This window comes from Jiangella sp. DSM 45060 (assembly GCF_900105175.1).
Lineage (GTDB): Bacteria > Actinomycetota > Actinomycetes > Jiangellales > Jiangellaceae > Jiangella.
The window spans coordinates 7,314,628-7,371,783 of sequence record NZ_LT629771.1; the positions used below are offsets into that span (position 1 = coordinate 7,314,628).

The 57,156-nt window shown below is 72.9% G+C and carries 51 protein-coding genes and 1 pseudogene (2 of these 52 cut by a window edge); 30 read left to right on the forward strand and 22 right to left on the reverse strand.

What is annotated here, in order from left to right; all coding sequences use genetic code 11:
• A protein-coding gene (locus tag BLU82_RS33065; RefSeq protein ID WP_092625033.1) for a LysR substrate-binding domain-containing protein crosses the window boundary here: on the forward strand, positions 1-248 show its 3' end. It extends 634 nt beyond the left edge of the window; the window shows 248 of its 882 coding nt (coding positions 635-882); its start codon lies off the left edge, out of view; the stop codon is at positions 246-248.
• Here BLU82_RS33065 and BLU82_RS33070 read toward each other — a convergent pair whose 3' ends face one another.
• The 5 genes from BLU82_RS33070 to BLU82_RS33090 are packed head-to-tail and all read right to left on the reverse strand — an operon-like array spanning position 249 to position 3,349.
• Positions 249-602, reverse strand: a complete 354-nt coding sequence (locus BLU82_RS33070; protein ID WP_092625034.1) for an immunity 8 family protein — start codon at positions 600-602, stop codon at positions 249-251.
• Between the two features lie 16 nt (positions 603-618).
• Positions 619-1,548 (reverse strand): alcohol dehydrogenase catalytic domain-containing protein, encoded by a 930-nt coding sequence (locus BLU82_RS33075; RefSeq protein ID WP_092625035.1) that lies wholly within the window; start codon positions 1,546-1,548, stop codon positions 619-621.
• Entirely contained in the window at positions 1,545-1,910 is a 366-nt protein-coding gene (locus BLU82_RS33080; protein ID WP_092625036.1) for a sensory rhodopsin transducer, read from the reverse strand. The genes BLU82_RS33075 and BLU82_RS33080 overlap by 4 nt, the downstream gene beginning before the upstream one ends.
• 10 nt (positions 1,911-1,920) lie before the next feature.
• Complete coding sequence (locus BLU82_RS33085) at positions 1,921-2,694, reverse strand: SDR family NAD(P)-dependent oxidoreductase (RefSeq protein WP_092625037.1); 774 nt, start codon at positions 2,692-2,694, stop codon at positions 1,921-1,923.
• Positions 2,684-3,349, reverse strand: coding sequence for a GntR family transcriptional regulator (locus tag BLU82_RS33090; RefSeq protein ID WP_092625038.1), 666 nt, complete (start codon positions 3,347-3,349; stop codon positions 2,684-2,686). The genes BLU82_RS33085 and BLU82_RS33090 overlap by 11 nt, the downstream gene beginning before the upstream one ends.
• Before the next feature lie 138 nt (positions 3,350-3,487).
• Between BLU82_RS33090 and BLU82_RS33095 the strand changes: the two genes are divergently transcribed.
• Genes BLU82_RS33095 through BLU82_RS33120 form a run of 6 tightly spaced genes read left to right on the forward strand, consistent with a single transcriptional unit; the run spans position 3,488 to position 11,983 of the window.
• Entirely contained in the window at positions 3,488-4,837 is a 1,350-nt protein-coding gene (locus BLU82_RS33095; RefSeq protein WP_157741414.1) for an ABC transporter substrate-binding protein, read from the forward strand.
• Entirely contained in the window at positions 4,834-5,805 is a 972-nt protein-coding gene (locus BLU82_RS33100) for a carbohydrate ABC transporter permease (protein WP_092625040.1), read from the forward strand. The genes BLU82_RS33095 and BLU82_RS33100 overlap by 4 nt, the downstream gene beginning before the upstream one ends.
• Positions 5,805-6,641, forward strand: a complete 837-nt coding sequence (locus BLU82_RS33105) for a carbohydrate ABC transporter permease (protein ID WP_092625041.1) — start codon at positions 5,805-5,807, stop codon at positions 6,639-6,641. The genes BLU82_RS33100 and BLU82_RS33105 overlap by 1 nt, the downstream gene beginning before the upstream one ends.
• Positions 6,642-6,649: 8 nt before the next feature.
• Positions 6,650-9,547 carry a neutral/alkaline non-lysosomal ceramidase N-terminal domain-containing protein gene (locus BLU82_RS33110; RefSeq protein WP_092625042.1) on the forward strand — a complete coding sequence of 966 codons (2,898 nt, stop codon included), beginning with the start codon at positions 6,650-6,652 and terminating at the stop codon, positions 9,545-9,547.
• Positions 9,534-10,682 (forward strand): mandelate racemase/muconate lactonizing enzyme family protein, encoded by a 1,149-nt coding sequence (locus BLU82_RS33115; RefSeq protein ID WP_092625043.1) that lies wholly within the window; start codon positions 9,534-9,536, stop codon positions 10,680-10,682. The genes BLU82_RS33110 and BLU82_RS33115 overlap by 14 nt, the downstream gene beginning before the upstream one ends.
• Positions 10,679-11,983, forward strand: a complete 1,305-nt coding sequence (locus tag BLU82_RS33120; RefSeq protein WP_092625044.1) for a DegT/DnrJ/EryC1/StrS family aminotransferase — start codon at positions 10,679-10,681, stop codon at positions 11,981-11,983. Before BLU82_RS33115 ends, BLU82_RS33120 begins: the two co-directional genes overlap by 4 nt.
• Positions 11,984-12,172: 189 nt before the next feature.
• Here BLU82_RS33120 and BLU82_RS33125 read toward each other — a convergent pair whose 3' ends face one another.
• Complete coding sequence (locus tag BLU82_RS33125) at positions 12,173-12,520, reverse strand: TfoX/Sxy family protein (RefSeq protein ID WP_092626713.1); 348 nt, start codon at positions 12,518-12,520, stop codon at positions 12,173-12,175.
• A gap of 165 nt (positions 12,521-12,685) precedes the next feature.
• Between BLU82_RS33125 and BLU82_RS33130 the strand changes: the two genes are divergently transcribed.
• Positions 12,686-14,611: a hypothetical protein gene (locus BLU82_RS33130; protein WP_157741415.1), complete on the forward strand. Its 1,926-nt coding sequence runs from the start codon at positions 12,686-12,688 to the stop codon at positions 14,609-14,611.
• A gap of 59 nt (positions 14,612-14,670) precedes the next feature.
• Positions 14,671-15,210, forward strand: coding sequence for a dihydrofolate reductase family protein (locus BLU82_RS33135; protein WP_092625046.1), 540 nt, complete (start codon positions 14,671-14,673; stop codon positions 15,208-15,210).
• On the opposite strand, the gene BLU82_RS33140 is transcribed toward BLU82_RS33135, so the two are convergent.
• Complete coding sequence (locus BLU82_RS33140; protein WP_092625047.1) at positions 15,189-16,169, reverse strand: AraC family transcriptional regulator; 981 nt, start codon at positions 16,167-16,169, stop codon at positions 15,189-15,191. The two genes, BLU82_RS33135 and BLU82_RS33140, sit on opposite strands and share 22 nt — an antisense overlap.
• Before the next feature lie 143 nt (positions 16,170-16,312).
• Between BLU82_RS33140 and BLU82_RS33145 the strand changes: the two genes are divergently transcribed.
• A complete protein-coding gene (locus BLU82_RS33145) occupies positions 16,313-17,134 on the forward strand; it encodes an NAD(P)H-binding protein (protein ID WP_092625048.1) in 822 nt (273 codons plus the stop codon).
• A gap of 34 nt (positions 17,135-17,168) precedes the next feature.
• Positions 17,169-17,654, forward strand: a complete 486-nt coding sequence (locus BLU82_RS33150; protein WP_092625049.1) for a DUF1772 domain-containing protein — start codon at positions 17,169-17,171, stop codon at positions 17,652-17,654.
• Here the strand turns inward: BLU82_RS33150 and BLU82_RS33155 are convergent.
• Positions 17,641-18,609: an NAD(P)-dependent oxidoreductase gene (locus tag BLU82_RS33155; protein ID WP_092625050.1), complete on the reverse strand. Its 969-nt coding sequence runs from the start codon at positions 18,607-18,609 to the stop codon at positions 17,641-17,643. The two genes, BLU82_RS33150 and BLU82_RS33155, sit on opposite strands and share 14 nt — an antisense overlap.
• Before the next feature lie 31 nt (positions 18,610-18,640).
• Between BLU82_RS33155 and BLU82_RS33160 the strand changes: the two genes are divergently transcribed.
• Together BLU82_RS33160 and BLU82_RS33165 are read left to right on the forward strand one after the other, a co-directional pair.
• Positions 18,641-19,570 carry a dihydrodipicolinate synthase family protein gene (locus BLU82_RS33160; RefSeq protein ID WP_092625051.1) on the forward strand — a complete coding sequence of 310 codons (930 nt, stop codon included), beginning with the start codon at positions 18,641-18,643 and terminating at the stop codon, positions 19,568-19,570.
• 22 nt (positions 19,571-19,592) lie between these two features.
• Positions 19,593-20,720: a helix-turn-helix domain-containing protein gene (locus tag BLU82_RS33165; RefSeq protein WP_092625052.1), complete on the forward strand. Its 1,128-nt coding sequence runs from the start codon at positions 19,593-19,595 to the stop codon at positions 20,718-20,720.
• 331 nt (positions 20,721-21,051) lie between these two features.
• On the opposite strand, the gene BLU82_RS33170 is transcribed toward BLU82_RS33165, so the two are convergent.
• The 3 genes from BLU82_RS33170 to BLU82_RS33180 all read right to left on the reverse strand — a co-directional run bounded on the left by BLU82_RS33170 (position 21,052) and on the right by BLU82_RS33180 (position 26,505).
• Positions 21,052-24,765: a S8 family serine peptidase gene (locus BLU82_RS33170; protein WP_157741416.1), complete on the reverse strand. Its 3,714-nt coding sequence runs from the start codon at positions 24,763-24,765 to the stop codon at positions 21,052-21,054.
• A 197-nt stretch (positions 24,766-24,962) separates the two neighbouring features.
• A complete protein-coding gene (locus BLU82_RS33175; RefSeq protein WP_092625054.1) occupies positions 24,963-25,757 on the reverse strand; it encodes a hypothetical protein in 795 nt (264 codons plus the stop codon).
• A gap of 1 nt (position 25,758) precedes the next feature.
• Positions 25,759-26,505 carry a hypothetical protein gene (locus tag BLU82_RS33180; protein WP_092625055.1) on the reverse strand — a complete coding sequence of 249 codons (747 nt, stop codon included), beginning with the start codon at positions 26,503-26,505 and terminating at the stop codon, positions 25,759-25,761.
• 94 nt (positions 26,506-26,599) lie between these two features.
• On the opposite strand from BLU82_RS33180, the gene BLU82_RS33185 reads away from it, so the two are divergent.
• Positions 26,600-29,770: a BTAD domain-containing putative transcriptional regulator gene (locus tag BLU82_RS33185; protein ID WP_092625056.1), complete on the forward strand. Its 3,171-nt coding sequence runs from the start codon at positions 26,600-26,602 to the stop codon at positions 29,768-29,770.
• Here the strand turns inward: BLU82_RS33185 and BLU82_RS33190 are convergent.
• From BLU82_RS33190 to BLU82_RS33205, 4 genes are all read right to left on the reverse strand, one after another.
• Positions 29,754-30,497 (reverse strand): ABC transporter permease, encoded by a 744-nt coding sequence (locus BLU82_RS33190; protein ID WP_092625057.1) that lies wholly within the window; start codon positions 30,495-30,497, stop codon positions 29,754-29,756. The two genes, BLU82_RS33185 and BLU82_RS33190, sit on opposite strands and share 17 nt — an antisense overlap.
• Positions 30,494-31,432, reverse strand: coding sequence for an ATP-binding cassette domain-containing protein (locus BLU82_RS33195; RefSeq protein ID WP_092625058.1), 939 nt, complete (start codon positions 31,430-31,432; stop codon positions 30,494-30,496). The genes BLU82_RS33190 and BLU82_RS33195 overlap by 4 nt, the downstream gene beginning before the upstream one ends.
• Before the next feature lie 77 nt (positions 31,433-31,509).
• Positions 31,510-32,274 (reverse strand): ABC transporter permease, encoded by a 765-nt coding sequence (locus tag BLU82_RS33200; protein WP_370246345.1) that lies wholly within the window; start codon positions 32,272-32,274, stop codon positions 31,510-31,512.
• A 77-nt stretch (positions 32,275-32,351) separates the two neighbouring features.
• On the reverse strand, positions 32,352-33,314 hold the full coding sequence (locus BLU82_RS33205) for an ATP-binding cassette domain-containing protein (RefSeq protein WP_092625060.1): 963 nt from the start codon (positions 33,312-33,314) through the stop codon (positions 32,352-32,354).
• An 84-nt stretch (positions 33,315-33,398) separates the two neighbouring features.
• Between BLU82_RS33205 and BLU82_RS33210 the strand changes: the two genes are divergently transcribed.
• The 4 genes from BLU82_RS33210 to BLU82_RS33225 are packed head-to-tail and all read left to right on the forward strand — an operon-like array spanning position 33,399 to position 36,478.
• Complete coding sequence (locus BLU82_RS33210) at positions 33,399-34,034, forward strand: RNA polymerase sigma factor (protein WP_231947649.1); 636 nt, start codon at positions 33,399-33,401, stop codon at positions 34,032-34,034.
• Positions 34,031-34,294, forward strand: coding sequence for an anti-sigma factor (locus tag BLU82_RS33215; RefSeq protein ID WP_231947650.1), 264 nt, complete (start codon positions 34,031-34,033; stop codon positions 34,292-34,294). Before BLU82_RS33210 ends, BLU82_RS33215 begins: the two co-directional genes overlap by 4 nt.
• Before the next feature lie 38 nt (positions 34,295-34,332).
• Positions 34,333-35,550, forward strand: coding sequence for an MFS transporter (locus BLU82_RS33220; protein ID WP_092625061.1), 1,218 nt, complete (start codon positions 34,333-34,335; stop codon positions 35,548-35,550).
• A 49-nt stretch (positions 35,551-35,599) separates the two neighbouring features.
• Positions 35,600-36,478 (forward strand): hypothetical protein, encoded by an 879-nt coding sequence (locus tag BLU82_RS33225; protein ID WP_092625062.1) that lies wholly within the window; start codon positions 35,600-35,602, stop codon positions 36,476-36,478.
• 29 nt (positions 36,479-36,507) lie between these two features.
• Here the strand turns inward: BLU82_RS33225 and BLU82_RS36485 are convergent.
• From BLU82_RS36485 to BLU82_RS33245, 4 genes and pseudogenes are all read right to left on the reverse strand, one after another.
• Positions 36,508-37,246 (reverse strand): annotated as a pseudogene (locus BLU82_RS36485) (hypothetical protein).
• A gap of 326 nt (positions 37,247-37,572) precedes the next feature.
• Positions 37,573-38,013, reverse strand: a complete 441-nt coding sequence (locus tag BLU82_RS33235) for a nuclear transport factor 2 family protein (protein ID WP_092625063.1) — start codon at positions 38,011-38,013, stop codon at positions 37,573-37,575.
• 223 nt (positions 38,014-38,236) lie between these two features.
• On the reverse strand, positions 38,237-38,926 hold the full coding sequence (locus BLU82_RS33240) for a class I SAM-dependent methyltransferase (protein ID WP_092626719.1): 690 nt from the start codon (positions 38,924-38,926) through the stop codon (positions 38,237-38,239).
• 11 nt (positions 38,927-38,937) lie between these two features.
• Positions 38,938-39,801 (reverse strand): helix-turn-helix transcriptional regulator, encoded by an 864-nt coding sequence (locus tag BLU82_RS33245; protein ID WP_231947652.1) that lies wholly within the window; start codon positions 39,799-39,801, stop codon positions 38,938-38,940.
• 115 nt (positions 39,802-39,916) lie between these two features.
• Between BLU82_RS33245 and BLU82_RS33250 the strand changes: the two genes are divergently transcribed.
• From BLU82_RS33250 to BLU82_RS33275, 6 genes are all read left to right on the forward strand, one after another.
• Entirely contained in the window at positions 39,917-40,675 is a 759-nt protein-coding gene (locus BLU82_RS33250; protein WP_092625065.1) for an SDR family oxidoreductase, read from the forward strand.
• 71 nt (positions 40,676-40,746) lie between these two features.
• Entirely contained in the window at positions 40,747-41,604 is an 858-nt protein-coding gene (locus BLU82_RS33255) for a nicotianamine synthase family protein (protein ID WP_157741418.1), read from the forward strand.
• Between the two features lies 1 nt (position 41,605).
• A complete protein-coding gene (locus tag BLU82_RS33260) occupies positions 41,606-42,874 on the forward strand; it encodes an ATP-grasp domain-containing protein (RefSeq protein ID WP_092625067.1) in 1,269 nt (422 codons plus the stop codon).
• 85 nt (positions 42,875-42,959) lie between these two features.
• The gene (locus BLU82_RS33265; protein ID WP_092625068.1) at positions 42,960-43,250 is read left to right on the forward strand and encodes a hypothetical protein; all 291 of its coding nucleotides are present in this window, start codon (positions 42,960-42,962) and stop codon (positions 43,248-43,250) included.
• Complete coding sequence (locus BLU82_RS33270) at positions 43,247-45,205, forward strand: DUF6571 family protein (RefSeq protein ID WP_092625069.1); 1,959 nt, start codon at positions 43,247-43,249, stop codon at positions 45,203-45,205. Before BLU82_RS33265 ends, BLU82_RS33270 begins: the two co-directional genes overlap by 4 nt.
• Complete coding sequence (locus BLU82_RS33275; RefSeq protein WP_092625070.1) at positions 45,202-45,459, forward strand: hypothetical protein; 258 nt, start codon at positions 45,202-45,204, stop codon at positions 45,457-45,459. Before BLU82_RS33270 ends, BLU82_RS33275 begins: the two co-directional genes overlap by 4 nt.
• Positions 45,460-45,463: 4 nt before the next feature.
• On the opposite strand, the gene BLU82_RS33280 is transcribed toward BLU82_RS33275, so the two are convergent.
• The gene (locus BLU82_RS33280; RefSeq protein WP_197682627.1) at positions 45,464-46,732 is read right to left on the reverse strand and encodes an alpha-L-fucosidase; all 1,269 of its coding nucleotides are present in this window, start codon (positions 46,730-46,732) and stop codon (positions 45,464-45,466) included.
• Positions 46,733-46,875: 143 nt separating this feature from the next.
• Between BLU82_RS33280 and BLU82_RS33285 the strand changes: the two genes are divergently transcribed.
• The 6 genes from BLU82_RS33285 (at position 46,876) to BLU82_RS33310 (ending at position 55,729) form a co-directional block, all read left to right on the forward strand.
• Complete coding sequence (locus BLU82_RS33285; protein WP_092625072.1) at positions 46,876-47,664, forward strand: ribonuclease activity regulator RraA; 789 nt, start codon at positions 46,876-46,878, stop codon at positions 47,662-47,664.
• 40 nt (positions 47,665-47,704) lie between these two features.
• Entirely contained in the window at positions 47,705-48,958 is a 1,254-nt protein-coding gene (locus BLU82_RS33290; protein ID WP_157741419.1) for an ABC transporter substrate-binding protein, read from the forward strand.
• On the forward strand, positions 48,937-49,908 hold the full coding sequence (locus BLU82_RS33295; RefSeq protein ID WP_197682628.1) for a carbohydrate ABC transporter permease: 972 nt from the start codon (positions 48,937-48,939) through the stop codon (positions 49,906-49,908). The genes BLU82_RS33290 and BLU82_RS33295 overlap by 22 nt, the downstream gene beginning before the upstream one ends.
• Before the next feature lie 9 nt (positions 49,909-49,917).
• Positions 49,918-50,769, forward strand: coding sequence for a carbohydrate ABC transporter permease (locus BLU82_RS33300; protein ID WP_092625074.1), 852 nt, complete (start codon positions 49,918-49,920; stop codon positions 50,767-50,769).
• Between the two features lie 27 nt (positions 50,770-50,796).
• Positions 50,797-55,050, forward strand: a complete 4,254-nt coding sequence (locus BLU82_RS33305; RefSeq protein WP_157741420.1) for an Ig-like domain-containing protein — start codon at positions 50,797-50,799, stop codon at positions 55,048-55,050.
• 322 nt (positions 55,051-55,372) lie between these two features.
• A complete protein-coding gene (locus tag BLU82_RS33310; RefSeq protein WP_197682629.1) occupies positions 55,373-55,729 on the forward strand; it encodes a HEAT repeat domain-containing protein in 357 nt (118 codons plus the stop codon).
• A gap of 19 nt (positions 55,730-55,748) precedes the next feature.
• Here BLU82_RS33310 and BLU82_RS33315 read toward each other — a convergent pair whose 3' ends face one another.
• Together BLU82_RS33315 and BLU82_RS33320 are read right to left on the reverse strand one after the other, a co-directional pair.
• Entirely contained in the window at positions 55,749-56,483 is a 735-nt protein-coding gene (locus BLU82_RS33315) for a GntR family transcriptional regulator (RefSeq protein WP_092625075.1), read from the reverse strand.
• A 17-nt stretch (positions 56,484-56,500) separates the two neighbouring features.
• Positions 56,501-57,156 carry the 3' portion of an amidohydrolase gene (locus tag BLU82_RS33320; RefSeq protein WP_157741421.1) on the reverse strand. It continues 211 nt past the right edge of the window, so the window shows 656 of its 867 coding nt (coding positions 212-867); the start codon falls outside the window, past its right edge; the stop codon is at positions 56,501-56,503.

The window sequence follows — 57,156 nt, forward strand, 5'->3', positions numbered from 1 at the left end:
AGGTGAACGGCGTCCTGGCCGCGGCCCGCGCCGGCATCGGCGTCGCGGTGTTCCCGAGCAGCCTCGTCCCCGCCGACCTCCAGGCGCTGCCGGCGTCGGTCGGCCTGCCCGAGCTGGGCGACATCGACTTCACCCTGCTGTCCAACCCGCGCTCCCCGGTCGAGCCCGTCGAGGCCCTGACCTCGGCCATCCTCGGCCAGCCGTTCGCCGCCCGCCCGGCCGCACCGCCCGCCCCGGCGCCTGGCTGATCAGGGGCGATAGTCCTCGAACTCCCAGGAGCCGAGGTGCGCGATCCGCTCGCCCAGCTCGTTCCAGGTGGGCGCGGTGAGGTTCTCGATCCGGTCCCGGAGGAACTCGACCGCGGCGGGAAGGTCGAGCGGGTCGACGATCAGGTGGTGCCGGCCGAGCCGCGGGCCCTGCACGCGGACGACCCGGCGCAGCCAGAGCGGCGTGCAGACCAGGACGTCGAACGACTCCTCGCCCGGGCCGCCGGCCGGTCCGACGATCAGCCGCACCCAGACGCCGTCGTCGGCGGGATCGGCGGGGACGTAGGTCGCGAGATCGACGTCGGCACTGTGCGCCGAGCGGAGCACGGCTCTCATCGGGCGAGCATAGGCGTCACCAGGTGATGGCGGCCTTGACGAAGCCGGGCTCCTTGCCGACGAGGGCGGCGAAGGCGGCGTCGACGTCGTCGAGGGCGAAGCGGTGGGTGATCAGGGCGCCGACGTCGATGCGGCCGGACGCGACGAGGTCGATGCCGCGCCGGACGCTGTCGCGCAGGCGGTCGCGGTCGCGGACGTGGGCGTTGACGACGTCGATGGCCTTCCAGTTCCAGGCGTGCAGGTCGACGGTGCGGGGGCCCTGGTGGTAGCCCATGATCGACAGCACGCCGTGCGGGCGCACGAGCCGCGTCGCGAGGTCCAGGCCCGCCGCCGTGCCGGAGCCCTCGACCACCACGTCGAAGGCGTCGTCGGAGGACGGGCCAGCGGCCTCGCCCGGCGCCCACGCCGCGTCGGCGCCGTGGACCAGCGCCTGTTCACGCGCGTCCGGCCGCGGGTCGATCGCCACCACCTGACGCGTCCCCGCGTGCCGCAGCAACTGCAGCAGCACCAGCCCCATGAACCCGGTCCCGACGACGGCGACGCGGTCGCCGGTGTCCAGCCGGGTCCGGCGTAGCGCCTCGACGACACAGCCGAGCGGCTCGCCGAGCGCCTCGCCGGGCTCCACCCCGGGCGGCACGACGACGAGGTCGCGGACGTCGGCGACGGCGTGGTCGGCGAACGCGGCGTCGACCCGGCCGGTCACGACGTCGCCCACGCGCACCGCCGACACCTCCGGGCCGACGGCGACGATCTCGCCCACCGCCTCGTGCCCGAGCGCGAGCGAGCCCGGGGCATCAGGCCCCGCCGTCCACTCCGCCACCTCGCTGGCGCACACCCCGCTGACCAGCACCCGCAGCAGCACCTCGCCGTACCCCGGCGCGGCCAGCTCGACGGACCGGACCGCCGACGTCCGCGGCCCGGTCAGCTCGCTCCGTCGCGTCCTCATCGGGCCGAGTACGCGATCGTCGACATCAGCGCGTTCGCCGCCTGCCGGGAGTCCAGCCGGGTGTGCTGCACCACGACCGGCACGTCGCTCTCCAGCACGACGCTGTAGTCGACGCCCGACGGCACACCCAGGGCGCCCAGCTGCTGGTGGAACGCGCGCCGCGCGGGAACGGGCAGGACGTGCGGCCCGTCCGGCTCGCGGTCGGCGAAGTACACCCAGAGCTCGACGGTCGCGTCCGCCGGCCCGGTGTTGAGGATGCAGACGCTCTCGTGGCTGGCCAGCGCGGGATCGTCCCCGCTGCTGCCCGGCGGGATGTACCCGTCGGCGACCACCCACACCGTCGAACCGATCGACGACACCACGGAGTCCTCCCTAGAAGTCGTTGGCGCTCTTCGCCATCAGGCCGCCGTCGCAGACCAGGTGCGACCCGGTGACGTACGACGACTCGCCGGACAGCAGCCACAGCACCGCCGCGGCCACCTCGTCGGGCCGGCCCAGCCGCCCGAGCGGCACCTGGGTGGCGGCCGCCGCGCGGATGCCGTCGAGGTCGGCGCCGCCGGTCGTCAGCATCGCGGTGTCGGTGGCCCCGGGCACGACGGCGTTGACGCGGATGCCGTGCGGCGCGTAGTCGAGCGCCGCCGACCGGACGAACGCCGACACCCCGCCCTTCGACGCGGCGTAGGCGCTGTTCCCGCCGCCCGCGTGGCCGACGAACGCGGCCGGCGACGACGTGCAGACGACGGAGCCGCCGCGGCCGGCCTCGACCAACCGGCGCAGCGCCTCGCGGCAGGTCAGGAACACGCCGACGAGGTTGACGGCGACGACGCGCTCCCACTCGCCGGCCGGGAAGGCGTGCAGCGGCGCGTTCACCTCGATGCCCGCGTTCGCGAACACCGCACCTGGAACGCCGACGGCGGACGCCACCGTGGCGAACGCCGAAGCCACCGACGCCTCCGACGACACGTCGCACGTCACCGCCACCGCACCGGAAGCGCCACCGGCCAGCGCCTCGTCGATGACGGCGGCCGCCGCCGCGCCGTCGACGTCCAGCGCCGCCACGCGCGCACCCCGTGCGGCCGCCGCCAGCAGCACCGCCCGCCCGATGCCGGACCCGGCCCCGGTGACGGCGACCGTCTCAGCCCACATCGGCGGAGCCCGGCCCGAGGTGGATGTGGATGTGCCGCTCGACGGCGTCGAGCACGGCGTCGCGGTCGCCGGAGCGCAGGACGTCGAGCAGTTCCTGATGCTGCCGGGCCACCTCGCCGGGGTCGGCGTGCGCCGGGGCGTCGCGGCGGAAGTACGCGCGCACCCGCGGCTGGATGGTCTTCCACATCTGCAGGCAGTGCCGCTGCTCGGAGCGGGTGATGACCAGCTCGTGGAAGCGGATGTCGAGGTCGGCCAGCTGCTCGGCCTCGCCGGAGGAGGCGGCGACCAGCATGTCGTCGACCATGCCCTGCAACGCGTCGAGGTCGGCCGCGCCCAGCTTGTCCAGCGCCTTGCCGAACGCGAACCGCTCCAGCGTGATGCGGATCGGCACCAGCACCTGCTCGACCTCGTCCTGCGAGACGCCGAGCACCTCGCTGCCGCGGTACGGATAGGACGCGATCAGCCCCTCCTGCTCGAGTTGGCGCAGCGCCTCGCGGACCGGCGCGCGGCTGGTGCCCAGTTCGGCGGCGAGGTCGAGCTCGACCAGCCGGTCGCCCGGCTTGAGCCGGCCGCTGGTGATCGCCTCGCGCAGGATCTCGGCGACGTGCTCTCGCCGCGACAGGCTCGGGACCCGTCGCAAGCCCAGCCCACTCATCGGTGACCTCCAACATCTCGGGACCGCATGGCCACGATCGTAGTGCATATGAGCGACTGTCGACAATCGGCCGTCGACCCTGCTACGGTCTCGCCCTACGAAATCCACCGGTCATCCCGACGAACCGAGGAGCCGACCATGAACCTGCGTCACCGTGGCGCCGCGCTGGTCGCGGCGGGCGCCGTCGTCACCGCCGTTCTCGCTGCCTGCAGCAGCGAACGGACCGGCCAGGACGAGACCGCGGCCGACGACGCCGCGGTCGCCGCCGCCGAGGAGGCCGCGCTCGCGGCCGCCGGCGGCGAGGAGCTCGGCGGCAGCGTGACGATGCTCGGCGTGCTGGGCGGCGAGGAGCTCGACGCGTTCCTCGGCGTCGTCGCGCCGTTCGAGGACGCCACCGGCATCGAGGTGCGCTACGAGGGCACCCGCGACTTCGCCGCCGTCCTGCAGACCCGCGTCGACGGCGGCAACCCGCCCGACGTCGTCGCCACGCCGGCCATCGGCGAGATGGCGGCGCTGGCCGAGCAGGGCGCGCTCGTCGACCTCCGGACGGTGGTCGACGACGCTGTGCTCACCGCGAACTACCCGGCCAGCATGCTCGAGACCGGCACCGCCGGCGGCGAGCTGTTCGGCCTGTACAACACCGTCAACCTGGGCGGGCTGATCTGGTACGACCCGCAGCGCTACGACGGGCCGACCGACCCGGCCAGCTGGGACGAGTTGCAGGCCTGGGCCGCGGAGAAGGCGGCCGCGGGCGAGACGCCGTGGTGCGTCGGCCTGGAGAGCGGCGCCGCCAGCGGCTGGCCGGCCGCCGACTTCATCGACGAGATCCTGCTCCGCCAGGCCGGTCCGGAGTTCCACCGGGCCTGGCGCGACGGGGCCGAGCCGTGGACGTCGCCGCAGGTCAAGGAGGCCTACCAGACGTACGGGGAGATGATCGCCGACGGCATGGTCTACGGCGGGACGACGACCGTGCTGAGCACCGACTTCTCCCAGGCCGCCAACCCGATGTTCGCGCCGGAGCCGGGCTGCTACCTGCTCCAGCAGGCGACGTTCATGGGCGGCATCATCGCCGACGCGTTCCCCGACCTCGAGCCGGGCGAGGACCTCGACTTCTTCGCCGCCCCCGACTTCAGCCCGGACTACCCGGGCATCCGGTCCTTCTCCGGTGAGATCCTTGGTCAGATCACCGACTCGCCGCAGGCCGCCGCGCTGACCCGCTACCTCGCCTCCACCGAGGCCGGGACGCTGATCGCGGCGACCGGGCGCTGGCTCTCGCCGAACGTGACGGTCGCCGCCGACGCCTACGAAGACCCGTTCCTGCGCCGCGCCCAGCATGTCCTGACCGAGGCCGAGGCGACGTACCCGCTCGGCAACTCGCAGATGCCGCAGTCGGAGGTGGACGCGTTCTGGCAGTCCGGGCTGGCGTTCGCGCAGAACCCGGCCGACCTGGACGCGATCCTGCAGGGCATCGAGGACGCCCGGGGATGATCGCCGATCGCATCGTCCTCACGCTGGCGGCGACGGCCGTGATCCTCGTCGGCGGCTGGGCCTACCTGCGCCTCGGCGACCGCGCGCTGGCGGCGCTGCCGCGCGGCGCGTACCGGCGGCTGGCGCCGTGGCTGTTCGCCGGGCCGGCGGTCGCGATGGTGCTGCTGGCGCTGGCGTTCCCCGCCGTCGTCACCGTCGGGTGGAGCTTCGTCGACGACGGCGGCGGGTTCGCCGGCTTCGCGAACTACGCGCAGACGCTGTCCGACGAGGTCACCCGCGTCGCGCTGCGCAACACCGTCCTCTGGGTGGTGCTGCTGCCGACGCTCGCCGTGCTGGTCGGCCTGGCCATCGCGGTGCTGGCCGAGCGGGTCCGGTACGGCGCGCTGGTCAAGGCCGCGCTGTTCCTGCCGATCGCGATCTCGGCCGTCGCGGCCGGAGTGATCTGGAGCTTCATGTACGACTACCAGCCGCCCGGCGCCGCGCAGACCGCGACGCTGAACGCCGTCGTCACGGCGCTCGGCGGTGAGCCGGTCGCGTGGATCGTCGACACGGCGACCAACAACTACGCGCTGATCGGGGCGACGCTGTGGACGCAGGCCGGGTTCGCGATGGTGATCTTCGGGGCGGCACTGCGCGCGGTGCCGGACGAGCTGCTGGAGGCGGCCCGGCTGGACGGCGCGTCGGAGTGGAAGGCGTTCCGGCACGTGACGCTGCCGTTCCTGGCGCCGACGGTGGTGGTCGTGGCCACGACGATGACGGTGACCGCGCTGAAGGCGTTCGACATCGTCTACGTGATGACCAACGGGAACTACGGCACCGACGTGCTGTCGACGGTCATGTACCGGGCGCTGTTCACGGCGAAGGACAACGGGCTGGCCGGGGCGGTCGCGACGATCCTCATGCTCACGGTCGTGCCGATCATGGTCCTCAACGTGCGCCAGTTCCGGCGCGAGACGGGGGCCGCCTGATGGCGGCGCTGCGGCGGATCCCGCTGCACGTGGTCGTCATCGCGGTGGCGGTGATCTGGACGGTCCCGCTGCTCGGCCTGGTGGTCAGCGCGTTCCGGCCGTCCTGGGCGGTGCTGTCGTCGGGGTGGTGGGAGTCGTTCGCGCTGCCCGGCGACTACACGCTGGAGAACTACCAGCGGGTGCTGGACCGCGACGGCATGGCGCTGAGCCTGTTCAACAGCCTCGCGGTGGTGGTGCCGGCGACGGTGCTGACGCTGGCGATCGGCGCGGCCGCGGCGTACGCGCTGGCCGGGATGCGGTTCCGGCTGCGCAGCGCGGTGCTGCTGACGATCGTCGCGCTGATCATCGTGCCGATCCAGATCACGCTGGTGCCGCTGCTGAAGGTGTTCAACACGCTCGACCTCACCGGCAGCTTCCTCGGCATCTGGCTGGTGCACCTGGGCTTCGGGCTGCCGTTCGCGGTGTACCTGCTGCACAACTTCTTCGCCGCGATCCCGCGCGAGCTGTTCGAGGCGGCCGAGATGGACGGCGCCGGCCGCGGCCAGATCTTCTTCTCCATCGTGCTGCCGGTGGCCCGGCCGGCCCTGGCCGCGCTGGCCATCTTCGACTTCGTGTGGACGTGGAACGACCTGCTGGTCGCGCTGATCTTTCTCGGCGGCTTCCGCGACGTCGCACCGATGACCGTCGCGGTGTCGCAGCTGGTCGCCTCGCGCGGCGACGGCTGGGAGATCCTCACGTCCGCCGCCGTGCTCTCCGTGCTGGTGCCGATGGGCGTGTTCGTCGCGCTGCAACGGCACTTCGTCCGCGGCCTGCTGGCCGGTGTCTCGAAAGGATGACCTGACCCATGACGTTGCGGATCGGCTTCGGCCGGACGGACCTCACCCCGCCGCTGGGCGTCGAGCTGGCCGGCTTCGGCCCGTTCCTGCGCCGCCGAGCCACGTCGGTGCACGCGCCGCTGTACGCGCGCGCCGTCGCGGTGACCGGCCCTGGAGCCGGCTCAGGCGGCGGCCGCTGGGTGCTGGTGAGCTGCGACCTGCTGGGCGTCTCGGCCGCCGTCGTCGACGAGGTCGTCGCGCGGGTGGCGGACGCGACCGGCTGGCGGCCGGACGAGATCGTCGTCCATGCCACCCACAACCACTCCGGCCCCGGCACCGTCGAGAACGTCGGCTGGGGCGCGCCGGACGAGCTGTACGTCGCGCGGCTGCCCGAGCGGATCGCGGCGGCCTGCGTCGACGCGGTCCGTGGGCTGGCGCCGGCGACGGTGCGGCACGCCGTCGTCCCGCTGGACGGGTTCGCGCACAACCGGATGCTGCCGCGGCGCGGGCTGACGAACGCGCGGGCGCTGGACGGCAGCTGGACCGAGCCGGACCCGTCGCTGCTCGACGAGGGCGTGCACGTGCTGCGGGTCGATCACGACGGCGCGCTGGCCGGCTTCGTCGCGTCGTACTCGTGCCATCCGGTGATCTGCTGCGAGTCGACGTCGGCCGTGCACGGCGACTACCCGGGCGAGGCGCTGCGGCTGGTCGAGGCGGCGCACCCCGGGGCGACCGGCGTGTTCCTGCAGGGCGCGCTCGGCGACCTCAACCCGCTGTACGCGCACGGCCCGGAGGACGAGTCGATGGTCGCGCTGGAGCTGTTCGCCGGCCGGTTCGCCGACGCCGTGCTCTCCGGGCTGGGGTCGGCCGCGCCGCTCGAGGACGACGCCGTCGCCGTCGTCAAGGCGGAGATCCCGTACGAGCTGGCCCCCTACGACCTCGACGAGCTGCGCAAACGCCGCGACGAGGGCGACGACGTCACGTACCTGTCGCTGCGGCGGACCGTCGCCGCGCTGGAGGACGGCCGCGACGTGCGCCGTCCGCTCTGGGTGCACGCGCTGCGGCTGGGCCCGCTCACGCTGCTCGGCTACAACGTCGAGGTCTTCCACGGCATCAAGCGGCGGCTACGCGACGCGCTGGGCGAGCACTGCCTGGTGCTGTCGACGACGAACGGCTGGCTCGGCTACGCCCCGACGCACGACGCGTACGAGCCGCCGGCCGACCCGTACCCCGCGTACGAGGTGCCGATCATCGCCTGTCACCTGCCGTTCCGGCCGGACATCGAGGACGACCTCGTGGCGGCCGGGGTGCGGGCGGCCGGGCGGCTCGGCGCCGACCCGCAGTGGTGGCGTGGCGCCGTCGTCTACGAGTGCCACCTGCCCAGCTTCCGCGACGGGTCCGGCGACGGCATCGGCGACCTGGATGGGCTGATCGAGGGCCTCGACTACCTGCGCGACCTCGGCGTCGACGCCGTCTGGACCGGGCCGTTCTACCGGTCGCCGCTGCTCGACCAGGGCTTCGACGTGGCCGACTACCTCGATGTCGAGCCGGTGTTCGGGACACTGGCGACGTTCGACCGGTTGATCGAGGCCGCCCACGAGCGGGGCATCCGCGTCATCGTCGACTACATCCCGAACCACACGTCCGACCAGCACCCGTGGTTCGTCGCGTCGCGCTCGTCGCGGGACGACCCGAAGCGCGACTGGTACGTGTGGCGCGACCGGCCGAACAACTGGACCAGCGAGGCCGGCGGGTCGGTGTGGGAGTACGACGCGCCGACCGGGCAGTACTACCTGCACTCGCACCTCGTCGAGCAGCCGGACCTGAACTGGCGCAACCCCGAGGTCCGCAAGGCGCTGCTGGACGTGCTGCGGTTCTGGCTGGACCGGGGCGCCGACGGCGTGCGGATCGACGTCGCGCACATGCTCATGAAGGACCCCGAGTTCCGCGACAACCCGCCGGCGCCCGGCGGGAACCACAACGAGTTCGACCTGCAGCACCCCGACTTCGGCACGCAGCTGCACGTGCACGACCGCCGGCACCCGGACACGTTCGCCGCGCTGGCCGAGATCCGCGCCGTCGCCGACGAGTACGCGGGCCGCGTCACCATCGCGGAGATCGAGGCGATGCCGTGGGCGGACTGGGCCGAGTACTACGCCGCGGGCATGCACCTGCCGTTCCCGTTCCGGTTGCTGGAGACGCACTGGCGGGCCGACCTGCTGCGCTCCGAGCTGGAGGGACTGTACGCGGCCATGCCGGACGGCGCCTGGCCGATCGTCGCGCTGGGCAACCACGACCGCGTCCGGCTGGCCACCCGGCTGGGCCCGGCGCAGGCGCGGGTAGCCGCCGTCCTGCTGCTGACGCTGGCCGCGACGCCCTGCCTGCTCTACGCCGACGAGCTGGGCCTGACCGACCAGCCGGTGCCGGTCGAGCGGCAGCGCGACTACTTCGCGCGCACCCACGGCGGCGTCAGCCGGGACCCGTCGCGCACCCCGCTGCCGTGGACCGGCGGCGTCAACGGCGGCTTCTCGTCCGCCGCCGAGCAGGACCTGTGGCTGCCGGTGTCGCACGACGTGGCTCGGCTGAACGTCGAGGCGCAACTGGCCGACCCGGCGTCGATGCTGCGGCTGTACCGGGCGCTGGCCCGGCTGCGGCACGCGTCACCGGCGCTGCGGCGCGGGTCGATCGCCTTCGCCGGCGGCACCGAGTCCGTGCTCGCCTACACCCGCGTGGCGGGCGGCGACCGGAAGCTCGTCCTGCTCAACCTGACCGACCGGCCGGCGACGACGCCGGTGGCGGTGAGCGGACGGGTGGTGCTGTCGACGGTGCCCGGTACCGAGACGCCGCGGGTCGTCGCGGGGGAGTTCGAGCTGGCCGCCGGTGAGGCGGTCGTCATCGACGTGGAGAGGGACCATGCGGATCACTGACATCAAGGCGGCCGGGCTGCGCGGCGCCACCCCGAAGGGCGGCTGGGCACGTGAGCTGGACCCCGACGACAACGTCCACACGCTGGTCGCCGTGCACACCGACGAGGGGGTCGTCGGCATCGGCAGCGTGTTCTCCAGCGAGGCGCTGGTGCGGGCGGCGCTGGACCAGCTGCGTCCGCTGGCCGTCGGCACCGACCCGCGCGAGCCGGACCGCGTCAGCCAGACCCTGCACGAGCACACGTTCTGGCTCGGCCGCGGCGGCGCCGTCACGCACGCCGTCAGCGGCATCGACATCGCGCTGTGGGACATCCTCGGCCAGGTCGCCGGGCTGCCGGTGAGCACGCTGCTGGGCGGGCGGTACCGCGAGCGGGTCCGGCCGTACGCGTCGGTGCTGATGGACGACCCGCCGGTGCTCAAGGACGACCTCGCCCGGCTGGTGGCGCTCGGCTTCACCGCGTTCAAGATCGGCTGGGGCTCGTTCGGCCGGGCGAGCGACGCCGTCGACGAGGAGATCGTGCGGGCCGCCCGCGAGACCGTCGGGCCGGACGCCCTGCTGGCCGTCGACGCCGGCGGGTCGGACGCGTTCTGGTCGCGCGGGCTGTCCTGGGCGGTGCGGACGACGGACATGCTGGCCGGCTACGACGTCGCCTGGTTCGAGGAGGCGCTGCGCCCGGACGACGTCGACGGGTTCGCCGCGCTGCGGCGGCGCTCGCGCGTCCCGATCTCCGGCGGCGAGGTCCTGACCCGGCGGCAGGACTTCCACCGCTTCCTCACCGCGGGCGCGTTCGACATCGTCCAGCCCGACACCACCAAGGGCGGCGGGCTGTCGGAGTCGCGCCGGGTGGCCTGGCTCGCGGCCGAGTTCGGCGTCGCGTTCATCCCGCACGGCTGGAACACCGCCGTCGGCCTCGCCGCCGACCTGCACCTGGCCGCGGCGCTGCCCGGCACCGAGCTGGTCGAGTACAAGACCGGGTCGGCCTACATCGACGAGCTGGCCGCGGGCGGTTTCGCGCTGGACGCCGACGGCCTGCTGCCGGTGCCGTCGACGCCGGGGCTGGGGCTGCGGCTGGACCCGGACGCGCTGGACCGGTACGCGCCGGGCAACACCCTGCTCACCCCGGAGCCCGGCCGATGACCGCCGTCGCGCTGCCGGCCGTGCTGGGCGGCTCGCCGGTCGTGACGGCCGCGAACGACCCGGTCTGGCCTGAGGTGAGCGGCGTCGAGAGCGCCTTCCTCGCCGAGGTGACCGAAGGTGGGCAGTGGGTCGGCTACGCGAACCATCCGGCGAAGTGGCGGGCGGTGCTCGAGCAGGTGGTCGCCGACACCACCGGCTACCGCTACGGCGTCGGCCAGCCCAACGGCACGCTGGCGATCGCGAGCGGGCTGCGGGCGCAGCTGCTCGCGCGCGGGGCGTCCTGGGCGCGCGGCCGCGACGAGGTGCTGGTCGCCGACCTCACGCACGCGTCGGCGCACCACGGCGTGACGCTCGGGGTGGCGGCCCAGCTCGGCCGGGCGCCGCGGCTGGTGCCGGTCCCCGCCAAGCTGGACGCGACGATGGACGAGGACGTGGTGGCGTCCTACCTCGCTTCCCACGCCGATCGCGTGCTGGCCGTCGTCCCCGCGACGATGTACGGCAACTTCGGCGCGATCGACCGGTTCGCCGCGCTGGGCCGCGAGCACGACGTCGTCGTCCACCACGACAACGCGCTGGGCGGCGCGGCCCGCTACGACGGCGACGGTGCCCCGACGGCGTCGCTGTCCGGCCAGGGCGGCGGCAAGGCGGCGCCGTCCTGCGAGGGCGGGCTGACACTGACCGACGACCCCGAGCTGGCCGCGCTCATGCGGGCCGACACCGACTGCGGCACCGGCCCCGGCCGGCTCGACCCGATCCCGTACGCCGAGGTCGGCCCGATGATGGCCGGCAACCAGCGGATGGGTGAGCAGCCGGCCGCGTTGCTGCTGGTGCAGTGGCTGCGGGCGCTGCACGCCCGGCTGGTGATGCGCGAGAACCGCCGCTTGATCCGGCTGCTGATCGACGACTCCTCGGTGTTCCCGGAGCCGGTGCTGTGGAACCCGCCGCCGGACGCCGAGTACCCGCCGTTCTTCGCGCTGTACCTGTCCTGCACCGACGCGCTGGAGTCGTCGCTCGGGCTGACGCCGAAGGACCTGCGGGTGACGCTGGCCGCCGAGGGCATCTGGGCCGAGGCCGGGTTCACGCCGACCCACCTGGACCCGGCGTGGCGGCAGTGGGCCGACGGCGTGCCGCTGTCGTACGAGCTGTCGGCGCGGGTGGTCGAGCGGGCGGTGTTCGTGCACACCAAGTTCCTGCGCGACCCGCGGTTCCCGGACGTGCTGGCCGAGATCTTCCGCCGGGTCGTCGCGCACCGGGATCGGCTGCGCGGCATCGGGGAGGGGCGTCCGGAACCGGTGTGGTGAGCGGCTACCCGGGCGGCCTCGGCCTTCTCGGCCGTCCGCCGGGTAGCCGCCGGGCGGCCTCGGCCATCCGCCCGGGTAGCCGCCGGGCGGCTTCGGCCGCCTCGGCCGTCCGCCCGCGCCGAGCGAGTCTGTCGGTGCCCGCCCGTAGGGTGGGCACCCTCCCTTGAGGGGCGGGCCATACCTACCTCGCTACCGCGACGGCTTCGGCGGCTTCGGCGGGAGCGAGCCGGCGAGGGCGGCGCCGCGGCCGACCCAGCGGCGCAGGTCGTCGTCCTCGGCCAGGGCGGCGGCGTCGACCACCAGCCAGCCCCTCATCGGCCGCCCGGTCAGGTCGAACGGCTTCGCGCCGGGCTCGCCGAGCGCCGCCTCGTGTTCGTCGGCGGGCAGCCGGACCATGAGGTCGTCGTGGTGGACGCCGCAGGCCAGGTTGCCGTTGACCAGGAACGCGAGGCCGCCGAACATGCGCTTCTCGGTGACGTCGAGGCGCTCGGCGACGAGGTCGCGGATGCGGGCGGCCAGCCCTTCGTCGTAGGCCATGCCCACAGACTGCCACCGGAGCGGCGCGGCGGTCGCAGGGCGCTGATCCTGGAAAGGTCTTCCAGGCGATGCCGCCCAGCATGAGCGGTTTCAGAGGATGACGGACGCATTGACATGAAACGTCGTTCTCTGTTGCATGGCGGGCACCCCGACCGAGGAGGTTCGATGTCGCTCCGAGCTCTCCGCCGACGGCCCGTGGTCGCCGCCGTCGCCCTGATCCTGCCGTTCCTCATCCCCGCCGCGGTGCAACAGGCCGCCGCAGAGAACGTCGCGCCGGAACCCGTCGCGGCGCTGCCCAACCCGTCGTTCGAGGAGCTGGACGGCGACCGCCCGGCCCAGTGGATCCTCGACGAGACCCGCGCCCAGACGCTCGCCGTCGTCGACACCGCCCGGACCGGCGAGCGGGCCGTCGAGATCACCAACCCCAGTGGCCAGGCGATCGCGCTGCGCAGCACGCCGGTGACGACCCGGCCGGGCGCAACCGTCACCGGGTCGGTCTGGTACCGCAGCGTGAGCGGCACCGCCGCCTGGTTCTACCTCGAGTTCTGGAACGCGGCCGGAACCCGCATCACCGAGCGCCACGTCATGCCCGCCCCCGCCGCCGACTGGACCCAGACGACGGTGTCGGCCACGGCGCCGAACGGCACGGTCGCCGCCACCGTGCTGCTGTACGGATCGTCCACGACGACTGGCGTGAGCCTCGCCGACGACGCCGCGCTCGATACCGGCTACGCGCCGCCCGACCCCGACATCGGCACGCAGGTGCAGCTCTTCCACGACCTCGACCGCGTCGCGTCGATGGATCAGGTGGGCCGGGTGGTGCACGAGGCCGAGACGACGGAGCAGCCGCTCATCACTCCGACCGAGCCGTGGGAGTCGGACAACGTCTACGTGTACGGCACCGCCATCGTCGACGACGGCGTCCACAAGCTCTGGTATCACGCGTACAACCGCGAGATCGGCGACTACTTCACCCTCTACGCGACGTCGCCCGACGGCCGCACCTGGACGAAGCCGTCGCTCGGGCTGGTCGAGTACGACGGCTCGACGGACAACAACATCGTCGGCACCATGCACAGCCCGACGGTGATCAAGGACGCGGCCGACCCCGACCCGGACCGCCGCTACAAGATGCTCGCGTTCGAGTACGGCCCCGATCGCGGCTACACCGTCTACTTCTCGCCCGACGGGCTGCGGTGGACGCCGTGCGACTGCAACCCGGTCGACGACGGCGCGGACGTCGCGAACATGTTCCACGACCCGAACACCGGCCTGTACACGGTGACGTGGAAGCAGCCGCACACCGACGGCCGGCGGGCGGTGTTCCTGTCGACCAGCAGCGACTTCGAGACCTGGACCGAGCCGGAGCTGATCTTCGAGGCCGACGAGCGCGACCAGCAGCAGGCCGTCGGCAACGGGCTGGAGAACGCGCAGGTCTACGGCATGCCGGTGGTGCCGTACGAGGGCCGTTACGTGGGCTTCCCGTGGATGTACTCCTACGCCGGGGCGGGCGAGGCGGGCACCGCCGGCGACGGGCCGATCGACGTCCAGCTGGCCTTCAGCGACGACCTGCGCGCCTGGCAGCGCGACGACCGCCGCCCGGTGATCCCGCGCGGGGTGCCCGGATCGTGGGACTACGGCATGGTGTTCACGTCCAGCGGGCTGATCGAGTCCGGCGACGAGCTGCTGCTCTACTACGGCGCGTGGAACGGCTGGCACGGCACCACCGACCGGCAGGCCGCCGTCGGGCTGGCACGGTGGCGCCGCGACGGGTTCGCCTCGCTGGTCAACGGCGGCGACCGGCCCGGCACGGTCACCACGACGCCGTTCGTGGTGACCGGCGACGAACTGCGGCTCAACGCCGCGCTGGACAAGCGCGGCTCGCTGCGGGTGGAGGTCCTGGACGAGAACGGTGTGCCGATCCCCGGGTTCGGCGCCGACCAGGCCCGCCCGATCATCGGCGACCGCGTCGATCACCTGGCCCGCTGGCGGGTCGGGGTGTGGCCCGATCTCGAGGGCCGCACGGTGTCGCTGCGCTTCCACCTCGACGGCGGCGACCTGTACTCGTACCGCCAGCAGGACGCCGGCTGAGCCTGGGGCGCGTCGTGGGCGCGGCCGGCCGCCCACGACGCGCCCGATAGGTTCGGGTCATGAGCAGGGTGTTGTGGCACGTGACGATGTCGGTCGACGGTTTCATCGCCGGGCCGGAGCACGGCATGGACTGGGTGTTCGAGCAGCCGGCGCCGCCGGAGGCCTCGTCCGACGTCGCGCCGCGGGTCGGCGCCATCCTCAGCGGCCGGCACACCTACGACGTCGGGCAACGCGACGTCGGCAAGGGCAGCGGCGAGGCGTTCGAGGGCGCGTGGTCCGGCCCCGAGTTCGTGCTGACGACGCACCCGCCGGCCGAGCCGCTGCCGGCCGGGTCGCCGACGTTCCTGTCCGGCGACATCGGTGCCGCCGTGGCGACGGCGCGGGCCGCGGCCGGCGACGGCGACCTGCTGGTGCTCGGCGCCGACGTCGTGCTCCAGTGCGTCGAGGCCGGGCTGGTCGACGAACTGCTGGTGCACATCGCGCCGCTGCTCCTGGGCGACGGCGTCCGGCTCTACGGCGGGCCGGGCCGCGGCCGCGTCGACCTCGAACTCGTCGAGGCCACCGGGACGGTGCTGCGCTACCGGGTGCTCGGGACCTGACCAGCTGGTAGGCCGCCGCGCTTGGCGGCGCCGGGCGGGAGGCCGACGACGCGCTTGAAGGCGCGGGCGAAGGCGGCCTCGGAGCGGTAGCCGAGCCGCCGCGCCAGCTGCGCCGCCGTGGCCTGCTCGGAGCGCAGCGCGTCGAGCGCGAGGTTCATCCGCCACGTCGTCAGGTACTGCATGACCGGCTCGCCGACCACCTTGGTGAACCGGTCGGCGAACGCCGAGCGCGACATCGCCAGCTCGGCCGCGAGGCCGGCCACCGACCAGTCGCGGTCGGGCTGCTTGTGGATGAGTGAGATGGCCCGGCCGATCTGCTCGTCGTGCAGCGCGCCGAGCCAGCCGGTGCGGGCGGCGGGGTCGGTCTCGAGCCACGCCCGGATGGCCTGGATCACCAGGATGTCGCCGAGCCGGGTGATGACCTCCTCGCCGCCGGGCCGCAGGTGCTGCGCCTCGGCCGACATCAGCCGCAGCGTGCTGTGCATCCACTCCTGCTGCGGTGACCCGCCGACGTCGACGTGGATGGTCTCGGGCAGCGCCTCGACGAGCTTGCGCGCGGCCGGGTGGTCGAACCGGACGGCGCCGCAGATCAGCGTGGTCGGGTCGCCGCCACCGCCGTGGCGGATGAGCTCGTACCGCTCGGTGGCGGTGACGCGTTCGAGGTCCATGACGTTCGGCGCGGGCGCGCCGGGCGCGCCGAGGATCAGGTGCCCGCGCCCGTGCGGGACCAGCGCCAGCTCGCCCGGGAGCAGTGCCCGCGGCGGCCCGTCCTCGGTCTGCAGCCAGGCCGGTCCCGACGTCACGATGTGGAACCAGATGTGGCCCGGCATCGCCGGCATCGTCATGCCCCAGGGGGCGCTCAGTTCGGAACGGCAGTAGAACGCGCCGTTCATGCGCATCTGGTGCAGCGCCTCGCCGATCGGGTCGGTGGGCGCCCAGAGGTCCGGCGTCGTCGTCATGACCCGAGTATCCACCTCATGCTCAGACATCCAGGGCGACTGGACGAACGAGCATGAACGGCGGCTGTGCAGTCATAGATCCACCGGGTTAGCGCTGCTTGACTGGACGACAAGCAAGCACACACCGACTCAGGGAGCACATCATGAACGCCACCACCCTCGTCCTCGGCGGCACCGGCAAGACCGGCCGCCGGGTCGTCGAGCGCCTGACGGCTCGCGGCGCGGACTTCCGCGTCGGGTCGCGGTCGGCGCAGATCCCGTTCGACTGGACCGACCGCTCGACCTGGCCGGCCGCGCTGGCCGGTGTCGGCCGGGTCTACATCGCGTATTACCCCGACATCGCCATCCCCGGCTCCGCCGGCCTGGTCGGGGAGCTGGCCGAGGTCGCCCGCGAGGCCGGCGTCCAGCGGCTGGTGCTGCTGTCCGGGCGTGGCGAGGAGGAGGCCGAGGCCACCGAGAAGGTCGTGCAGGCGTCCGGGCTGGAGTGGACGATCGTCCGCTGCTCCTGGTTCAACCAGAACTTCGACGAGGGCTACCTGCTCGACCCGATCCTCGCCGGCGAGGTCGCGCTGCCGGCCGGCGACGTGCCGGAGCCGTTCGTCGACGCCGACGACATCGCCGACGTCGCCGTGGCGGCGCTGACGGAGGACGGCCACGCCGGCGAGGTGTACGAGCTGACCGGGCCGCGGATGCTGACGTTCGCCGAAGCGGTCGCCGAGATCGCGAAGGCCAGCGGGCGCGAGATCGCCTTCATCCCGCTGGCGCACGAGGACTACCTCGCGGCACTGGCGGACGCGGACCTGCCGCCCGAGGTCGCCTGGCTGGTCGGCTACCTGTTCGGCGAGGTCCTCGACGGCCGCAACGCGCACCTGAGCGACGGGGTCCAGCGGGCCCTGGGCCGCACGCCGAAGGACTTCACCGACTACGCCCGCGACGCCGCCGCCCGCGGCGCGTGGACCGCCTGACCACACCCCACCGAGAAGCAAAGGAGACCCGGCCATGTCGGACCGCATCGAGACCACCGCCACCGTCATCGCGATCACCGGCAGTGCCCTCATGGCCGGGATGTGGTTCTTCTGCTCCGTCGCGCTGATGCCGGCGCTGGCGAACCGCCCCGTTCCCGAAGCGATCGCCGCGATGCGGGAGATCAACGTCGTCATCCTCAACCCGCTGTTCGGGCTGGCCTTCGGCGGGACCGCGCTGGTCTCGCTCGGCCTGACGGTCGCGACGTTCCTCCGGCTGGACCGGCCGGCGTCCGGGCTGCTGCTGGCCGCCGCGCTCGTCATCCTCGTCGGGACCTTCGTCGTGACGATGGCGTTCAACGTCCCGCTCAACGACCAGCTCGCCGCCGTCGACCCGGGCAGCGCCGCCGCGGCCGACGTCTGGGAGCGCTACCTGTCCCGCTGGACCGCCTGGAACCACGTAAGGCTGGTCAGCTCGACGGCGTCGGTGGTGCTGTTCGCGACCTACCTCATCCGGCGCTGAGCTCGACGTCGAGCTCGCCATGGCCCGCCAGCCACTCGACCGCCTCGCGGACCGCCTCCTCCGGCGCGTACCGCGGGGCGTAGCCGAGTGTGCGGCGGGCCTTGTCGATGGACGCGAACTGGCTGCGCGACAGGTGGTCCCAGCTCTGCTCCGCGTACTCGGGCGTCGTGCCGGCGCGGAACTCGTCCCAGCCGACGAACTCCAGCGCCGGCTCGCGGCCGAACCACGACGCCGCGTAGCCGGCGAACCCGCGGACGGTCAGCGCCGACGGCGCCGTGACGTGGAACGCCTGGCCGGCCGCGGCGTCGCGTCGCTCGATCGCCAGCTGGAAGCCCTGCGCGACGTCGTCGGCGTGGACGTGGTGCAGCAGCTCGGCCCCGATGCCGGGGACGGCCAGCGGCGCGCCGGACGCGAGCGCCGTCCACACCGCCGGGTCGAGGTTGCCCAGCGGGTTGATCGGGTGCCAGCCCGGCCCGCTGATGTGGCCCGGGTGCAGCGACGTCGTCACCAGCCCGCCGCGTGCGGTCTCGTCCAGCAGCAGCCGCGCGATGGCCGCCTTCTGCACGCCGTACTCCCCGAACGGGACGGTCTCGCTGTCCTCGTGCAGCGGGATCGACCGGCTCGGCCCGTGCATCCAGATCGACCCGCAGTGCACGAGGTGCGCCACCCGCCCGCGCAGCCCGTCGACCAGCTGGCGGGCCGACTCCTCGGTGAAGCACACCATGTCGACGACGACCTCCGGCGCGAGGTCCGCGACCCGGCCGGCGAACGTCCCGGCGCGGTCCTCGGCCTCGCGGTCGACCGTCAGCTGCTCGACCTGCGCCCACGCCGGATGCTCGGCGTACGGCTGCCGCGTGCCGCGGCTGAGGTTGACGACCTGGTGCCCGGCGGCGACCAGCCGCGGGATCAGGTATGTGCCGACATGACCGGTCCCGCCGACGACGACGATGCGCATGCGCCCATCATGGCCGTCTAGGGTCGTCGTCATGAAGGCGCTGCGGGCGGTCGATGTCAGGGGTGTGTGGGGGACGGTGCTGCTGCCGCTCGGCGGCCGCGGCGCCGTCGACTGGGCCCGGCTGGCCGCGCAGGTCGACACGCTGGTCGCCAGCGGCGTCGACGGCGTCTACGCGCACGGCACGGCGGGCGAGTTCCACGCCATCGACGAGGCCGAGTTCGACCACGTCAACGAGGTGGTGGCGACGCGGTGCGAAGCGGCCGGGCTGCCGTTCCAGCTGGGCGGCTCGCACCCGGCGACGCCCGTCATGCTGGACCGGGTGCGCCGGGCGGCCGCGCTGGAGCCGGGCGCCGTCCAGGTGATCCTGCCCGACTGGGTGCCGCTGAACGACGACGAGGTGGTGCGCTTCCTGGCCGGCGCGGCCGAGGCGGCGGGGCCCGTGCCGCTGGTGCTCTACAACCCGCCGCACGCGAAGACGCCGGTCGGGCCGGAGCTGCTGGCCCGCGCGGCCGCCGCGACGCCGTCGCTCATCGGTGTCAAGATGGCCGGCGGCGACGACGGCTGGTACGCCGCCATGACGCCCCTGGCAGCCGATCTCTCCGTCTTCGTGCCCGGCCACCTGCTGGCGACGGGCCTCGCCCACGGCGCGCACGGCAGCTACTCCAACGTCGCCGCGATGTCGCCGCGCGGCGCCGTCGCCTGGTACCGCATGATGACGACGGACCCGCGGGGCGCGCTGGACGTCGAGGCGCGCATCGCCGAGTTCTTCCGCCGCCACATCGCGCCGCTGCAGGCCGCCGGGCTGTCCAATCCGGCGCTCGACAAGTTCCTCGCCACCGTCGGCGGCTGGGCCGACATCGGCACGACGCTGCGCTGGCCCGCGTCGTCGGCGCCGGACGACGCCGTCGGGCCGGCCCGTGCCGACGCGAACCGGCTGCTCCCGGAGCTGTTCCCGGCCTGATCGCAGCGGCTACCGTGGCCGGATGCTGGAAGCCGCGGGCGTCACCGCCGTCGAGGAGCAGGTGTACGGCGCCCTCGTCGACTCGCCCGCCGACACCGCGGCCGCCATCGCGACCCGGCTCGGGCTGTCGTTCGACGAGACCACGGCGGTGCTCGCGTCGCTCGAGGCGAAGGGGCTGATGAGCCGCACCGCCGACCGCACGCCGCGGTTCCTGGCGACGCCGCCGGACATCGCGATCGAGCCGCTGATCCTGCAACGGCAGGCGGAGCTGCAGGAGACTCGCCGGGCGGTCGACGAGTTGCTGCGCCGCTACCGTGCCAGCCGCCGTCCCCGCGAGGCCGCCGAACTCGTCGAGGTCGTCGTCGGGCGGCCCGCTGTCGCGCAGCGGTTCCAGCAGCTGCAGCGGCGGGCCGAGCGGGAGGTGCTGGTGCTGGTCAAGCCGCCGTTCGCGATCCCGCACGAGGCCAACGACACCGAGCTGGACCTCCTCGCCCGCGGCGTCACCGCCCGCGCCGTCTACGAACGGTCGGTCCTCGAGACCGACGGCGGCTCCGCGGCCGTCGCCCGCTACGTCGCCGCCGGCGAGCAGGCCCGCGTCGTCGACGAGCTGCCGGTGAAGTTCGCGCTGATCGACGGGTCGGAGGCGTTCGTGCCGCTGACCCCGGACGACCCCGAGACCGAGCCGACGTTCATGGTCGTGCACCGCAGCGGGCTGCTGGCGGCGCTGATCGCGCTGTTCGAGTCGCTGTGGGACCGCGCGTTCGACCTGTCCGCGCTGACGGCCCGCGCGTCCGGCCGCCCGCCGCGACTCGCCCCTGCCGACGCGCAACTGGTGTCGCTGCTGCTGGCCGGGCTGACGGACAAAGCGATCGCGGGCCAGCTGGGGCTGAGCATCCGGACGGTGCACCGGCGGATCAGCGCCCTGCTCGACCGCGCCCAGGTGTCGACCCGCCTCCAGCTCGGCTGGCACGCCGCCCAGCACGGCTGGCTGGACGGCTACGGCCCGGCTCATGCGGCTGGCGCTGCTGGCCCGGTCGGCGCTGTTGGACCGGCTGGTTCTGCGGGTCCGGCTGGACCGGCTGGCTCTGCGGGTCCGGTTGGCTCTGCTGGATCGGCTGGGCCGGCTGGCTCTCGCGGCGGCGCTGACTAGCCGGGCTCACACCCCGCCCGGCCGGGTGGGCCACCGACTCTACGCGCGGCCACTGACAGCGTCGGCGGGAACGGGCGGTGGGCTGCGAGGTGCGCTGATGGGCGGTAGCTGCGAGTGGGGACGGCCGCTGCGGTGCAGCCGGGCCGAGCTGCGCCGGGTGCAGACCCCGCCCGGCCGGGTGGGCCACCGACTCTACGCGCGGCCACTGACAACGGCCGCCGACCACGGCCACTGACAACGGCCGCCGACCACGGCCAGCGGCCAGCCGCCGACAGCCGAGCCAGGCCGCCGACGGCTGGGGTGGGGCCGCTCAGCCGCCGACAGCGCGGACTCAGCGCAGGCCGTAGGCGCGCAGCACCGTCTGCTCGATCCGGTTCCCGTCGCCGTCCCACGCCTCGACCCGCAGGGCGACGGCGTCGGCGCCGGGTACCGGGTCGAGCAGGGCCGAGTAGACCGCGCCGCGGCGGGTGACGCGGGCGGGGTGCCAGGTGGCGCCGTCGTCGTAGGAGGCGGAGAGGCGCAGGCCGCCGCCGGTGACCGGGGTGGCGTCGGCCTGCTGGTGCACCGTCAGCGAGACGCGGGTGCGAGCCCGCGAACCGACCGTGCCCCACTGGTCGACGTCCACGTCGTAGTCGACCTGGAGGAGGGGCAGCGGCTCCCGCTCACCCGCCGCGGGCCGCGACGACGCGAACGTCCAGGCCGTCCGGGTCGACGTCGAGCGGTGCCACCAGGGAGCGGTGCGGTCGACGTCGAGCTCGAGCCGGTACGTGGAAGGCGACGGCGAGGCGGGCCAGGTGCCGTACACCCCGTCACGTGAGGCGACGAGCGCGCCGTCGCGGTAGAGCCGCGCGGCCGCGGTGTCGTACGACGACTCGTCGCCGTTGTGGTCGCTGCCGTCGAGGAACGAGCGGATCAGGATCGTGAACTCGTCGTCCGTGCGGAACCCGGGCATGCCGTACTGGCCGTAGTGGTCGGTGTCGAGCGGCACGCCGGGCCGGACCACCGGGCCGAACCACGACCGCGGGTCGGACTCGCCGGCCGAGTACGTGCGCTCGCCCTCGATCATGCCCGCGACCAGCAACCGCTGCGCCCACACGAACTGCTGCCAGCGGGTGTCGCCGGGCGTGACCCACTCGTCGCGCTGCGACGGCAGCAGCACCTCGCGCGGGCTGCGGATGGAGAAGTTGTCGTACGGCCGGAACGCGTGCCGCGCCTCGTTGCCCCGGTGCTCCGGCCCGGTCGCCACATAGGTCGACTCCAGCGACGCGAGATCGCGCGGACGCACCTTCTCGACGAGACCGGACGGAATCGCGCCCGGCCACGACTGCATGAGGTCGTACAGGTACGGGCTGACGGCGACGCCGTCGAACTGGACGGTGGGCAGGCGGTCGAGCAGCGCCGCGCCGTCGGCCTGCGAAACCGTCACCACCGGGATCGTCGTGCCCTCGGCGACCCACTGCAGCAGCCACCCCGGCCGGTCGTGGTACTGGATCATCGCCGCGGCACCGGCCGCCGTCACAGCCGCGACCTGGTCGTCGATGGAGACGTCGTCGGAGCGGCGGACCAGCGCCGCCGCGCCGGTGAGGTCGCGGCCGGCCAGCTCTGCGGGCGTGCCGGTTCCGGCGTCGACGACCGGGTGGCCGTGCCGGCCGTCGACCCGGGGCGAGCCGACGGCGTACTCGTGCGCCAGCTCGCGGCCGTCCGCCCGCAGCGTCAGTTCGGGCGCGAACAGCTCCCACAGGCTGGAGAACTCGAACGTGCCCCGCTCCACCGGCTCGGTCGGAGCGGCGTACGCGACGTCGATGTACTGGTCGAGCATGTACTTGAGGTTGAACATGTGGTTCTCGGAGCTGCGGTACCAGCCGAGGGTGAGGCCCTGGTGCTCGGTCGGCCGCGGGGTGTCGACGGCGACGCGGGTGGCGGTGCGCCCGTCCAGCACGAGGTGGGTGTCCTCGGTCAGCTCCAGCTCGGTGTCGCCGACGATCGCCACCTCGCGTGCCTGCTCGCCGGACTCGTCCGGCGTGAACAACACTCCGAACAGGCTGTACGTGCCCGGCGGCACCCGGAACACGGCCGGCCCGCTGCCGCCGCCCTTGCGGCCGAAGAACCCGGTGCCCGACCAGTCGGTGTCGAGGTTCCACAGCTCGGCCGAGCTGGCCCCGATGGCCGGCGCGCCCTCGTGGTCGATGCCCTCGATGGTCACCTCGATGGTCTGCTGCTCCTTCGTGGCGCCGACGACGGTGTGCACGACGACGCCGCCGTCGGCCGAGCGGGCGGTGACGCGGCCGCCGTAGATGTCCGGGTCGCCGAGGTTCGGGTCGAACGTGACGTCGACGCTGGCGCTGTCGCCCGCCGGCACCGTCACCGACGGTGCGCTCAGCGTCAGCATGCCGGACGGCGCGGGCGTGCCGGCCGCGCCGGTCAGCGTCGCGTCGAGCGCCAGCACCACGGGCTCGCCGCCGTCGTTGGTGTACGTGACGGCGTGCGTGACCACCGGGTCGGTGCCGTCGTGCGGCCAGTCGTAGACGCCGAGATCGAGGGTCGCGGTGTCGGCGAACGTCGTCTGCGTGACGGCACGCGCGGCGTCGAGGCGCCCGGCGCCCTGCTCGTAGACGGTGTACTCGTCCAGCTCCCGCGCCGACTGCACGAGCGCCCGCTTCAGCTGGTCCGCCGCCCAGTCCGGGTGCCGCTGCAGCAGCAGCGCGGCCGCGCCGGACACGTGCGGCGTCGCCATCGAGGTGCCGTCGAGGCTGGTGTAGAGGTCGTCGACGGGGTCGCCGAGCGACGTCCCGGCCGCCCGGGCCGCGACGATCCCCACGCCCGGCGCGGTGATCTCCGGCTTGATCGCGTGGTCGCCGAGCCGCGGGCCGCGGCTGGAGAACGAGGCCAGCACGTCGGACTTGTCGACGGCGCCGACGCTGAGCGCGGCGTCGGCCACGCCCGGCGCCCGGACGGTGGTCGCGCCCGGCCCTTCGTTGCCGGCCGCCGCCACGAACAGCGTCCCGCTGGCCGCCGTCAGCTCGTTCACCGCCTGGCTGAGCGGGTCGGTGCCGTCGCTGACCTCGCTGGACAGGCTCATGCTGACGACGTCGGCGCCCTGCGTGACGGCCCACTCCATGCCCTCGATCAGCCACGAGTTCTGGCCGCTGCCGTCGTCGCCGAGCACCTTGCCGATGAGCAGGTCGGCACCGGGAGCGACGCCGGCGCGGGCGCCGCCGGACCCCGCCCCGGTGCCGGCGACGGTGGCCGCGACGTGCGTGCCGTGCCCGTGGCCGTCCTGCACGGTCGAGCCGGAGAAGTCGGCGGCGCCGCTGACCTGGCCGGCGAGGTCCGGGTGGGCGGGGTCGTAGCCGGTGTCGAGGACGGCGACGGTGACGCCGGTGCCGTCGTACCCGGCCGCCCACGCCTCCGGCGCGCCGATCTGCGGCACGCTCTCGGCCAGGACCGGCCGCACCTTCGCGTCCAGCCAGATCTTCTCGATCGACGGCGCCGCCCGTCGGGTGGCCTCGGCGCTGGGGAGGTCCGCAGCGACGTCGGTCCAGAACGCGGGCAGGTCGGCGGCCGGCGCGGACACCGCGACCGCGCCCACGCTCTCGAGGGTGGCCGTGACGACGGCGTGCTCGGGCGCGGGCGGGGCGGCGGCCCGCGCGGCGGCGCCACCGGCGTACGTGACGATCAGCGGCAGCGCGTCGCCGGTGTAGCCCTGCTCGATCAGCCCGGTGACGTTGAACAGCTCGCGGTCCAGCGATCCGGCCGCCAGGTACGGCTCGGCCTCGGCCGGGATGGCGTAGAGGCCCTCGGCCCGCTCGACCACCTTGAGGTTGCCGCGCACGGTGCCCGGCGCGGGCAGCGCGGTGATCGCGTGCCGCCCGTCGGAGGACGTGTCGACCCGCAGCCGGTGCCCGGTCACGAGCGTGACCGTGACGCCGTCGGCCGCCGGCTGGGGGAGCGGCGCCGGCGGGGCCGGGTCCGCGGCGCCCGGTGCGGCGGCCGCGACCAGCAGCACAGCGGCGCAGACGGCGAGCAGGGGACGAGACCGGCGCATGGGACCTCCCGGGCAGAGGCGCCGAAAGGCGGCGCGGATCCTCGGAGCCTAGGGGCGCGCGGTCGCCGCTGCCGAGGGGTCGACGCTGGCCGATGGGCGACATGGCAGAAACCCGCCACGGTCGTCAGCCGGTCCGCGGGCGGGTGGGGACGCCGGCCTCCGCCCGCCATGCTCGTTCCTCGCTCGGACGCCGCGGCCTACCGTTGGCCGGCGTCCTCGCCTACCTGCGGCGCCATGGCGACGGGCACGATCGCGCACTCGCCGGACGCGCCGGCCCGCACGATCGACACCTCACGCCTGGTCTCGAACGTGGCGAGCTCCTCGGGGAGCCGGGCCAGCGTCTCGCGCAGCAGGCGGCCATCCCGCTCGGCGCGGACGGTGATCGTTGTCGGCCACCAGTCACCGTCGGGAGCGGAGGCGACGCTGACCGACTCGACGACGGCCGGCTCGGGCCGCGCGTCCGGCGAGGCGGCGTCGTGGCGCAGGGCGCCGAGTGCTCGCGGGCGGTGGAGCGGCTCGATCCACACCAGGTGCCGCATCGTCGGATGCCGGCGGAAGCCGAAGAGCATGCCGGGCCGGATCGTGCACCCGACCTCGGCGTCGAAGGTGTAGGGACCGTGGACGAGGTCGCCGGTGCCGGACCCCAACGGACGGCCGATCACCCGCGCCCAGTGCGTGCGACCGTCGGCCTTACCCCAAGTCGTGGGCTCGATCCCCACCACCACCGCGGCCTCGAGCTCGGTGTCGGGGCGTGGCCGCGGCGGGTCGGGCTCCCAGCCGATGCGGGCCAGGCCCAGGCCCAGCAGCACGGCGAGGCCGGACAACAGGATCCAGAGCCGCTGGTCCGGCGCCTGAGTCATGCCCCACGCGGTCGCGGCGACGGCCGGGACGACGGCCGCCAGGGTGAGCCGGCGCTGGAGCCGGACGCGGCGTACCGCGCGGGCCCGGACGTCCAGCATGAACTGGTCGGGCCGGCCGCGGACCTGGCTCATGTCAGTACCACGCGGGCCACAGCACCCGCTGTCCTTCCCGGGTCTCGCACACGAGCGCGGTGCCGGTGTGACGCATCGTCGCGATCTCCTGCGGCCGCAGGAATCCCCGGGCCGTCCCGTGGCCGCCGGTCGTTTCGACCTCGACCTCGACGTGCCCACGCCGGACCCGGCCGGTCGGACGGATCGAGGTCAGCGCGGCTTCCGCCGGCTGGGCGTCCAGCAGGTCGCGGGCCGTCCCGGGCTCGAGCAGGCCGAGCTCGCTGCGGTGCCGCGCCAGCACCGCACGCAGACCGGGTTCGTCGAGCTCGACGGCGGGTGACCAGTCCTCGCCCGGCGCGGCCTGCGGCCGTACCGGCAGGAACGTCCCGGCCTGCACCGTACGCTCACGGTGCACCGGTGTGTCGACCACGACCTCCCTCCCGTCGGGCAGGGCCACCCGGAGCTGCGCCTGGATGTCCCCGCCGTCGTTGTCCCAGGTGCCGTCGAGCACGGCCAGCACCTCGCCGACCTGGACGTCGTCGACCGTACGGGTCTCGCTGTAGCGGGCGCCGCTCAGCCACCACTGCACCGAGCTGGGAGCACCGCGCCACACGTCGGCCCGGATCCTGAAGTGGGACGCGGAATCGTGCGGCTCCGGCTCTTTGCGCAGCTCGCGCCAGGAAACTTCCGCCAGACCCCACGCCACGAGAGCCGCCAACCCGACGATGACGGCGAGTGACGCCGCGATGATCGTCGCGGTCAGGCCCATGCGGCGGCTCCTCTGCGTAGGTCCGGGTTGGCCACCACCATCGCACGTCGTCCGTTCCGGTGGTCGCGCGGATCGCGCGTGGCAAAATCGGCGCGTGCAGGTCGCCATGCTCGGATCGTTCGAGCTCCGTACCGACGACGGCCGGGTGGCCGAGGTCGCGGGCGCCCGGTTGCGCGGCCTGCTGGCCGCCCTCGCGCTGGAGACCGGTCACGTCGTCCCGAAGGCGACGCTGCTGGACTGGATCTGGGCCGCCGACCCGCCCGCCGACGCCACCAACGCGCTGCAGCGGCTGGTCTCGCGGCTGCGCAAGGTGCTGCCCGACGGCGCCATCGAGGGGCATCCGGACGGGTACCTCCTGCGGGCCGAGCCCGACGCCGTCGACGCGGTGCGGTTCGAGCACCTCGTCGGGCGGGCCCGCGCCGCCGAGGACGTCGTGCGGGTCCGGCTGCTGCGCGAGGCGCTCGGGCTGTGGCGCGGCGGCGCCCTGCAGGACGTCGGCCTGCACGACAGCGCGGCGTTCGAGGCGGCCGCCACCCGGCTCGACGGCCTGCGGCTGTCGGCCATGGAAGAGCTGTTCGACGCCGAGATCGGCCTCGGCCACGGCGCCGACCTGGTCGCCGAGCTGACCGACGCCGTCGCCGCGCATCCGATGCGCGAGCGGCTGGCCGGCGCGCTGATGCGGGCGCTGGTCGCGGCCGGGCGCAACTCCGAGGCGCTGCTGGTGTTCGAGCGCACCCGCGAGGCGCTGGCCGACGCGCTCGGCGTCGACCCCGCGCCGGAGCTGTCCGCCCTGCACCTCGCCGTGCTGCGCGGCGAGGTGGGCGGGCGCGACGACGACCGGAAGACCAACCTGCGCTCCGAGTTGACCAGCTACATCGGCAAGGACGCCGACGTCACGGCCGTCCGCGGCCTCGTCGCCGAGCACCGGCTCACCACCCTGATCGGGCCGGGCGGGTCGGGGAAGACCCGGCTGGCCACCGAGACCGGACGTACGCTGCTCGACGACCTGCCCGACGGCGTCTGGCTGGTCGAGCTGGCCGCCATCGGCCCGGACGGGGACGTCGCTCAGGCGACGCTGGCCGCGCTCCGGCTGCGCGACTCGCTGCTCGGCGACGCACCGGACGCCGAGCCGGCCGGCCGCGTCGTCGCGGCGCTGCGCGAGCGGTCGATGCTGCTGGTCCTGGACAACTGCGAGCACGTCATCGAGTCCGCGGCGACGTTCGCGCACCGCGTGCTCGGCGAGTGCCGCCGGGTGCGGATCCTCGCCACCAGCCGCGAGCCGCTGGGCATCACCGGCGAGGTGCTGTGGCCGGTCGCGCCGCTGCTGCTCCCGGCGGACGGCGCCGAGCCGGACGTCATCGAGGCGTCGCCGGCCGTCCGGCTGCTGCTGGAACGGGCCCGCGCGGTGCGCCCCGATCTCGCCGCCGACGCGCCCACGCTGGCCACGCTGGCCCGGGTCTGCCGAGCGCTCGACGGCATGCCGCTGGCGATCGAGCTGGCCGCGGCCCGGCTGCGCACGATGTCGCTCGACCAGCTGGCGCACCGGCTCGACGACCGGTTCCGCCTGCTCACCGGCGGCAGCCGGACCGCGCTGCCGCGGCACCGCACCCTGCGCGCGATGGTCGACTGGAGCTGGGAGCTGCTCACCGACCCCGAACGCGCGGTGCTGCGCCGGCTGTCGGTGTTCTCCGGCGGCGCGAGCCTCGACGCGGCCGAGCGGGTCTGCGCCAGAGAGGGGGGTGGGCCCGAAGGGCAGGGGGGCGGGACAAGCACAGGCGACGTCGCGCCCGGCGAGGTCCTCGACCTGCTCACCCAGCTGACGGAGAAGTCGCTGGTGGTCGCGGAGGGCGAGCGGTACCGCCTGCTCGGCACCATCAAGGAGTACGCCGAGCAGCGGCTCGCGGAGGCCGGCGAGACCGGCCGCACCCGCCGGGCGCACCTCGACCACTTCTCCGAGCTGGCCGAGACAGCCGAGCCGTGGCTGCGCCGCGCCGACCAGGTGGAGTGGCTCGCCGTCCTGGGGGCCGAGCACGACAACCTCGGTGCGGCGATGCGCGGCGCGCTCGCGGCCGGCGACGCGGCGGCGGCCATGCGGCTCGCGGCCGGCGCGGGGTGGTACTGGTGGCTGGCCGGGCACAAGACCGAGGGCCTGGAGCTGATCACCGCGGCGACGGAGCTGCCCGGCGAGGTGCCTGACGCGGTCCGCGCCACGGTGTACGCCATCATCGTGCTGTTCGTCTCGACCGGGCCGGGCGACGAGCACCAGGCCGCGGGGTGGATCCACCGCGCCTACGAGGCGAGCCGGGACGTCCGGGGCGGCCACGCGGCCATGGGCCTCGTCGGTGCGATGGAACGACTGCTGCAGGGGCCGGAGGCGGCGCTGACCGCGTTCGAGCCGGTGCTCGACGACGACGATCCCTGGGCCCGCGCGCTGGCCCGGCTGCAACTGGGCAAGATGCGCGTCGTGAGCGGCCAGGCCGGTCACGACGCCGAGAAGTACCTCGAGACCGCGCTGGCCGAGTTCCGCGCCCTCGGCGAGCGCTTCGGGATCTCCTTCGCGCTCACCGAGCTGGCCGATCTCATCGCCACCCGCGGCGAGCTGGCCCGGGCGTGCGGGTACTACGACGAGGCCGTCGCGGCCGTCGCCGAGGTGGGTGCCGTCGACGACGTCATCCGCATGCGCGCGCGCCAGGCCGAGCTGTACTGGCAGCTGGGCGACGAGGATTCCAGCGCGGCCGCCATCGCCGAGGCGCAGCGCCGGGCCGACGGCGTGACGTGGCCGGGCACGCTGGCCGCGCTGGCCCTGTCGAAGGCGGAGCTGGCCCGCTGGCGCGGCGACTCCGACGACGTGCGCCGCCAGATCGAGGTGCTGCGGTCCGTGCTGGGCGACGAGGCAGAGCTGCCCTACATCCGCGCGCCGATCCAGGACCTGCTGGGCTACCTCGCCGACGATCTCGACGCCGCGTGCGAGCACCGTGCGGCGGCCTGTGCGTCGGCGGCCGAGGCGGGGCACGCCCTGGTCGTCGCCGGGGTCCTGATCGGGGTCGCGGACCTGGCTCTGCGCCGCGAGCAGTACGAGCAGGCCGCCCGGCTGCTGGCGGCGAGCGCCGTCGCCCGCGGCCTTCCGAACGGCCCGCACCCGGATGTCGTCCGGATCGAGCGCGAAGCGCGGAGCCGCCTCGGCGACGCGCGGTACGCCGAGGCGGCTCAGGAGGGGATGCGGGCGAACTGGCGGGAGCTGGCCGAGGTCACGCTCGCTTGCTGAACGTCGACCGGGCCCACACGTAGCCGACCACGGCGATGCCGACGCACCAGGCGAGGGCCGGGATGACGTCGCCGGCCGACGGCGCGCCGGCCAGCAGCCCGCGCAGCGTCTCGATGATCGGCGTGAACGGCTGATACTCCGCGAACTCCCGCAGGCCCGGGCCCATCTTGTCGGCCGGCACGATCGCGCTGCTGAAGAACGGCAGCATGACCAGCGGCACCGCCGCCATGCCCGCCGTCTCCGGCGACTTCGCCGCCAGCCCCAGCGCGACGGTGAACCAGCCGGCCGCGGTGGCCAGCAGCACGATCATGCCGACGACGCCGAGCCAGTCGAGCGCGCTCGCCGACGCGTCGAAGCCCAGCAGGAAGGCCACGCCGACGAGGGCGGCGATCGCGATCAGGTTGGTCAGCACGCTGGCGACGACATGGCCGGTCAGCACCGCGCCACGCGAGACGTCCATGACCTTGAACCGGTTGATGACGCCCTTCGTCATGTCGGCGTTCACCGCCGTCGCGGTGCCGCCCAGCCCGTAGCAGACGGCCATCAGCATAAGCCCTGGTGTGGCGTAGTCGACGTAGTCGACGCCGACGCTGAACGCGTCGCCGAGCATGTACACGAACATCAGCATGAGCACGATCGGCATCAGGACGGCGTTGAACACCGACGTGGGGTTCCTGGTGAGGTGCTTGAAGTCGCGGCGCAGCATCACCATCGCGTGAGCGGTCATGTCGTGGGCACCTCCGTGGCGTGGCCCGTCAGGGCGAGGAAGACGTCGTCGAGGTCGGGGGTCTGGACGGAGAACCCCTCGGCGCTGAGGGCGTACTCGTCGAGTCGGTCCAGCAGGGCGCGCAGCGAGGTCGTGCCGCCGTCGCTGGGCACTCGCAGGGTCTGCGACTCGTCGTCGCGGGCGGCGTCGGGGAAGATCCGCGCGGCGGAGTCGAGCTCCGCGGCCGTGGCGAAGCGGAGCTGGACGTGGGTGCCGGGGAGCCGGCGCTTGAGCTCGTCGGGGGTGCCCTGGGCCACGATGCGGCCCTGGTCGAGCACCGCGACCCGGTCGGCGAGCTTGTCGGCCTCGTCGAGGTACTGGGTGGTGAGGAAGATCGTGACGCCGTCGGCCACCAGGTCGCGGACGATCGACCACATCGTGCGGCGGCTGCGCGGGTCCAGGCCCGTCGTCGGCTCGTCGAGGAAGATGATCCGCGGGCTGCCGACCAGCGTCATCGCCAGGTCGAGCTTGCGCCGCATGCCGCCGGAGTAGGTCGAGGCGGGCCGCTGCGCGGGCTCCACCAGGTCGAAGCGCTCCAGCAGCTCCGCGACGATCCGCTTGCCGTCCTCGGCGCGCACCGGGCTGAGGTCCACCATCAGCTGGAGGTTCTCCTCGCCGGTCAGCAGCTCGTCGACCGCGGCGAACTGCCCGGTGACGCCGATGGCTCGGCGCACCGGCCGGGGCTCGGCCGCGACGTCGTGCCCGGCGACGCGGACCGTCCCGGCGTCGGCACGCAGCAGTGTGGTGAGGACGTTGACCGTCGTCGTCTTGCCCGCCCCGTTGGGGCCGAGCAGGGAGAAGACCGTGCCGGCCTCGACCTCGAGGTCGATGCCGTCGAGCACGATCGTGTCCCCGAAGGCCTTGCGCAGGCCCGAAACCTCAATCGCCTTTGTCATGCCTCCACGGTCGGCGTCTCGCCTGACACCGGCCTGACACGCGTCTGTCACGGCCGCTGACGCCGTGACGGAGCGGGTCAGACCCGGCGGCGCAGGGCCCAGACGGAGAGCGGGGCGAACACGGCGGCGATGGCGGCCGCCCAGATCAGCGACTGCACCGCGGGCGTGGTGGCGGACGCGACGTGCCACTCGGTGCCGAGGGTGTCGTCGCCGACCATGAGCGCCCGGCAGGCGTCGGACAGGATGGTGACGGGGTTGTTCTCGACGATCGGCTGCAGCCAGCCCGGCATGGTGCTGGTGGGCGCGAACACGTTGCTGACGAACGTCACCGGGAACAGCGCGGTGAAGCCGAACAGCTGCACCTTCTCGGGGTCTTTCGCCAGCACGCCGACCAGCACCGACACCCACGAGAACGCCAGCGCGAACACCAGCATGAGGCCCACCGCCGCCAGCAGCGACCACACGTCGGTGCCGATGCGGAAGCCGAGGATCATGCCGATGGCCAGCAGCAGGAAGATCGACCACGCCTGCTTGACCTGGTCGGCGATGATGCGCCCGGCCATGGGCGCCCACCTGGCGATGGGCAGCGAGCGCAGGCGGTCGAAGACGCCCTTGGTGAGGTCGATGTTCAGGCCGGTGCCGACGTACATGGTGATGAACAGCATGTTCATGACGATGATGCCGGGCAGCGCGAACGTGAGGTACTCGCTGGTGGACCCGGCGATGGCGCCGCCGAACACGTAGGTGAACAGCAGCACGAACATGATGGGCTGGATGCTGAAGTCGCCCAGCTCCCACGGGTTGTGCCGCACCTGCACGATGGTGCGCCAGGCCAGCGTCATGGTCTGCCGGACACCTTCGCCGATGCCGACGCGTGGACTCAGCTCGGCCGGTGCGGGCCGGGCCGCGGTGACGGTGGTCATGCCGGCCTCCCTTCGGACTCGGGCTCGTCCTCGACCGGCCGCCCGGTGAGGGAGAGGAACACCTCGTTGAGGCTGGCGCCGCGCAGCGTCAGCTCCGTGACCAGCACCCCGGCGTCGTCGAGCCGCCGGACGACGGCCGGCAGCACGGCGGGGTCGCCGACCGGCGCGGTGACGCGCGGGCCGTCGATCTCGGGCGTGGTCTTGGTCAGCTCGGCGACGACGGCCGTGACGACAGGCAGCTGGGTGTCGTCCTCGGGGCGGACGACGAGGGTCTGTGAGCCGGTCTTCGCCTTCAGCTCGTCGGGTGTGCCGGCGGCGATGACGCGGCCGTGGTCGATGACGGTGATCTCGTCGGCCAGGGCGTCGGCTTCGTCGAGGTACTGCGTGGTGAGCAGCACCGTGACGCCCCCGGCGACCAGGCCGCGGATGAGCGACCACAGCTCCGCGCGGGCGCGGGGGTCGAGCCCCGTGGTGGGCTCGTCGAGGAACAGGATGGACGGCCGGCCGACGAGGCTGGCGGCGAGGTCGAGCCGGCGCCGCATGCCGCCGGAGTAGGTCTTGGCCGCGCGGTCGGCGGCGTCGGTGAGGTCGAACTCGGCCAGCAGCTCACGTGCGCGCTGCTTCGCCGCCGGCCGCGGAACGCCCAGCAGCCGGCCGATGAGCAGCAGGTTCTCGGTGCCGGTGAGCATCTCGTCGACCGCCGCGTACTGCCCGGTGAGGCCGATGAGCTGACGGGCCTGGTGCGCCTGCCGGACGACGTCGTAGCCGCCGACCGAGGCGTGGCCGTCGTCGGGCCGGAGCAGCGTGGCGAAGATGCGCACCGCCGTGGTCTTGCCGGCGCCGTTGGGGCCGAGCAGCCCGAGCACGGTGCCGGACCGCACGGCGAGGCCGACGCCGTCGAGTGCGGTGGTCTCGCCGAAGTGCTTCACGAGCCCTTCGGCCTGGATGGCGTGGTCCATGGGGAACCTCCTCGTTCCACCTGGCAAGTGACCAGCATGCCGCGTACCACCGACAATGTCGGTGGCCGATGCGATGCTGATGCGGTGCCGCCCTCCGCGCTGCCGCCCGACGCCGAGCTCGCCGGCCTCCTCCTGGCCGGCGACGAAGCGGCGTTCGCGCAGGTCGTCGGCGCGTGGTCGCCAGGAATGCGGCGGCTGGCCCGGGTCTACGTGTCGACGGAGGAATCCGCGGCCGAGGTGGTACAAGAGGCCTGGCTGGCCGTCGTCCAGAGCGTGGGCACGTTCGCCGGCCGGTCCTCGCTGCGCACCTGGGTGTACCGCATCGTCGCGAACATCGCCCAGCGGCGCGGCGGCCGCGAGGCGCGGGCCGTCCCGGCGACCGGCCTCGGCGACGGCAGCGAGCCCACCGTCGACCCCGCCAGGTTCGCCCCGCCGGGTCACCCGCACGCCGGGCACTGGCAGCACCCGCCCTTGCCGTGGCCCGAGCAGGCGTTGCTCGCGGCCGAGGTCCGCGCCGAGGTGGCCGCCGCCGTCGCGGGGCTGCCGGCTCGCCAGCGAGTCGTCATCACCCTGCGCGACGTGCACGGTTACGACGCCGCCGAGGTGTGTTCGATACTGGAGATCTCGGCGGCGTACCAGCGGGTGCTGCTGCACCGGGCCCGGGCCGCCGTCCGGACCTGCCTGGAGCGGTACCTCGCCGACGGAGAGGAGGCGCCGTGACCGAGTCGCTGAACGACCCCGTCGACCACCTCGCCTGCAACGAGCTGGTCGAACTGGTCACCGCGTTCCTCGAGGGCGCCCTCGACCCCGTCACCGAGCGGCGCGTGGTCGACCACATCTCGCTGTGCGACGGCTGCGACCTCTACGTCGACCAAGTGCGCCAGACCACCGACGTGCTGGCGGGGCTGTCCGGTGGCCAGCCGCTGTCGCCCGCCGACCGCGACCGCCTGCGGGCGGCGTTCCGAGATTCCTCCGCCTGACGTGTAACGCCCGGCCGGCCCGCCGACACTGAACGGGCATGCCGACACCAACCGCGTTGCGCCGCCGCCTGCGTCCGCTACAGGTGGCCGTCGCCCTGCAGGCGATCCTGCTGTGGGTGCCGATCGAGAAGCTGTTCCTCGACGAGATCGGCTTCGATCCGATGACGGTCGGCATCATGACCGCCGTCTACGCGGCCATGGTGCCGCTGATCGAGATCCCGTCCGGCGTGCTGGCCGACCGATGGAGCCGGCGGTCCGTGCTGCTGGTCGGCACCGCCGGGCTGGCCGGCGCGGCGTTGCTCGGCGGCCTGAGCACGGGCGTCCCGCTGTACCTGGTCAGCGCGATGTCGCTCGGGGTCTACTTCGCGATGTCGACCGGCACGCTCGACGCCGTCGTCTACGACACCGTGCTGGAGGAGACCGGCAGCAGCGACCTGTTCGAGCGCACGATCGGGCGGGTCCGGCTGGTCGAGAGCGTCGCGCTGGTGACCAGCTCGCTGGCCGGTGGCTGGCTGGCCGGCGTGCTCTCGCTGCGGTCGACCTACTACCTGACGGTGCCGTTCATGCTGCTGGCGGCCGTGGCGCTGCTCTGGTTCAGGGAGCCGCGGCTGCACGAGACCGGGCGGCCGGAGTCGCTGCGCTCCCACCTGGCCCAGACCGCCCGGATCCTCGGCGACCGCGGCCAGGTGCTGCCGATCGTCGCGGCGATCGTGCTGGCCGCCGGGACCACGTCGCTGCTGTTCGAGTTCGGGCCGCTCTGGCTGGTCGCGCTGGCCGTGCCGGCGGTCGCGTTCGGGCCCTACTGGGCGGCGCTGACCGCGGCGTTCGGGTTCGCCGGGGTGCTGGCCGGGCGGGTCCGGCTGGACTCCCCGCGGGTGACGGTGGTCGCGACGGTGCTGCTGGCGGCGACCGGGCTGGTCCTGACCACCGGTGCGACGGCCGCGTGGATCGTGCCGGCGCAGGTGCTGATGGCGGTGCTCACGATCCTCGCCGGCATCCACCTCTCGAAACTGCTGCACGACGCGGTGCCCTCGACCGTCCGCTCGGGCGTCGCGTCCGGCGTGAGCGCGCTGTCCTGGATGGCGTTCCTGCCGGTCGCGCTGGTCACGGGCGCGGTGATCGACGGCGGCGGCCCGCGGCCGGCGGGCTGGCTGGTGGTCGCGACGGCGGTCCTGACCGGTGTCCTGCTCGTCGGGCTGGCCCGCCGCCCGCTCTGCGCGCCTTGCCCAGAGGCCGAGCTCGTCGGCGCCGGTTGACGTCCGAAAGCTTCAAGCCGGGCGGGCCCGACGGGGACAGGATGACGGTATGGATCTCACCGCCGCTACCGCGTTCCTCGCCGGCCACGCCCGTCAGCTGGACCGGCTCCGGTTCGAGCTGCTGACCGGGACCGGCGACCGGACGGCGACACTGGCCGCGCTGGCCGGCTACCGCAACCCCGACGGCGGCTTCGGCTGGGGCCTCGAGCCCGACCTGCGCTCGCCGGAGAGCCAGCCGCCCGCCGCGCTGCACGCATTCGAGGTGCTGGCCGAGACCGGGCCCGGCGACGCCGGCCTCGCCGGTCCGCTGTGCGACTGGCTGACGTCGGTGACGCTGCCCGACGGCGGCCTGCCGTTCGCGCTGCCCGTCACCGTCCCGGCCGGCACCTCGCACTGGTGGATCGGCGCCGACCCCACGACGTCGTCGCTGCAGATCAGCTCGGCCGTCGCCGGCCAGGCCCACCGCGCCGCGCGGCTGGACCCCGTCGTCGCCGCGCACCCGTGGCTGGAGCGCGTCACCGACTTCTGCCTGCGCACCATCGCCGCCACCGAGCGGCCGCGCGCCCACGAGCTGATGTTCTCGCTGATCTTCCTCGACGCCGTCCACGACACCCGGCCCGAGGCGGCTGCCCAACTGGAGCGGCTGGGCGCGCTGGTGCCGTCGGACGGCGGCATCCCGGTCGAGGGCGGCATCGAGGGCGAGGCGATGCACCTGCTCGATTTGTCACCGGAGCCCGGCCGCCCGCTGCGCGCGCTGCTCGACCCGGCCGCCGTCGAGCGCGACCTCGACCGGCTGGCGGCGCTGCAGCAGGACGACGGCGGCTGGATCGTCGACTTCGACTCGTCATCGGCGGCCGGCGCGCTGGAGTGGCGCGGCTACCAGACGGTGTGGGCGGCGCGGACGCTGCTCGCCCACGGCCGACGCTAGTGCTGTGACCGGATAGGTTCGCCGGGGTGTCAGGCTGCTTCGGTTTGGGTGATGGGGCGGCCTCTCCAGCGGATGCCTTTCTCGGTGATGCGGGCACGTTCTCGGCGTTGAGCTGCCAGCACGTCGGGGTGGCGGGCGTTGGCGTTGCGCCAGCGCAGGTAGGCGTGCAGGGATGATGTAGATCGGTGCCCCGTCCGGCCTCGCGGCGCGGATCGACTTCAACCCGGTGAGGGAGTTGGTGGTGCCTTTGTGGCGGTGGTTGATGCCCCAGAGCGTGTCGTCACCAATCGAGTAGCAGCCGTGGAAGTAGGTGACACCATGGGTGTGGTGATAGGTCGCGGCCACCCGATCGGGCTCGCCTTTCCCGGCCCAGCACGCACCGCCGGTTGGGCGGAGACCGAGCGGGCCGAATTCGTCGAACGCGAAGGTCCGGTCCGGGAAGTTCTCCAGGACGTGCTCGATGCGGTCGAGCTTGGTATCCCGTTCGGGGTCGGTGGACTCCTTCCAGGTCTTCGTGCGCTGAAACGTGATCCCGCGGCGGGCGAGCAGGCAACGCAGGGCTTCCCGGCCGATCCGGATCGCTCTGCCAGCTGTGGTGGCCAGGAAGGCGGCGAGTTTACCGAGTAGGCGGGGACGGCCTCCCGCCCACTGAGGGTCCAGACACGCCAACCCGATCTCGTTGAACCGATGGATCACCTCCCGCACCGTGTCCTCATCCGCCGCCACGAGCTGTCCCCACCATCGAACCGGGTCATGGCACCTCACCACCCAGCGACATCCCGGCGAACCATTCCGGTCACAGCACTAGCTCCGTCTTGCCGACACCATTTGGACCGGAGATCACGACTAGACACTGGTTCCCTGCGGTCAACACATCCAGTTCAGATTGCGACTCTGGTCGGTCAACCCAGCTTCGACGTGAAGGCGGTACCTGTCGTGGCGGCACTGGTTCCGGTGTGGCGTAGTGGTAGTGAACATCACCAACATCTGCAGACTGGATAAGCACCTCGCCCACGTCAAGTAACCCGTCGAATGGATTCTTGGCTGGCTTGCGCCCCCGCACCCCATCCTTAACTTCACGGCCTTGGTGCTGGTCACGGTTCGAGGTCAGTCACTCCGTTGCCGCTCGCCAGGTCGAACGGTACGGAGACCTGGTCGTGCGTGATCAACCAGTTGCCGTCGATCTTGCGGAAGCAATAGGTGACCCGGACCCACATACCGTTCGTGACCGTCCCGTTCTTCAGCGTTCCGCTGAGCCGAGCGAAGCAGTGCCCGAATGCCACGTCATCGCCCACGGTGAGTGTCAGGTCGCGAACTTCATAGCGTGCATCCTGGAAGAACGTGAACGCGGTCGCCCAGTTCTTCGACTTCGCCGCCAGCCCCACATGCTGCAGCGGCGGTTCGATGTCGAAGGACACGACGTCCGTTGCGTAGAGCTGTTTCAGGCTCTCGAGATCCTTGGTTCGGATTCCTTCGACGATCTGGTCGACCTGCTGCCTGATCTTGACGTCGTCCACCTCGCGTTGGCTTGGCATCGCTCCCCATCCTCCATCCGAACCTCAACCTTGGCTTCTCGCCTGTACGACGACACAGCACCCCGGCATGTGACACGCCAGGTCCGTAACCTGACGCGACGCCTGCGGCGTTCGTCGAGGCCCAGGCCCGGTCGAGGTCGGGTGAAGGGCAGTGCAAACCAATCACCGGCCACGCACGCTGCCCGGCGTGTCACCAACCCGGCCAACGTTCATGGACACAGCACTAGCGCTTCAGGCAGGTATAGGCGCCGAACAGGCCGGCGTCGTCGTACTCGACGTCGGCGAGGTCGAAGCCGGCGTGGTCGATCATGGGCTCGAGCAGCCAGCGGAACGTGCTGTGCTCGGTGCGGACGTGCTCCGCATAGTCAGCACCCGTGTAGCCCGCCGCCGGGTCGTCGACGCCGCCGGCCACCCAGCCGTCCATGACCTGCTCGGTGGTGGCGGACGGGAAGTCGTACACGAGGTCGCGCAGCCGCAGCACGCCGCCCGGGCGCAGCAGGCCGGCGATGCGGTGAAGCGCGACCACCTTCCAGAAGTCGGGCAGCTGGTGCAGCGCGTGCCGGGTGTAGACGGCGTCGACGAGCTCGCCTGCGTGGGCGTAGCTGAGGAACCCGGCCTGGACCAGCTCGACGGTGACCCCGGCGGCCCGCGCCCGCTCGCCGAGGTACGCCAGCATCGCCGGCGACACGTCGACCGCCACCACGCGGTCGAACGCCGCGGCGGCCGGTACGGCGAACTGGCCGGTGCCGGCGCCGAGGTCGACGACCGACCGCACCCCGTACGAGGCCAGCACCTCGATGTCGGACGCGGGGTCGGGGTAGCCCTGCTTGCGGTCGAAGCCGGCGACGAAGTCGGGGTCGAGGTGTTCCGGGCCGGCGTGTACGGTCTCGTCGAGCATCCAGGTCGGGCGCATGGGCCCGATCGTCACACGCGTGAACGCTCGTCCGCAGCCGGTTTTCCGCCGGCCGGGCGGGTGATCGTGCTGCTGAGCAGCGCGATGGCCTGCTCGGACGGGCTCCCCGGTTCCGCGTGGTAGGCGACGATCAGCTGGCCGGGCGCGCCGTTCACCGCCAGCGACTCGTACCGCAGCGTGAGCTCGCCGACCAGCGGGTGCCGGAACCGTTTGGTGCCCGACGTCTTGGGCCGGACGTCGTGGCGCGCCCACAGCCGGCGGAACTCGTCGCTCTTCAACGACAGCTCCCCGACGAGGTCGGTGAGCGCGGGGTCGTCGAGGTCGGCGCCGGCGGCCGCGCGCAGGCTGGCCACGGCCTCGGCCGCGACGGCGTCCCAGTCGGGGTACAGCTCGCGCGCGTCGGGGTCCAGGAACACCGCGCGGACCTGGTTCACGCCTGGCGCGGAGCACGAGGCGACGCTGGCGCCGAGTGCGTTGACGGCGAGCACGTCGAGGCGGCGCCCGAGCACCAGCGCGGGCGTGGAGGTCCAGCCGTCGAGCAGCAGCTGGATGCCGTCGCTGACCCGTTCGGGCCGGCTCGGCGCCCGCCGGCGGCGCCGCGCCGGGCGGGCCAGCTCGCGCACGTGGGCGACGCCGTCGTCGTCGAGCCCGAGGACCCCGGCCAGGGCCTCGATGACCTGCTCGGACGGGTGCTTGTCGCGGCCCTGCTCGAGCCGCACGTAGTAGTCGGCGCTGACCCCGGCCAGCATCGCGACCTCTTCGCGGCGCAGGCCCGGCACCCGCCGCCGGCCGAAGCCGTCGGGCAGCCCCACGTCGGCGGGCTGGGCCAGCTCGCGCCGCGCCCGCAGGTACTCGCCGAGCCGGTTGTCCGTCACCCTACGAGGGTAGGCGGGCCGGGCTCGCCGTGGGTGGCCGTGCGACTCCCAGGGTCCGGTCTCCTGGTCGTCGGGCGGTCTGGTCGGCCCGTCACGTTCGCCGGATCGTGGAGCCATGACGACAGCACAGAACACCGACACACTGACCGGCCGCGTCGCGGTGGTCACCGGAGCCACGAGCGGGATCGGCGCGGCGACGGCCCGCCGGCTGGCCGAGGGCGGCGCCGCCGTCGCGGTGGTCGGCCGTCGAGAGGACCGGCTGAAGATCCTCGCGGACGAGATCGGCGGCCTCGCGGTGCCGGCCGACGTGAGCGACATCGCCGCCATGACGGCCGCGGCCGGCGCCATCCGCGCCGAGCTCGGCCGGGTCGACCTCGTGGTCGCCAACGCCGGCGTCATGCTGGCCGCGCCGTTCGAGTCCGCCGAGACCCGCGAATGGGACCAGATGATCGCGACGAACGTGAACGGCCTGCTCTACACCGGCCGGGCGTTCGCCGACGACCTCCTCGCGACGGCGGCCGACGGCGGGACGGCCGACCTGGTGCACGTCGGCTCGATCGGGTCGCACGGGATCTTCCCCGACTACGCCGTGTACGCCGCCACCAAGGCGGCCGTCGCGCACCTGACCCGGAACCTGCGCGCCGAGCTCGGACCGCGTGGCGTCCGGGTGAAGAACGTCGAGCCGGGCTTCGTCGGAACCGAACTCGGGGATGGCATGCTCGACTCCGCCAAGCGCGAGGAGCTGTCGCGGTGGCGTGGCGCGATCGAGATCCTGCGCTCGGAGGACATCGCCGACGCGATCGCCTTCGCCGTCGCGGCGCCCCCGCGGGTCAACGTCGCCGAGCTGATCGTCGTCCCGACCGCTCAGGGCTAGCCTGCTGCCGCCATTCGCGTGATTCGGCAGCGCGGCCGCCACCGGCTGTGCCATGATCAGCCGCGATGAACATGAGTCTCACTAGCAACATATTCGGTCAAACCGACCTGACCGACCTCCGCCGGCCGACGGCGCAGGACGTCGCGGCCTCGGTGGGTGAGGTGTACCGGGAGCTGGCCGCGCGCGACGACCTGCGGCCGGGCCCGGAGGTGGACGGGCTGTTCGGGCGGCTGGTGCGGCTGGTCCTCACCGCGCCGGCCGAGACTGTGCCCGCCGTCCTCAACGACGTCGAGATCCAGCGGCTGGCGCCCAGGCTGCGCGCCCTCTGCGCCCGCGGCGAGGGGGAGCTGGAGCACGCCTGGGCGCACCGGATCGTCGCCGGCCGGCCGCCGCGGGAGGAGCTGGCGCGGTTCCCGTACTTCGGGAACTACCGCCAGCTCAGCCGCATGGAGATCGGCGTCCTGGCGTCCGCGCTGCCGCGCCGGGTGCGGTCGGTCGCGTTCGTCGGGTCCGGGCCGTTGCCGCTGAGCTCGCTGTACCTGGCCGGCGAACTGGACGTCGCGGTCGACAACTTCGACCGCGACCCGGTGGCGCTGCACACCGGCGCCGCGGTGTCGGCCGCACTCGGCTACGGCGAGCTGGGCTTCCACGAGGCGGACGTGCTGGCGGCGGACCTGTCCGGCTACGACGTGGTGGTGCTGGCCGCGCTGGTCGGCGACACGCTCGAGGCGAAGCGGCGGGTGCTGCGGCACCTGGCCGTCACCATGCGTCCCGGCGCCGTCCTGCTCGCCCGCAGCGCCCGCGGCCTGCGCACGCTGCTCTACCCGCCGATCGACCGGACCGCGCTCGACGGGTTCGAGCCGCTGACGGAGGTGCACCCGGTGAACGACGTCATCAACTCGGCGATCCTGGCCCGGGCCGGAGGCTGACGTGGCGACGCTGCTCATGGTGGAGAGCTGGGTGCAGTCGACGGGGCTCGCGCTGCCGCCGCTGCTGCGCGAGGCGGGCCACGACTACATCCTGTTCACCCGCGACCCCGGCCTCTACCCGGACGTCGACGGCGAACGGCACCCGGTGCTGCGCGACGCCGACGAGGTGATCGTCGTCGACACCAACGACCGGGCCGCCATGACCGGCGCCGTCATCGGCATCGTGTGCCGGCGGCGCATCGACGGCGTGATCACCACCTGCGACTACTACCTCGACGCGGTCGCGGAGCTGGCCAAGATGCTCGGGCTGCCCGGGGCGTCGCCGGACATCGTGCGCCGGGCCGTGCGCAAGGACGCGGTGCGGACGGTGCTCGCCCGGGCCGGGCTGCCCGGCCCGCGCTTCGCGGTCGCAGCGACATGGGAGGACGCGCTGGCCGGCGCGGCGGAGCTGGCCTTCCCGCTGGTCGCGAAGCCGGTCGACCTCAACTCCGGCACGTCGGTGCACCTCGTCGACGGCGAGGCGGCGCTGAAAGACGTGTTCTACGAGGTCACCGGTGTCGAGCGGAACACTCGCGACCAGCCGCTGGCCCGCCGGCTGCTGCTCGAGGAGGTCCTGCGCGGCCCCGAGGTCAGCGTCGAGACGGTCACCGCCGCCGGGCGGACCACGGTGCTCGGCATCACCGGCAAGAGCGTCACGCCGACGTTCGTCGAGGCCGGGCACGTGTTCCCGGCGCCGCTGCCGCCCGCCGTCGCCGCCGAGGTGACCGAGCACGTCCGGTCGGCTCTCGCCGCGCTCGGCATCAGCCACGGCCTGAGCCACACCGAGCTCCGCCTGACGCCGTCCGGGCCGCGGATCGTCGAGATCAACCCGCGCCAGGGCGGCGGCTACGTGTTCGACCTCGTCCGCACGGTGACCGGGGTCAGCCCGCTGGCGCTGCTGGTCGACCTCGCGCTCGGTCGGGCGACCGAGCTGGACGTGCGGCCGCGGGGCACGGCGGCGGTCGCGTTCGTGTTGGCGCCGGTCGACGGCATCGTCACCGCCGTCGAGGGCCGCGACGCGCTGGACGACGACCCGGCGATCGTCCGCTGGCAGCTGGACGTGCCCGGACCCGTGCGCCGTCCCCGCGACAACAACGACCGCGTCGGCCACGTGCTCGCCGTCGACCCGGACGGCGACCGCGCCGGCGAGCTGGCCGCCTCCGCCGTCGGCTCGCTCGCCCTGCGCATGGCCGGCGGCGAGGTCGTCACACCCCAGGCGATCGGCGTCTGAGCAAGCGCTTGCCCCGCGCGCGGCCGGTGAGCGCGCGCGTGGCATCATGGCGGCCTCGAAACGATCAACCGGGCGGGAGCTGCCGGTGGCCGACCAGGTGTCCAATCCCTACCGCGCCGCCCTGTGCGCGAGCCGCGACGACGCCCGGCCGGTGTCGGACGATCTCAAGAGCGACCTCGACGCCGCCGTCCAGGCCATGGACAACGGCGCCTGGCAGAGCAGTATCGCCGACACGTTCTACACCGAGCTCACGGAGCACAAGGCCACGCTGGCCACCGCGGCCGAGGGCGTCATGACGGAGTTCGGCGACGCCATCGAGGGCCAGGAGCCGATGGTCGACGCCAACGCTTGGCAGGTGCGCTGGAGGAACCTGTGAGCATCGCCGCCATCGACATCGCGGAGCTGGCCGGCCTCGTCACCGCGCTGGAGAACGCGGCGGAGAACATCGCCACCCGGCGCGGCGACCTCAGCGGCGAGCTGTCGGGCGTCCACCTGCCCACCACCGAGCTCAACCGCCTCGACGCCGTCGAGGGGTGGATCGACGACGAGCTGCCCGGGCTGCGGCGCCGACTGGCCCTGGCGCGGCACATCGAAGCCCAAACTCCGGGGCCGCAGGCGTTCGTCCAGCTGGACGAGTCGACGATCCCGACCGCGACGCCGGAGGAGGCCCGCGAGCGTGCCGACCGGGCCGCGGAGCTGATCGAGGACTACGACGACGGCGACCCGCCCCAGGAACTGGTCGACCTGTTGGCGGAGAACGCGACCGACCCGTACTTCGCCCACCAGCTCGCCACCCAGGTGTCGCCCGAGGAGGTCGCCGACTTCATCGTCAGCGCGTCGAGCACCCGGCGTCAGATGGCCGGCGCGACGATGCCCGACGACGTCGAGGACGTGGAGCGGTTCGACGAGGCGTACGAGGCGACGCTCGACGGCCTCGGCGCCGCCTACGGCACGGCCACCCAGGGCACCGGCGACCTCGCCCTGCCCGACGACTACGCCGCGTCGTGGTCGTCGGCCATCACCGAGGAGTCGCCGGAGGTGCTCGGCCAGGCCAGCGCGCTCGGCCTGGTCATCTCCCGCGGCACCTTCTCCGCCGACTTCCTCACCACCGTCGCCACCGACGTCTACGAGTACGAGCGCGAGCTCGACGAGGACGACATGTGGTGGAAGCGGGCGCACTCGGAGATGGGCGCCGACGGCTACGGCGCCATCGACCCCGTGCACGGCGACGACGAGGGCGCGCCGACCGGCTACACCGAGTACTACGACCCGCTGGCCGGCATCATGTCCGCGGTCGGGCGCAACCCCGAGGCCGGCCACGCCCTGTTCGGCACCGGCACGTTCACCTACATCGAGGCCGGCGACGAGTCGGGCATGGTCAACGAGTTCCTCGAGTACGTCCTGGCGAAGCGCAAGTGGCCGGTCGACGACGGGGCGGGTGCCGACGCGGCCATCGCGGCGGCCATCACCCCGTACGAGGGCGGCAGCACGATGAGCACCAGCATCGCCCGCGACGCCCACGAGATCCTCACCATCAAGGCCGCCGAGATCGAGGAGCGCCGCGAGGACTCCAACCCGTTCTCCGACATCGGCCACCTGATCCTCGACGGCCTCGGCCTGATCCCGATCCTCGGCGAGCCGGTCGACGCCATCAACGCCCTCTGGTACGCGGCCGAGGGCAACGTCGTCGACGCCGGCCTGTCCGCCGCCGGCATGATCCCGTTCATGGGCTGGGGCGCCACCGGCGGCCGGTGGACCCGGCGGGCGCTCAACGCCGACGAGCTCGCCGCGCTGCGCCAGACCGACGGGCTCGACGAGCTGCCCGAGGGCTTCGACGGCATCGCCCGGGCCGACGATCTCCACGTCGACCTGAGCGAGACCGATAGGCTGGCCCTGGAGGACTACACCGGGGACGGGTACTGGGACATGAACGCCGCGCTACGCAACCCCGGCGCCGACATCCCGGCCGGCCTGCAGGGACGTATCGATCGGGTCTCCGACGCGCTGGCCAACCTGCCGGCCCACCCCGGCACGACCTACCGCGGCACCGATCTGAACGACAGCCAGCTGGCCAACTACGAGCCCGGCGAGGTCGTCACGGAACGCGGGTTCATGAGCACGAGCACCGACCCCGACGTCGCCGACTCCGATTTCGAGGGCAACACGTACTTCATCGTCGAGGGCCGTTCCGGCCGCGACGTGGCGCCGTACTCGGAGGTCTCGCACGAGGCGGAGATCCTCTTCAACACCGGGACGGAGTTCGAGGTCCTCGACAAGGTGTTCGACGAGGACATGGGCAAGTGGGTCATCCGGCTGAGGGAGGCGCCATGACGACAGCAGGGCCCGACGACGTCTCCCCTGAGGAGCGGGAGCGGACACTGGAGGCCATCGCGAAGCTCAAGAGTGAGCTCGCGGCGGCGAAGCGGCGGCCGCGGCGACCGGGCGTGAACGCCGCCAAGTTCCACGGCTCCATCGGTCTCGACGACGACGGCAACCCGCAGGCGCCGCTGACCCCGGCGGAGCGCCGGCGCAAGGAGGAGTGGCGGCGGCGCGCCAAGGGACCGCGCGGCTCCGAGTCCGAGTGATCGGTTAGAGGAACAGCTCCACCACCGGCACCAGCACGTCCGGGCGGACCGTCGGCAGCCGCAGCGTCAGCGTGTCCGGCGGCTGACCACCCGGCCTCGTGTTCCAGGCCTGCTGGCCGGGCGCCAGCCTGATCGTCGTCAGCTCCGACCCGTCGTTCAGCAGTTGCGCGTAGCGCACCCGATCGGCCATCCCGCGCAGATGCACGTGCTCGAACGGCCACGCGAACAGGTGGACGTACAGCCGGTCGCCGCGCTGGGTGAGGACGGCGCCCGGCGGCAGCCCCGGCGCCACGGCCGCCGCGAGGTCCGGCGCGGCCGGTCCGGCGCCCACCACCGAGCGCCCGTGCAGCCGCATCCACTCGGCCAACGCGTCCAGCAGGGCCACGTCCCGGGCCGGCAGCGCGCCCCGTCCGTCCGGGCCCACGTTGAGCAGCAGGTTGCCGCCCTTCGCGACGGTGTCGACGAGCATCCGCACCAGCAGGTCCGGCGTCTTGAACCGGGTGTTGTCGCGGTCGTAGCCCCAGCTCCCGTTCAGCGTCTGGCAGGCCTCCCACGCGATCGGCGCGCCGTCCGGCCCGCGCATCGGCTCGGCCGGCTGGTACTGCTCCGGCGTGACGAGGTCGCCCGGGACGCCCAGGCGGTCGTTCACGACGATGCCCGGCTGCAGCTCGCGGACCATGGCCAGCAGTTCGTCCGCGGCCCAGTCCTCCGGGTACTTGCCGCGCACGCCGTCGCGGTCCTCGGCGTAGGTGTAGTCGAAGAACAGGTAGTCGACGCGGCCGTAGCCGGTGAGCAGCTCGCGCACCTGGGCGTGCAGGTAGGCGCGGTAGCGCGCCATGTCTCGGGGCGGGCCAGGCGGGTCGTCGCGGCGAGGGTGCAGATAGTCGACGGTGAAGTCGGGGTGGTGCCAGTCGATGAGGGAGTGGTACAGCCCGACCCGCAACCCCTCGGCGCGGACGGCGTCGGCGAACTCCGCGACGAGGTCGCGCCCGCACACCGCGGCCGACGTGTAGTCGCTGGCGGCGGAGTCCCACAGGCCGAAGCCCTCGTGGTGCTTGCTCGTCAGCACGACGTACCCCATGCCGGCCGAGCGGGCGGCGCGGGCGATGGCGCGGGCGTCGAACAGGTCCGGGTCGAAGATCTCCGCGTAGCGCTCGTACTCCGCGAGCGGCGTGCGTTCGCGCGACATCACCCACTCGTGCCGGGCGGCCAGTGAGTACAGCCCGAAGTGCACGAACATCCCGAACCGGGCCTGGGTGAACCAGTCCGCCATCTCGTTCCTCGCTCCCATCGAAGCCGCCGGCCGTCCATCGTCGCCGAGCCCGGGGTCTTGACACGACGGCGGGGTGACCGGTTTCCTATCGCTCAATCGATAGACGATAAGTGATCCGCGATCATACTCCGAGAGGACGCCGGATGAACACCGAGCAGGACGGTTATCCGACCGGCCACACCCCCTTGCTCTCCGACCCGCCCGGGCGGCCGGCGCGCGCGCTGGTCGAGGCGTTGTCCGGGGTGAGCGCGGCCACCGCCTGCGCGAAGCTGCACCACCAGGGCGTCACCCGGACGTTCATCGACGGCCCGGCGCCGCTGCACCGCGACGCCGAGATCCGCGTCACCGGCGCCGCCGTCACGCTGCAGTTCATGCCGCAGCGCGAGGACGTGTTCACCGGCCAGGGCCAGGAGGACGCGGAGCGGCGCTCGGCGCTGTGGGCGGTGCTGGAGTCGATCCGCCCCGGCGACGTGCTGGTGGTGTCGGCGCAGGCGGCCCAGCGCACCGGCTGCCTCGGCGACATGCTCGTGCGCTACTTCAAGCTGCGCGGCGGCGCCGGCATCGTCGTCGACGGGCGCATCCGCGACGCCGGCCGGGTGCGCGCGCTCGGGGTGCCGGTCTGGTGCACCGGGGTCACCCCGCATTATGCGTCCCAGACCGAGTTGTTCCCGTACGCGTACAACGTGCCGGTCGCGGTCGGCGGGGCGCTGGTGCGCCCCGGCGACCTGGTGATCGCCGACGACGACGGCGCCGTGGTGGTGCCGCCGTCGCACGCCCAGGCGATCGCCGATGACGCACTCGCCCACCAGGACAAGGAGGAGTTCGCCCGCCGGCGTCTCGATGCCGGCGGACGGCTGTCCGACTACTACCCGCTGACCGGCCGGGGCCTGGACGAGTACGTCGCCCACCAGGGCAGCAGCAACGGCCGCTGAAACCACCCACCAACGCAACGGAGCGAGCGGAGAGATGACCATGAACAGCAGGCGGCGATTCCTGACGGCCGGAGTGCTGGCCTCAGCGGTGCTGACGGCGTCGGCGTGCGGTGGCGGTGACGACGACGTCGCGGGCGGCGAGGGCGGCGACACCACGCTGCGGATGATCGTCAACATCACCCCCAACCTCACCGAGCAGTTCTGGAACGAGCTGTTCGACAAGTACGAGGCGGAGAACCCCGGCATCACGGTCGAGCTGGAGCTGACCGGGACCATCGAGGCGGAGGCCAAGCTGCAGCAGGACCTCGCCGCGGGCGACCCGCCCGACATCGCGCAGCACGTCGTCCCGAACCCGGAGACGGCGGAGCTGTTCGTCGACCTGTCCGACGAGGACTGGGCCGCCGACACCCCGCTGTTCGACGAGTACGCGATCGACGACGGGCACTACGTCGTGGGTGTCGGCGAGCAGATCCAGTCGCTGGTGTTCTACAACAAGGCGGCCTTCGAGGAGGCCGGCGTCGACGCCACGCAACTGCAGACCATCGCGCAGTTCGAGGACGCGATGCGCAAGCTGCAGGCGGCCGGCTACCAGCCGCTGCAGTCGGCCGGCCAGTGGGTCACCGGCGCGCAGTTCACCATGCTGGCCGACGCCGGCGTCCTCACCGACGAGCCGGACTGGGTGATCGAGCGCAAGAACGGCGAGACGTCCTTCGCCGACAGCGGCTACCTGCGCTACTTCGAGCTGTACGAGTCGTGGCTGAAGGAGGGCTTCCTCACCCAGAGCGCGCTCGGCCTGGAGTACCCGGACGGGCAGGCAGCGTTCCTCGCGGGCGACTCGGCGATGTACATCATGGGCTCGTACTTCGTGCCCGCCGCCGACGAGGCCGGGCTGAGCGACCAGATCGGCGTCTTCCCCGTCCCGGCCGACGGCACCTACCCGCCCGGCCAGTTCGGCAACATGGCCCAGCCGTACACCGTCGTCGAGGCCTCCGACGCGAAGGAGGAGGCGATCGACCTCGTCGAGTGGCTGGTCACCGACGACGAGGCGATCGAGATCCAGCTCGCCGCCGACGGCAACCTGCGCAAGGGCTTCAGCTACGACGTGTCCAGCCTCGGCGAGGGCGTCCAGGCGGTCCTCGACGCCAGCCCGATGGTCATCGTCAAGCAGGGCGAGCGGCAGCCGGTGCACGGCTACGCGGAGGAGCTGAACACGCAGGTCCAGTCCCTGTTCACCGGCTCCTCGGCCAGTGACGTCGCCGCCAACCTGGACACGTGGTGGGACTCGCAGCGCTGAAGGTGAGCCCGGCGCGGACGGACGACCCGCCCGCGCCGGCTCCCGGCCACCCCGGCGCGCCCGCCGCCGTCCGCCGCCGCCGGTTCCGCGACGGCGCGCTCAGCCTCGGCATGCTGGCGCCGGCCGTCGTCGTGTACACGGTGATGACGATCGTCCCGGTCGTCGTCGCCCTGTACCTGAGCCTGACCGACTGGAACGGCTTCTCCGACGCCACCTTCATCGGCATCGAGAACTACACGCGGCTGTTCGAGGACCCGGGCATCAGCCGGGCCTGGGTGGTCACGTTCGTCGTGGCGGCGTTCGGGTCGGTCGGCATGCTCGGCCTCGGCCTGGCGTACGCGCTGCAGCTGAAGGAGCGGTCGCGGACGAATTCGTTCTTCCGCGCGCTGGCCTACTACCCGCACGTCATCAGCGCACTGATCCTCGGCTTCCTGTGGAGCGCGATCCTCGGCACCAACGGGGCGATCAACACCACGCTGGAGCGGTTCGGTGTCGGGCCGGTCGGGTTCCTGTTCGACGAGACGCTGGCCGTCATCACGCTGGTCGGCGTCATCATCTGGGCCGGGTTCGGGTTCAACGTCGTGCTGTTCGTCGCGGCGCTGCAGACGGTGCCGCACGACCTCATCGAGGCCGCGCAGATCGACGGCGCGTCCCGGCGGCAGATCAACCGCCGGATCGTCATCCCGATGATCTCGCCGGTCGTGACGGTCGCGATGGTGCTCAACCTGGTCGGGCTGATCAAGGTCTACGACATCGTCGTCAGCCTCACCGACGGCGGGCCGGCCGGGTCCACCGAGACCATCGCGTACGTCATCCTCAGCCGGTCGTTCGCCAGTACCGACGTCGGCTTCGCGACCGCGCAGGCGGTGGCCCTGATGGTGGTGTCCGCTGTCCTGTCCGTGCTGGTGGCCGCCATGCGCAACCGGCAGGACCAGGCCGCGGCGAACTAGGAGCGAACGATGGCACTCCCCATGGACCTCCGCCGGCGGCCGCCGGCCACCCGCATCGTGCTGCTGGCGGTGCTGTTCGTCGTCATGACGATCCCGGCGTACCTGCTGCTGGTGAACAGCTTCAAGTCGCAGCAGGACATCCAGGCCAACCCGTTCGCGATCCCGTTCACCGGACTGACGCTGGAGTACCTGGAGGCGGCGGTCACCAGCCCGCAGTACAACGTGCTGCGCAGCTACGGCTTCACCTTCTTCCTGGTGGTCGCCGTCGACATCCTGTGCATCGCGTTCGCCGGGCCGGCCGCCTACGTCATCGCCCGCAGCCTGAAGCGGCGGACGCAGATCCTGCTGCTGTACTTCCTGGCCGGGACGTTCATCCCATCGGCGGCGCTCATCGTGCCGCTGATCTACGTGCTGCGCTCGATCGGTCTCGGCAACACCGTGACCGGGCTGATCCTGCACGACGTGGCGATGACGCTGCCGGTGAGCATCTTCCTGTTCGTCGGCTTCATCCGCACGATCCCGCGCGACATCGACCACGCCGCCGCGATCGACGGCGCCGGCCGCCTGCGCACGTACTGGCAGATCATCTTCCCGCTGACCCGGCCCGCCGTCGTCACCGTGCTGATCCTCAACTCGATCGGCATCTGGAACGACTTCATCAGCCCGCAGGTGCTGCTCACCCCCGGCTCCGGCAACTACACGGTCACCACCGCGATCTACGCCGGCGTCAGCCAGTACTCCACCGACCTCACCAAGGTCTTCCCGAACCTGCTGCTGGCCATCGCGCCGGTGATCATCTTCTTCGTCTACATGCAACGGCACATCATCAGCGGCCTCACGGTCGGCGCCCTCAAGGGGTGACTGGCGAACCCAGAAAGGAACCGCACCATGAAACGCCTCATGCCCATCGTCGTGCTGGCGTGCCTGTTGGTCGCCGGCCTGCAACCGGCGGCCCAGGCCGAGACCGCGGCGGCCGAGCCGGGTGCCGTCCTGTACGTGGCGACCAACGGCGACGACGCCCAGGACGGCTCCGAATCGGCGCCGCTGGCCACCCTCGAAGGCGCCCGCGACGCGATCCGCGCGCTCAAGGCCGACGGCGGCCTGCCGGCCGGCGGCGTCACCGTCTACCTGCGTGAAGGCACCTACGAGCGGACGGCGTCGTTCCGCCTGGAGGAGCAGGACTCCGGCACCGCCGAGGCGCCGATCGTCTACCGCTCGTTCCCCGGCGAGACGGTCCGGCTCAGCGGCGGCCGCCAGCTCGACCACGACGGCTTCACCGCCGTCACCGACGACGCCGTGCTCGGCCGCATCATCGACGAGTCCGCCCGCGACGACGTCCTCCAGGTCGACCTCGCCGCGCTCGGCATCACCGACTACGGCGAGACCAGCCGGCACGGCTACTGGAAGGCGAACGACGTCTCCAAGGTGCCGCCGATGGAGCTCTACGTCGGCGGTCAGGGCATGACGCTGGCCCGCTGGCCGAACGAGGGCACCGTCCAGATGAACGAGATCATCGACCCGGGCCCCACCGTCGACGACCCCGACCTGCAGGAGCGCGGTGGCACGTTCAGCTACACGTACGACCGGCCGCAGTACTGGACACAGGCCGAGGACGTCTGGCTGGACGGCATCTTCGGCTACAGCTGGGAGTGGTCGTACAACAAGATCGAGTCGATCGACCCCGAGGCGAAGACGATCACGTTGCGCTACGGCGAGATGTCCGGCCTGATGAAGTCGTGGTACCCCGACTTCCACTTCGCCGAGAACCTGCTCGAGGAGCTCGACGCACCCGGCGAGTACTACATCGACCGCGCGACCGGCGTGCTGTACCTCGTGCCGAACGCCGCGTTCCGCACCCGCAGCGGCGACGTCACCGTCACCATGCTGAAGGAGCCGATGGTCCGGACCGAGAACGCGTCCTACATCACCTTCGACGAGCTGGTCATGGAGTACGGCCGGGCCACCGCGGCCACCGTCCTCGGCGGCAGCAACGTCACCTTCGCCCGCAGCGACATCCAGAACTTCACCGACGGCGGCGTCTACATCAACTCGCCCGGCCGCTACGTCTACGACGGCATCCCGAGCGGCTGGGACGGCCGCGACCACGCCGTCGTCTCGTCCGAGCTGCGCCACGTCGGCGGCGTCGGTGTGGTGCTCAACGGCGGCGACGAGGACACGCTGGAGCCGGGGAACAACCGGGTCGAGAACTCGCACATCCACGACTTCGCCTACTACCACAAGGCGTACAACCCGGGCGTGATGTTCGACGGCGTCGGGAACGTGGCCCGCAACAACGAGATCAACGACGCCCCGCATCCGGGCATCATCGTGCACGGCAACGACCACCTGATCGAGTACAACGAGATCTACGACATCTGCAAGCAGTTCCAGGACCTCGGCGCCATCTACATGAACGCCGGCATGACGCCGCACGAGCGCGGCACGGTCATCAGGCGCAACTACTTCCACGACACCGGCATCGGCCGGCACGGCGTCGAGGGCGTCTATCCGGACAACCTCACGATGGGTCTCACCATCAGCGAGAACGTCTTCTACCGGATGGGCAACGACGCCATCAAGAGCGGCTCCGGCGACCACATCACCGCCGAGAACAACATCTTCGTCGACACCTTCGTCCCGTACGACAACTACGAGATGTGGATGGGCGACCAGCCGGGCAACAAGGTCGACACCGACTACCGGCCGGCGTGGGAGAAGCTGTTCGCCGAGAACAACGACTTCATCGGCACGCCGTACGGCGAGAAGTACCCCGAGTTGCTGAGCTTCTGGGACGAGAACCACTACTACCCGGAGCACAACTTCTTCGCGAAGAACCTGGTCTGGAACCCGACGATGGAGCGCTCGCCGGACGTCAACCAGCACGGCGCCCGCGACGTCGAGAACCTGATGAACTACGCCGACAACTGGGTCGCCGACCAGAACCCCGGCTTCGTCGACTGGGAGAACGGCGACTTCCGGCTGACCGACGACGCCGTCGCGTACGACCGCATCCCGGGCTTCGCGCCGGTGGCGTTCGAGGAGATCGGCCCGCAGGGCGTCGTCGGCCTGCCGCACGGACCGCAGACCGTCCCGCTGGCCGGTCTGTACCTGCCGGGCGACACGTTCACCGTCGAGCTGGGCGCGACCGTGCCGTTCCGGGCCGAGCCGGTGCCGTGGGACGCGACCGCGCAGGAGGTGACGTACACCAGCAGCGACCCGGCGGTCGCGACCGTCTCCGCCACCGGTGAGATCACCGCGCTGGCGCCGGGGGAGACGGTGGTGTCCGTGGCGTCGGTGGCGGACCCGGCGATCAGCGACGAGGCCGTCGTCACCGTGGCCGACGGCGACGGCGTGCTGCACGCGACCGACTTCGAGTCAGGCGGCAACGGCTGGCCGGTCGACGGCAACCGCCCGATCGTCGCCGACGACACCGGCAACCACTGGTACCGGATCCTCAACGGCGCGAACGGCCAGCTGGACCGCGCGTTCTCGGACTACGTGCTCGACTACCGGCTCAAGACGCCGGCCGAACTGCCGGAGGGCGCCGAGCTGATCACGTACGACCGCAACGGCGAGAACGGCAGCGGCTACATCCGCTACCGGCACGCCGCCGACGGCGCGACGTGGACGCTGTACAACGCGCAGTGGCAGACGCTGGCCGAGACCGTCCTGCCCGCGGGCGGCGGCCTGCAGCCGGACACCGTCTACGCCGTGCGGGTGGTGGCCCGCGGGCCGTCCGTCGCGGTCGTCGTCGACGGCGCCACGGTGCTCGAGGGCGAGAACCCGGCGCACAGCGCGTCCGGCACGCTCGGGTTCTACGTGGCGGGCGCGGCGCACATCGACGTCGACGACGTCACCGTCTCGCTGGTGCCGACCGACGTCACCGGCATCGAGGTGAGCCCCGCACAGCTCACGCTGGAGCCCGGCGAGAGCCACACCGTCACCGCGTCCGTCAGCCCGCCCGACGCCACCAACCGGCGGGTCGACTGGGCCTCGTCGGCGCCGTCCGTGGCCACCGTCGACGCCGACGGCACGGTGCGCGGCGTGGCGCCCGGCACCGCGACGATCACCGCGACGTCGCGGGCCAACCCGGAGCTGAGCGCGACGGTCGCCGTCACGGTCGGCGCGGCCGAGCACCCCGTGATCGAGCTCGGCGGGCAGCTGTCCGACGCCGCGAGCTGGCCGGCCTCCGACGCCGTCGACTTCGACGAGGGCACCGTCCGGATCTCCGCCAACGGCGTGTACGGCTACCAGGCCGAGCGGTTCGGCAGCGGCCTGCTCCGCTTCACCGCGTCGATCGGCGAGTTCGCCGGCGGCTGGTACGGGTTCGCCGTCCGCTCCGACCGGCCCGGCGACCCGACCTGGGTCAACGCCAACAAGGGCTACCTGGTCGTCGTCAAGGAGGACCAGATCGAGTTCCAGAGCTGGAAGCCCGGCCAGACGATGATCGACGTCATCCCGAACACGTCGATCAAGGCCGGCCAGGACCACGACATCGAGTTCGGCGCCGTGACCGTCGACGGCGGAACCCGGCTGGTGCTGCGGGTGGACGGCGCGACGGTGTGGAGCGGGCTGGACCGCGACGCGGCCAACCCGATCGCCGCCGACGGCTACCTCAACGTGTACCACTACGCGGGCGGCGACAACGCGATCCGGCTGCGGCCGTCGGAGGGATCCGCCGTCGTCACCGGCATCGCGCCGATCGAGGGCACCGGGTACCAGACCCAGTACCGCCTGGGCGAGGACCTGAACGTCGACGGCCTCGCGGTCTCGGCGACCTGGAGCGATGGGTCGACGACCGTCGTGCCGGTGACGGCGGACATGGTGAGCGGGTTCGACAGCTCCGCCGTGACCTCGTCGCTGCCGCTCACCATCGCGTACGAGGGCGCCACGACGACCGTCTCGGTGTCCGTCCAGTACCGCACCGACCCCGTGTACGAGGTCGGCTTCGACTCCGCCGGCGGCAGCCCGGTCGGCTCGCGCACCGTCAAGGCCGGGACAGCGCTGCGGATGCTGCCGCTGCCCAAGCGGGACGGGTACCGGTTCGAGGGCTGGTTCACCGCGGCCGGGGTCCCGGTCACGGTGGAGACCCGCGTGTACGGCCCGCTGGCGGCCGTCGCGCACTGGACGCCCCTGGAGTGAGGGGGTCCGCAGCCGGGGCCGGGCGTTCGCGCCCGGCCCCGGTACCTTCTGTGCCGTGGACATCGGGATCACGACTTCGCCGGCGCGGCGGTGCTGGTCGGCAGGGTGTGCGGCCCCCTTTGCAATGAGCACCTCTACGCATCGGCGGTGCGGTGATGCGTAGAGGTGCTCATTGCAAAGGGCACAGCACCGGCCCCGGCCGGCACGCATCGGCTCACGTACGCCCCATGCGCCGCCGGGCCGCCGACGCCGGGCGTGGACCCGTCTCGGTCACGGTGTTCGACCCGTCGAACGACCGGTCGCTCCTCGCCACGCTCGACGCGTGCGCGCCGCGCCGATGACGGCGGCGAAGCGGTTCGAGCGGGCGATGCGGCTGATGCGCCGGCACGACCCGCAGTCTCAGGAGGACGGCTTCCGGCTGCTGCTGCCCCATGCCGCCGACCACGTCGGCGAGCTCCTGCAGGCGTTCGCCGACGAGCACGACCACGGACTGCGGTGCTGGCTGCTCGAGCTCATCGGCGCGGCCCGTTCGCCGGCGGCGTTGCCTTTGCTGGTCGAGCAGCTGCACGGCGACGACACGTCGCTGCGGGAGTGGGCGGCGCGGGGTCTCCGGCTGCTCGACACCAAGCCGGCCCGCGAGCACCTCTGGCGAGCGCGGGCCGACGGGCTGATCGGCTGAGGGCTGGACGGCGCGCCCGTCAGTCGGCGGCGGGGGTGCGCTTGGCCCGGGTGGAGCGGCGGTCGGGGACCGGGCCGCGCCCGGCGGCGTGCTCGGCGAACGCCTGGCCGGCGGCCTTCGGGTCGCCCTCGCGCAGCAGCGCGACCAGCCGGCCGTGTTCGTCGGCCATGGCCTGCCAATCGCCGTCGAAGAGCGGGTCGGCGATGGCGCGCAGCGTGCGCAGGCTGGGCTCGAGGACGCCCCACATGCGGGTGAGGAACGGGTTGCCGGCGGCCTCGCCGACGGTGGCGTGGAAGGTGATGTCGGCGTCGCGGAACCGGCCGAGGTCGCCGCGGGCGACGGCGTCGCGCATCTCGCGGACGAGGTCGTCGAGCCGGGACAGCTCGGCGGCGGTGATGGCGGTGGCGGCCAGCTCGCCGGCCAGCCGCTCCAGCGGCTCGCGCACCTGGCGCGCGTGCTCGACGTCGCGTTCGGACACCTCGGCGACGAAGTTGCCGCGGCGCGGAATGTGCTCGAGGACGCCCTCGCGGGCCAGCCGCTTGACCGCCTCGCGCACCGGCGCCTGGCTCACCCCGAGCCGCCGCGCGATCTCGGACTCGACGACGCGCTCGCCCGGCTGCAGGTCGCCGTCGATGAGCGCGGTGCGCAGGAGGTCGTACACCTGGTCCGACAGCAGCGCCGGGCGCAGGCGGTCCTTGCCGGCGAGGGACGACGCGAAGCCGCCCTCGGGCTGGGTGGTGCCACGCACTGCCATGCCGTCCCCATCAATCATCACGAGTGAGCTCCGTCCATCGTGCCATTTCCGTAGACCCGCAGGGCCGTTCCGCGCCGCACCATCGTCGCGGCGTCGGTGGGGAGGTGGTCGAGCGCCCGGGCGGCGGCCGCGAGCGAGTCCGCGCGGGAGCCGGCGGGCAGGCAGATCGGCCAGTCCGAGCCGATCATGCACCGATCCGGCCCGGCCGCGTCCAGCGCCGCCGCCACCAACGCGTCGACGTCGGCCGCCGGGGCGCCGGCCTGCTGCGTCAGCAGCCCCGAGATCTTGACGACGACGCCCGGCTGGTGCCGGACGGAGTCGAGGTCGCGCAGCCAGGCCCCCGGGTCCTCCCGGGCGACGTTCGGCGGGTTGCCCAGGTGGTCGAGGACGACGACCAGGCCGGAGTGCCGCTCGGCCAGCTCGGCCGCCGTCCGGACGGCGCCGGCGTGCAGGTTCAGCTCCAGCGCGACCCCGTGATCGGCGAGGACGGGGAGCAGCGCCGCGGCGCCCGGCGGGACGTCGGCCCACGAGCCGCCGCCGGCGCGCATACCGGCGGGCGCGCCGGCGCCCCATCGGCGCAGCAGCGCGGCGAACCGGCGCGGCGTCAGGCCGGCATAGCAGTGCAGGTTGCCGACGTAGCCGACGACGAGGTCCGGACGGCGCCGGGCCGCCG

Coding starts and splice junctions, on each gene's coding strand:
- BLU82_RS33195 (WP_092625058.1), bottom strand. CDS start 31,432: ATGACAAAGGCGATTGAGGTTTCGGGCCTGCGCAAGGCCTTCGGGGAC.
- BLU82_RS33280 (WP_197682627.1), bottom strand. CDS start 46,732: ATGGCGGACTGGTTCACCCAGGCCCGGTTCGGGATGTTCGTGCACTTC.
- BLU82_RS33190 (WP_092625057.1), bottom strand. CDS start 30,497: ATGACCGCTCACGCGATGGTGATGCTGCGCCGCGACTTCAAGCACCTC.
- BLU82_RS33220 (WP_092625061.1), top strand. CDS start 34,333: ATGCCGACACCAACCGCGTTGCGCCGCCGCCTGCGTCCGCTACAGGTG.
- BLU82_RS33165 (WP_092625052.1), top strand. CDS start 19,593: ATGCTGGAAGCCGCGGGCGTCACCGCCGTCGAGGAGCAGGTGTACGGC.
- BLU82_RS33125 (WP_092626713.1), bottom strand. CDS start 12,520: ATGGCCTACGACGAAGGGCTGGCCGCCCGCATCCGCGACCTCGTCGCC.
- BLU82_RS33275 (WP_092625070.1), top strand. CDS start 45,202: ATGACGACAGCAGGGCCCGACGACGTCTCCCCTGAGGAGCGGGAGCGG.
- BLU82_RS33130 (WP_157741415.1), top strand. CDS start 12,686: ATGTCGCTCCGAGCTCTCCGCCGACGGCCCGTGGTCGCCGCCGTCGCC.
- BLU82_RS33305 (WP_157741420.1), top strand. CDS start 50,797: ATGAAACGCCTCATGCCCATCGTCGTGCTGGCGTGCCTGTTGGTCGCC.
- BLU82_RS33085 (WP_092625037.1), bottom strand. CDS start 2,694: ATGTGGGCTGAGACGGTCGCCGTCACCGGGGCCGGGTCCGGCATCGGG.
- BLU82_RS33145 (WP_092625048.1), top strand. CDS start 16,313: ATGAACGCCACCACCCTCGTCCTCGGCGGCACCGGCAAGACCGGCCGC.
- BLU82_RS33105 (WP_092625041.1), top strand. CDS start 5,805: ATGGCGGCGCTGCGGCGGATCCCGCTGCACGTGGTCGTCATCGCGGTG.
- BLU82_RS33285 (WP_092625072.1), top strand. CDS start 46,876: ATGAACACCGAGCAGGACGGTTATCCGACCGGCCACACCCCCTTGCTC.
- BLU82_RS33090 (WP_092625038.1), bottom strand. CDS start 3,349: ATGAGTGGGCTGGGCTTGCGACGGGTCCCGAGCCTGTCGCGGCGAGAG.
- BLU82_RS33300 (WP_092625074.1), top strand. CDS start 49,918: ATGGCACTCCCCATGGACCTCCGCCGGCGGCCGCCGGCCACCCGCATC.
- BLU82_RS33205 (WP_092625060.1), bottom strand. CDS start 33,314: ATGGACCACGCCATCCAGGCCGAAGGGCTCGTGAAGCACTTCGGCGAG.
- BLU82_RS33175 (WP_092625054.1), bottom strand. CDS start 25,757: ATGAGCCAGGTCCGCGGCCGGCCCGACCAGTTCATGCTGGACGTCCGG.
- BLU82_RS33120 (WP_092625044.1), top strand. CDS start 10,679: ATGACCGCCGTCGCGCTGCCGGCCGTGCTGGGCGGCTCGCCGGTCGTG.
- BLU82_RS33110 (WP_092625042.1), top strand. CDS start 6,650: ATGACGTTGCGGATCGGCTTCGGCCGGACGGACCTCACCCCGCCGCTG.
- BLU82_RS33290 (WP_157741419.1), top strand. CDS start 47,705: ATGAACAGCAGGCGGCGATTCCTGACGGCCGGAGTGCTGGCCTCAGCG.
- BLU82_RS33075 (WP_092625035.1), bottom strand. CDS start 1,548: ATGAGGACGCGACGGAGCGAGCTGACCGGGCCGCGGACGTCGGCGGTC.
- BLU82_RS33115 (WP_092625043.1), top strand. CDS start 9,534: ATGCGGATCACTGACATCAAGGCGGCCGGGCTGCGCGGCGCCACCCCG.
- BLU82_RS33225 (WP_092625062.1), top strand. CDS start 35,600: ATGGATCTCACCGCCGCTACCGCGTTCCTCGCCGGCCACGCCCGTCAG.
- BLU82_RS33155 (WP_092625050.1), bottom strand. CDS start 18,609: ATGCGCATCGTCGTCGTCGGCGGGACCGGTCATGTCGGCACATACCTG.
- BLU82_RS33140 (WP_092625047.1), bottom strand. CDS start 16,169: ATGACGACGACGCCGGACCTCTGGGCGCCCACCGACCCGATCGGCGAG.
- BLU82_RS33200 (WP_370246345.1), bottom strand. CDS start 32,274: ATGACGCTGGCCTGGCGCACCATCGTGCAGGTGCGGCACAACCCGTGG.
- BLU82_RS33240 (WP_092626719.1), bottom strand. CDS start 38,926: ATGCGCCCGACCTGGATGCTCGACGAGACCGTACACGCCGGCCCGGAA.
- BLU82_RS33235 (WP_092625063.1), bottom strand. CDS start 38,013: ATGCCAAGCCAACGCGAGGTGGACGACGTCAAGATCAGGCAGCAGGTC.
- BLU82_RS33255 (WP_157741418.1), top strand. CDS start 40,747: ATGAGTCTCACTAGCAACATATTCGGTCAAACCGACCTGACCGACCTC.
- BLU82_RS33100 (WP_092625040.1), top strand. CDS start 4,834: ATGATCGCCGATCGCATCGTCCTCACGCTGGCGGCGACGGCCGTGATC.
- BLU82_RS33180 (WP_092625055.1), bottom strand. CDS start 26,505: ATGGGCCTGACCGCGACGATCATCGCGGCGTCACTCGCCGTCATCGTC.
- BLU82_RS33315 (WP_092625075.1), bottom strand. CDS start 56,483: ATGGCAGTGCGTGGCACCACCCAGCCCGAGGGCGGCTTCGCGTCGTCC.
- BLU82_RS33095 (WP_157741414.1), top strand. CDS start 3,488: ATGAACCTGCGTCACCGTGGCGCCGCGCTGGTCGCGGCGGGCGCCGTC.
- BLU82_RS33250 (WP_092625065.1), top strand. CDS start 39,917: ATGACGACAGCACAGAACACCGACACACTGACCGGCCGCGTCGCGGTG.
- BLU82_RS33135 (WP_092625046.1), top strand. CDS start 14,671: ATGAGCAGGGTGTTGTGGCACGTGACGATGTCGGTCGACGGTTTCATC.
- BLU82_RS33150 (WP_092625049.1), top strand. CDS start 17,169: ATGTCGGACCGCATCGAGACCACCGCCACCGTCATCGCGATCACCGGC.
- BLU82_RS33160 (WP_092625051.1), top strand. CDS start 18,641: ATGAAGGCGCTGCGGGCGGTCGATGTCAGGGGTGTGTGGGGGACGGTG.
- BLU82_RS33070 (WP_092625034.1), bottom strand. CDS start 602: ATGAGAGCCGTGCTCCGCTCGGCGCACAGTGCCGACGTCGATCTCGCG.
- BLU82_RS33170 (WP_157741416.1), bottom strand. CDS start 24,765: ATGCGCCGGTCTCGTCCCCTGCTCGCCGTCTGCGCCGCTGTGCTGCTG.